We start from the raw sequence: 54,216 nt of genomic DNA, 5'->3' as shown, positions 1-54,216 counted from the left end.
CATCGTCAGCAGCGACGCGGTCACCACCCAGGTGTAGGCGCTCTGGCCGCCGCCGAGGTCGCCGATGATCCTGGGCAGGGCGTTGGAGACGATCGTCGACGACAGGATCGCGACGAACATGCCGAGCAGCAGCCCGGTCAGTGCCTCCATGATCTGCCGGTGCGTCATCGGAGCGCCGGGAGTGCTGTCGGGGGAGCCGCCTCCTGAGTGCTTGGCATGAGAGCCCCGCACAGCGGTCGGTGCGGTCGTGGCCATGGTCTTCCTTTTCTTACGTTCCGTCATGTCACGTCTGGTGCGGGGGTGGACGCCGCCGGCCGGCAGTCGTCGAAACTGGCACGCAGCCGTCCGAGCAGGGAGTTGAGCTGCTCGACCTCGTCGTCGGACCAGTCCCCCAGGTAGTGGGCGAGCGCCCGTGTGTACCGCTCGGCGATCTCGGCGAGCATGTCCCGCCCCGCGGGCGTGAGCCGCAGGATGCGCGACCGTTTGTCGGCGGGATCGGGGGACCGGTCGATCCACCCGCGCTCCGCGACATGAGCGACGTGCCGACTGGTCACCGACATATCGATGGCCAGCAGCTCCGCCAGCCGGCTCATCCGCATCTCCCCGTGCCGCTCAAGGAGCGCGAGCACGGCAGCGGCCCCCGCAGGACACTCCTGCGGCAACACCCGCCCGAGCCCCCGCTTCACGGCCCCGATGGCACTGAGCTGCCGGGCCAGCTCCTCGTACTGATCTTGAGCGGCCATCACACTCTCCTTCGTTGCTCTAGGCAACCATAGAAGTGTTTGGTTGCTACAGGCAAATGAAAGGGGGTGGGGTGGCCTTAAAACCTTGGCAAAGGGGGAGCGGGGCGCCACGGCGGGGAGCGGCCGGCCACTGCGGGGAGCGGCCGGTCGCTTTGGAGCACGGTCCAGGCACAATCGGCCCGTCCGGCGCTTGAGGACGAGGCCGTTCAGGCCGACAGAGGGGGCCGAGGGCGAAGCCCCCGTGACGGCGACACCAAGTCAGGGTGGCCAGCAACAGCAGACGGCACCCCCAGCACTTGGGCAAGCCGGAGGCATTCGCTAGGGTCCAGGGCCATGGCAAACACCCAGGGCCCCCAGGGCAACAACGACCCCGCGGGCAGCACCCAGATGTTCCGCGCCTTCGTCGACGAGGGCCCGCAGGGCCGCCGCCAGCAGGCAGCCCCGGCAGGCCCCCGTATCGGCGTGATCGTCGCTGTGATCGCGGCCGTCGCGATCGTGACCGCCGTGGCCTGGCTCGCGTTCATGTAACTCGGGTACGGCACTGACTCCCGTACGCCAGTAAGTCCCGTAACTCCCGTACGCCGGAGCCCTACTCCCACCGCACGGACACGTCACGCGTCTCGATGTGCATGCCCAGCGGCACGCGCCACGCGTCGACGCACACCGTCCAGGTCTTCTCCTTCCGCGCACCGGCGCCGACCGGTGCGGGAAGCTTCTCGGCCGACTTGATCGTCGCCCAGTCGATGCCGAGCGCGTCGATGATGTGCGTCTCGAAGGTCACCGTGCCCGAACGCACCGCGCTGCCCCCGGTGTTGTGGAAGTCGAGGGTGACCTTTTCGCACCAGCGCTTGTCGGTGGGTGCGCGTTCGGGGTCGCTCACGTTCAGCGCCGCGGGCGCATCGGGCGCCGTACCGCTGCCGCTGTCGCCCTCGCCCGCAGACGACGAAGGCGCCGGACTCTCTTCCGTACGCCCCTCCGCGGGTCCTCCCGTACGACCGGAGCCGCCCTCGTCCCCGGGCGCGCCCCGACCCGCGGAGGCGGAAGGACCAGGCGCCGGTTCCGTGCCCGGCTCCTGGGCTCCGCCGGGACCAGCGCCATCGGGCGCACTCTCCGAACTCCCGCCTCCCTCAGCGCCCTCGGAGCCCGGCGCCCCGTCCAGCGGCACCAGCGACACCTCCCCCGTGGGATCCACCGCCGCACCGGAGGCCGGAGGCGAACCACCGGCCGCCCCGACCGCGACGTACCCGTCGTCTCCGCTCCCGCCGCCCCCGCACGCGGCGAGCACCCCGCCCAGACACACCACAACCGCCGCCGAGGCACCGGCCACGGCGCCCCGGCGGCCACGTATCCAAGTCACCTGACGCATCGCGCCAGTGTGGCTGACGGGACGTCAGATAGAAAGAGACGGATGAGCATTGAGTGATCCCGCGAGTGAACCTCCGCCCCGTGTATCCCGTCTGACAGAACGCCATGCCACTTCCGTCGGGTGACTCCCTTGCGGTTCAGGCAAGTTGGGGCGCGAGGGTGCGTCCGGCCGGGGTGGTTCGTTCAGCGTTTTTGGAGACACCCCCACATGCGTCTTTCCCCCCATTCCCCCACTCGCAGAACAGCGGCCCGGCGGATCACGACCGCCGCGCTCGCGGCCGGTGCGGCACTCGGGCTCGCCGCCTCGTCCGTCGGAACGGCCCACGCCGCGGATTCGGCGGACCGGGGCCGCCCGGGCACCCGCATCATCGGCGGCACCGAACAGCCCGACGGCAAGCACCCGTTCATGGCGGCGCTGCTGGCGAAGGGCACCGGCAACCCCCACGACCGGCAGTTCTGCGGCGGCAGCCTGCTGGAGCCCGGCATCGTGATGACGGCCGCGCACTGCGTCGAGGGCACAAAGCCCAAGGAGATCGAGACCGTCGTCGGCCGGACCGTGCTGTCGAACAAGAACCAGGGCGAGCTGCGGAATGTCGCCGAGATAGTCGTCCACCCCCGCTACGCCAAGGGCGAGGGGGCGTACGACCTGGCGCTTCTGATGCTGGAGGAGCCCGTCGAGGGCGTCGCCCCGGTCAACCTGCCGACCGCGGGCACGGACGCGCTGATACGTCCGGGCGCCAAGGCCACGGTCATCGGCTGGGGCAACACCAACACCGAGGTGACGAACTATCCGGACCGGTTGCGCGCGGTGGACGTGCCGATCGTGTCGCACATCGAGTGCAAGGCGTCGTACCCGCAGTACGACTCGAAGGTCAACATGTGCGCCGGCGTCGAGGGCAAGGACTCCTGCCAGGGCGACAGCGGCGGGCCCATCTTCCGCAAGCTGCAGGGTCGCAAGGGCGTGTTCCAGGTCGGCATCACGTCGTACGGCGACGGGTGCGCGGCGCAGGGGGCTCCCGGCGTGTACACGTACACCGGGTCCGCGAAGCTCTGGGACACGTTGGAGGAGTCCGCGGCGGGTAAGCGGGCCATGCGCCTACTCGGTCGCTGAGAGGACGGGGAATGCGGGTCGTTCGTAGGCTGCGGGCCGTCTGTGGCTGGTCGCGCAGTTCCCCGCGCCCCTAAGGGCAGTTGTCCGGCGCCCCTTAATAAGGGGCGCCGGACAACTGCCGGGACTTCCAAGCCCGCCTAGTCCGAGATGAGCCCCTCGCGCAGCTGTGCCAGCGTCCGCGTCAGCAGCCGGGAGACGTGCATCTGCGAGATGCCGACCTCCTCGCCGATCTGCGACTGCGTCATGTTCGCGAAGAAGCGGAGCATGATGATCTGGCGCTCGCGGGGCGGGAGTTTGGCGAGCAGGGGCTTGAGGGACTCGCGGTACTCGACGCCCTCCAGGGCCGTGTCCTCGTAGCCGAGGCGGTCCGCGAGGGAGCCCTCGCCGCCGTCGTCCTCGGGGGCCGGGGAGTCGAGCGAGGATGCCGTGTACGCGTTGCCGACCGCCAGGCCGTCGACCACGTCCTCCTCGGACACGCCCAGTACGGCGGCGAGTTCGGGCACCGTCGGGGAGCGGTCCAGCTTCTGGGAGAGCTCGTCGCTCGCCTTCGTCAGCGCGAGCCGCAGCTCCTGGAGCCGGCGCGGAACGCGGACCGACCACGAGGTGTCGCGGAAGAAGCGCTTGATCTCGCCCACGACCGTCGGCATCGCGAACGTCGGGAATTCCACGCCCCGTTCGCAGTCGAAGCGGTCGATCGCCTTGATCAGGCCGATGGTGCCGACCTGGACGATGTCCTCCATGGGCTCGTTACGGCTGCGGAAGCGGGCTGCCGCGTAGCGCACGAGGGGGAGGTTGAGCTCGATGAGGGTGTCTCGGACGTAGGCGCGCTCCGGGCTGTTCGCGTCCAGTGCGGCCAGCCGCAGGAACAGGGAGCGGGACAGGGTGCGGGTGTCGATGGCTTCCGAGGTCCTGGGGGCCGGGGCCGGGAGGGCCGGGAGAACCGGCACATCGACAACCGGTACATCGACACTGTGAAGCACGTCGGGCGCGGACTCGCTCTGCGCGAGTGTGAGCACCTTCGAGCTGCCCTGATCTGCGGACATGCCACCCCCTTTGGGTCGCGGACGGTCGCGGCGGACGCTCCCGTCGAAGGAACGCAGCCTCCACCTGAATACCGGAGGCGGAGCTGCGGCAAACGCGCTTCCGGAAGAATGTCACATGTCGGCAACACGCTGTAGTGACTTGTCGACACTGAGAGGGGCAATCGGCCCTGGATAAAGGGGGTCTGGCCATTTTTCGTCGTAGAACTGTCGGGAAATGGCCTTAAGGGTGATTCGCTCCGGCGGGTTATGGCTCGATCCTGTTTGCGGATCGCAGGCGGGCGAAGCTTCGGGCGAGCAGCCTTGACACATGCATCTGGGAGACGCCCAGTTCGTCACTGATCTGCGACTGGGTGAGGTTGCTGTAGTAGCGCAACAGCAGGATCCGCTGCTCCCGTTCCGGGAGTTGGACCAGGAGGTGGCGTACGAGATCGCGGTGCTCGACTCCGTCAAGGGCCGGGTCCTCGTAGCCGAGCCGGTCGAGCAGGCCCGGCAGCCCATCACCCTCCTGGGCCGCCTCCAGGGAGGTCGCGTGGTACGAGCGTCCGGCCTCGAGGCAGGCCAGCACCTCCTCCTCCGCGATCCGCAGCCGCTCGGCGATCTCGGCGGTGGTGGGCGAGCGCCCGAACGCCGTCGTGAGGTCCTCGGTCGCGTTGTTCACCTGCACCCACAGCTCGTGCAGCCGGCGCGGTACGTGCACGGTGCGGACGTTGTCACGGAAGTACCGCTTGATCTCGCCGACGACAGTCGGCATCGCGAAGGTCGGGAACTGCACGCCCCGGTCCGGGTCGAAGCGGTCGATCGCGTTGATCAGCCCGATCGTGCCGACCTGGACGACGTCCTCCATGGGCTCGTTACGGCTGCGGAAGCGGGCGGCGGCGTAGCGCACGAGGGGCAGATTGGCCTCGATGAGCGCGCTGCGTACGCGGTGGTGCTCGGGCGTGCCCGGCCGCAGCTGCTTCAGCTCGCCGAAGAGCACCTGTGTGAGCGCCCGGGTGTCGGCACTGCGACGGTTCTCGGGGGCAGGCGCCGGGGCCTCTTCCTGGGGCGGCGCAGTACTGGCCGACACGGTCAACGCCACCTCTTTGTCCATCAACTCACGCAGGTCATGCAACTCTTCCGTCAAAAGCGGTCATAGCATCACAAAACATGTCCAGTATGTGCAAGCACTGCAAAGAGTGGTGTTGATTGCATGTTGGGCCATAAGGAGCATTTCAGCCCCACGCCATTCCGATGCGGGGCTGCATGAGGCGTCGTATGGCTGATCTTGGGGCTCAGTTCTTGGCCCCTGGCTCAGTCCTTGGCCCCATTGGCGAGCCACGTCATGAAGTCGCCGACGGCCTGAGCGGCGTTCGAAATACCCTCGAACCCCATTGTCATGTAGTCGCCGGCCTTGTCCGGGTCGGTGATGATCACGTACAGCACGAAGACCACGAGCACATAGATGGCGATCTTCTTCGAATTCACCGCCACCGCGGCCTCCCCTGTTGACCTGCTGCCCCGCCGGGCCCCGTGTTTGCCGGCGGTGAGTGTAACTCGGTCACTTGTCCTACCATCGTTCTTGCCTTCGACACGTCTCCCCACACACCCCGCACGCACTCCGCACACACGAAGGGCCCCGTCTCTCGACGGGGCCCTTCCGAAGCGGTAGCGGAGGGATTTGAACCCTCGGTGACTTGCGCCACACTCGCTTTCGAGGCGAGCTCCTTCGGCCGCTCGGACACGCTACCGGGAGAGATCCTAGCCCACATGGGGCCGTGCGCTGAAATCCGTATTCGGCCGCCGGTACGCGGGCGGGCCGGTTCAGCGGTCGCGGAAGAAGTCGGTGAGCAGGCGGGCGCACTCCTCGTCGAGTACGCCGCCGATCACTTCGGGGCGGTGATTGAGGCGCCGGTCGCGTACGACGTCCCAGAGGGAACCGGTCGCGCCGGCCTTCTCGTCGCGGGCGCCGTAGACCAAGCGGTCCACGCGGGACTGCACGATCGCGCCCGCGCACATCGTGCAGGGTTCGAGGGTCACGACGAGCGTGCAGTCCGTCAGCCGCCACTGGCCGAGCTCGGCGGCGGCGCGGCGGACGGCGAGGACCTCGGCGTGCGCCGTGGGATCGCCGGTGGCCTCGCGTTCGTTGTGCCCGGTGGCGAGCACCGTCGTGCCGTCCGCGGACAGCACGACGGCGCCGACGGGGACGTCCCCGCCCCGGACGGCCAGTTCGGCCTCGTCCAGGGCGAGCCGCATAGCGGCCCGCCAGCGGTCGCGTACGGGGTCGTGCGTTTCCTGAGCGTTCAGCGGACGGTCTCCAGGACCTCCGCCGCGCCCAGGACTTCGGCGATCTCGTTCAGTGCGTCGTTGCTTTCCAGGGCGAGCAGTTCCTTCTCGTCCACGCCGAGGTCGGCGAGGACTTCGCGGTCTCCGATGGGTCCGGCAGGGACGGCCTCGCCCGAAGCGGTGCCGCTGACGTCGTCAACGTCGTCGGAATCGGTCTCGGGATCACCGTCCTCCGTGCCGTCGAGGTCGAGGGAGTCCAGGTCGGCGACGTCGTCGTCGCCCGGCTCCCTTCCGAGCAGTTCGTCCGTGAGCAGGATCTCGCCGTACGAGCTGCGGGCTGCGGCGGCGGCGTCCGAGACGTAGATACGAGGGTCGTCCTCGCCGTCCACGCGGACGACGCCGAACCATGCGTCCTCCTGCTCGATGAGTACGAGCACCGTGTCGTCCTCGGTCGAGGCTTCGCGGGCCAGGTCGGCCAGATCCGACAGGGTCTCCACATCGTCGAGCTCTGTGTCGCTCGCTTCCCACCCGTCTTCGGTGCGCGCGAGCAGTGCGGCGAAGTACACCGTGACTCTCCCACTGGTCATAGGCGTGCCGGTTGGGGATCCCCCCGGCGGAGGTTGCGGACGGGGAGTACTGCGCCGAGCCCCGCCCACTCGGAATCGTGGCAGAAACAGAGCGTTCAGGAGAGGTCTTCGGCTCGCTGTGTCACGGTCGCGTCTTCACGGCCGTACGCGTGGCCCCTCACCTGGGCGCTCGGCGCCCGCCGTCAGCGGGATCGTACGCCGAGAAGAGGTCCGTCGCGCAACGGCTGCCCGGTGCCGACCCGTACGCCCCACCAGTGGCGCTCCGGTGGGATGTGTACGGGCCTGTACGCGTCTGGCGTGGCCCACCGCCTACCAGCGGAACGTGCGCATCCGCATGGCGTGCCGCAACCGCGCCGTCTTGGCCCGCCGCGGCTGCACCCGGTCCCGCAGCTCCCGCGCCTCGGCAAGGTCCCGCAAAAACTGCGCCCGCCGCCGACGCCGCTCGGCATCACTTTCGGCCACGCCGCCCACGCCTTCGGCGGCCGTTTCTGGCGGACCTGGCGGGCCTGTCGGGGAACTTCCGGCGGTGGTCGCGTACGGGTCGCTCCGCGAGGCGGCCCTGCGCGAGGTCTCCCGCGGAGGGCTTCCGGGGCGGGGCCGTGGCGCGGACGCTTCGGAAGTTTTCTGCGGCGTCGGCCAACTGGGGGGTTCGTGTGGTGCGGAGCTGCCCGCCGGCTCTCCCGCGGTTCCCTGACCGGAGGTCTCCCGCGGGGCGGAGCTGCCCGCCGCCCCCGTGGTGCCCCGACCGGAGGTCCCCCGCAGCGCGGCGCTGTTCGTGGGCCCCCGGCGTCGGTCGGAGGCCACCTGGTTCTGTTCCCCGTTTCGCATAGGTCACCACCCCAGTCCGTCCCTGCCACCTTCCCCCGGATGGGTGGTTTGATGCCGGTACGGGTTTGCGGGGGCGTGGGTGTGAGGCCCGGATACCCTGGTCGCATGCGTCTTCACGTCGTCGACCACCCTCTGGTCGCCCATAAGCTCACCACGCTGCGCGACAGGCGCACCGACTCCCCGACCTTCCGGCGGCTGGCCGACGAGCTGGTCACCCTGCTCGCCTACGAGGCCACCCGTGACGTGCGTACCGAGCAGGTCGACATCGTGACGCCGGTGGCCGGGACCACCGGCGTCAAGCTGTCCCACCCGCGCCCTCTCGTCGTACCGATCCTGCGGGCCGGCCTCGGCATGCTGGACGGCATGGTGCGCCTGCTGCCGACCGCCGAGGTGGGCTTCCTGGGCATGATCCGCAACGAGGAGACGCTCCAGGCGTCCACGTACGCGAACCGCATGCCAGAGGACCTCTCCGGCCGCCAGGTGTACGTACTCGACCCCATGCTTGCCACCGGCGGCACCCTCGTTGCGGCCATCCAGGAACTGATCAAGCGCGGCGCCGACGACGTGACCGCCGTGGTGCTCCTGGCCGCGCCGGAGGGCGTCGAGGTCATGGAACGCGAGCTGGCCGGCACGCCGGTGACCGTCGTGACGGGGTCCATCGACGAGCGGCTCAACGAGCACGGCTACATCGTGCCGGGCCTCGGAGACGCGGGGGACCGGATGTACGGGTCCGCCGAGTAGCAGCCGAACCGGGCCGAAGGCCCGGCTGACCGGCTAACAACCCTGCTTCGTCGGTGACGGCGTCGGCGTCGGCTTGGCCAGCGTCGTCATGGCCTTGTCGGCGTCCGCCTTCTTCGCCAGCGCCTTGAAGCCGGTGCCGATGATGAGGTCGACCTCGGCGGGCTTCGTACGGGTGTCGGTCTTCAGTTGGGCGTCGGCCAGCTGGGTGCGGAGCACGGGGAGCGCTGCGTCCGTGGCCGCAGCGGCACCGAGCAGTATCCCGGGACCCTTGACCTTCTTGTCGTACTCCTTCGTCGCGTTGCCCACCTCGCCGATCTTGAAGCCGCGTTTCTTGAGCTCGTCCGCGGTGTTCTTGGCGAGGCCGCTGCGGGGCGTGGCGTTGAGGACGTTCACGGTGATCTGGCCGGGCTTGGGGAGGGCCTTGACCGGCTGCTGTGAGGCGGACGGTGACGGCGAGGGCGTGCAGTCCGGTGCCGCGCCCACAGCCCCGGATTTGTCGCCACCGCCTGTGAACACGTCGATGAGCTGCACTGTCCCCCAGCCGAGCAGACCGAGGGCGGTGGCGGAGCCGACGACCGCGAACGCGAGCCTGCGGCGCCCCCGGTTGCGGCGCATCCGCGGGTATTTGTCTCCCGTGATTTTGTACTGGCCGCCCATGCCAGGGGGAGTCAGCATGCTCATGAGCGCAGCGTAGTGCGCCTGGGTGGCTATGCCTACTAGACGATCATTGCCCGGCGCTCAGTCCAACCCGAAAGGCCCAACGGGGAGTCGGCGCCTCTAGGCGGACTTGCGAAGTCCGGGTGCGGTACGCGCCCCTTCAGGGGCGCGGGGCTGTGTCAATCTGCGGCTCCGCCGCGCGGGCGCGACCAGCCACGACGGACCCGCAGCTTCTAACCGCATTTCCAGCGGAGCGTCTAGTCCAGTTCGAGGACGCGGGCGTGCAGCACCTGGCGCTGCTGGAGCGCGGCGCGGACGGCTCTGTGCAGGCCGTCCTCCAGGTACAGATCGCCCTGCCACTTCACGACATGCGCGAAGAGGTCGCCGTAGAACGTCGAGTCCTCGGCGAGCAGCGTTTCCAGGTCGAGCTGGCCCTTGGTCGTCACCAGCTGATCGAGGCGGACCGGGCGCGGCGCGACATCCGCCCACTGCCGGGTGCTTTCCCGGCCGTGGTCGGGGTACGGCCGGCCGTTTCCGATGCGCTTGAAGATCACACGGAAAGCCTACCGGTCATGACCTTCCGGGCGCAGCCAAGGCGCGGTAGTGGAGCGTGGAAATCACGCCGCAAAGCAGCACGAAAAGGTAATTCCGCGAGGTCGGCTTGGTGTGTTCCTACCGAGCAGGTCCCGGACAAACCGAAAAAACGCCGCGTACCGCACGAGGGAGACAGCGGCTGCCGGTGTTACGCCACCACCGCGAGGAGTGTGGTCGCGGCCATGGTCAGGGGCTCGTCCCCCGCCAGTACGGAACGGCGGCGGGCCTCGTCGGGAAGGATTCCCCGGGTGGCCAGTCGCCACAGGGTGTCCTGGTCCGTTGTCACCCGCGCCGCGGCCTCCTCACCGGAAACGCCGGGCGCGTCGGACGCGCCGGGAAGCCAGCGGTCGGCGCCCCGGGACGCCCACCAGGTGCCGCCCGCGGGGCCGGTGACATCGAACCGCACGGTCGTTCCCCGCGGCCGGTCCACGGTGCGGAGCGTGTGCGGCAGGGCGCGCATGAACGTGTCGATCACTGGGCCGAGCAGCTCCGGCTCGTCGGCGCCGGGGCGGTCGACGGCGTCGCGGATCTGCTGCTGGTGCACCCAGAACTCCGTGTACTCACGGGCTATGTCCAGCCAGGTGGGACTGGGCTCGTCCGTGGAGGCCCACGACACATCGACGACGGCGGGGGCGTCGAGCCGGGCGCCGGCCCAGACCTCGTCGAGCTGCGGGCCGAGGTGCGCGAGCAACTCGGCCATCAGGCGCGGGCTGCACTGGCGGGTCGCCTCGACAAAGACGCCGTTCACGCGCGCCAGGTACGCGGGCAGCGTCTCGTCGTCGGCGAACACCGCACCGCCCCACCCGTCCCGGACGCTCGAGATGCGGCGCATGTAGTCGTTGAGGACATGGCCGACCACGTCGTGCACGTCCCACCCCGGGCAGACCGTCGGCCGCCCCCAGTCCCCGGGCTCCAACGAGCCGAGCAGATCGAGCAGGGCTCGCCGCTCACGCACGAACAGGGGACGGGTGTCGATGGCAGGTCCGAACGAGCTCGTCATACGGAGACGCTAAGCGCTCCGCCACCGGAGTTCCCCTGCTTATCCGAGGCCTTACCGAAGCCCGAGCCCTTCGCCGCCTTACGCTCACCCTTCCCGCCAGTACCCCAAGGCGTGCACCCGCTGCTTGGGCACCGACAGCTCCTTGCGGACGTAAGCGGCGAGTGAGCGTGTCGTTGCCGTGTCCGAGGCGATCCAGACGTACGTCTCGGCCGGGTCCCGGTCCTTGAGGAGGTCGGGCAGGGACGCGCGTACCTGGGAGACGAGTTCGGCGCCGGAGCCCAGCCGCGGCACCGTGCGCAGGTCGTGGCGGGAGGGGTCCAGGCGCATCGGAAGGCCGTCCAGGGAGTCGTACGGCATCTCGAACCACACCGTGGCGGGGGCCGAACCCACCGCGTCCATAAGGGAGTTGAGCGCGGGCAGCGACGCCGGGTCGCCGATCGCGAAGACGTGCGAGGGCGCGGGCTCGGGCCATTGGAAGCCCGTGCCCTGGAGCGTCGCCTCGATGGTGTCCCCGGGCTTCGCCGCCCGCGCCCAGTCACTGGCGCACCCCTCGTGGAGTGCGAACTCAAGGCTGAAGGTGCCCGCCGCCGGATCCGGGTCGACGAGCGTGTAGGCGCGCTGGTGCGGCTTGCCCGCGTTGTCGAACCACAGCCGCACCCACATCGTCGGGTGGACGCCGGTCGCGGCGAGCATCCCGCCGTCGGTGAGGTGGAGCCGGCGGTAGTGCTCGGTGACCTGCTCGGCTCCCGTGACCGTGAACACGAAGTCCTTGCCCCGGAACAGCTTGAGGACCGCGCCCTCCCAGCCGTGACCCTGCGCCATGTCGTCCACCCCTCCGTACGACTCCGACTGGTCGTAGTTAGGGTAGCCTAACCTAAAAACTGTGGAGGACCTGTGGACGCCGGAGAGCGCCTGAGCCCGGGAACGTATCGCGACCCCTGGGGGATCCCCCACCTGCGCGCGGACAGCGCACGCGAACTCGCCTTCGCGCAGGGCCGCAACGCCGCCGTCGACCGCGCTTGGCAGCTCGAGGTCGAGCGGCACCGGGCGCAGGGCACCTCGGCCGCGTTCCTCGGCGCCGACGCCCTCCCCTGGGACCGGTTCGCGAGACAGGCCCGGCTCGACGACACCGCGAGACGCTGTTTCGCGGCCCTGGAGAGACGTGACCCCGCGACGGCTGCCTGGGTCCGGGCGTACGTCGACGGGGTCAACGAGGGCCTGGCCGAAGGGGCGTCCCGCACCCCGGAGTTCACGGCGCCCGGCCTCGCGCCCGGCCGCTGGGAACCGTGGAGCCCGCTGGGTGTCTGGCTCGCCGTCCACATCCTGTTCGCCGGATTCCCCGCCAAGCTGTGGCGGGAGGAGGTCGGGCGCCGGCTGGGGGCGGAGGCGGTAGGGCTGTTCGCGGCGGACGGGCCCGGTACGTCCGGCAGCAACGGGTGGCTGGTGACGGGCGAGCACACCGTCGACGGCCGGCCGGTCCTCGCGGGCGATCCCCACCGGTTCATCGAAGCGCCCGGCATCTATCAGCAAGTCCATCTGTCCTGCCCGGAGTTCGATGTGGTCGGGCTCGCGGTGCCGGGCGTTCCGGGTATCGCGCATTTCGGGCATACGGGCACGGTGGCGTGGGCGATCACCAATGCGATGGCCGACTATCAGGACCTGTACCGGGAGCGGCTGCGCAGGTCCGGGGAACGGGTGGAGGCGCTCGGTCCGGACGGGGAGTGGCGGACCGCGTACCGGCACGTGGAGACGGTCGAGGTGGCGGGCGGTGACACCGTCGAGGCCGAGGTCGTGGAGACCGAGCGCGGGCCCGTCATCATCGGCGGCTCCGAAAGCGACACCGACAGCGAGGGGCCCGTCAGCCTCCGTTACCCGCCGCGCGTCACCGAGGACCTCGGCTTCAGTACGCTCCTCCCCCTGCTCCGGGCTCGCCAAGTCGCCGACGTGGACCGGGCGTTCGACGACTGGGCCGAGCCCGTGAATGTCGTGCTGGCCGCCGACACCGAGGGCGGACTGCTGTACCGGGTGGCCGGCCGCGTGCCACTCAGGGACGAGCAGAACGGGATCCGGATCGTCCCCGCCTGGGAGCCCGGCCATGAGTGGCGCGGCTGGTACGCCCCCATGCCGCGCGGCACGTTCGACGACGGCATCGCCGTGATGGCGAACCAGCGCGGCCCCGCGACGCCGCTCGGTGTCGAGTTCGCCGCCCCGCACCGGGCGGCGCGTCTGCGCCACCTCCTCGAGGAGAGGAAGGACTGGTCGGTCGCGGACATGGGCGCCCTCCACATGGACACCCATCTCGCCTCCGCCAAGGCCCTGTTGGACCACCTCACCGCCCTCGACGACCTCACCCCCGATGGAGCCGCCCTCCGCGACCGGCTCCTGCGCTGGGACCTCCACATGGAGTCCGACAGCACGGAGGCGGCGACATACGCGGCCGTGCGCAGCGCCGTCGTACGACGCCTCGCCGCGCACCCGGCCCTGGCCTCCCTGGCCGGACCCCCGTCCTGCCCGGAGGTCTTCCGCCCTTGGCTCGCCCTCGTCCCGCGCATCGGCTACGCCCTCGAAAACCTCCTCACCGCACGGGAGTTGTACGGCATCGACCGCACCGAAGTCGTACGGGCGGCCGTGGAAGAAGTCGCCGCGGACGCCCCGCAGGGCACCTGGGGTGACACTCACCGCCTGGACGCGTGGCGCGCACTTCCGCCGAGCGAGTCGGCAGCGTACGACGGCGGACCCGCGCTCTCCGGCGATCACGACTGCGTGCTGTGCACCTCCTCAGTCCCCGGCATCACCGACCGTGCGGCCCGTGGTCCCGCCGCCCGCTACGTATGGGACGTCGACTGCCGTGAGAACAGCCGCTGGGCCGTCCCGTTCGGCGCCTCGGGTGTTCCGGGTTCACCGCACGAGCGTGACCAACTCCCCTTGTGGCTCACGGGAGATCTGGCCCCGGTGATCACCGACTTCGCTCAGCTGACCAAGGAGAACGATGACGACTGAGGCGTACGGGCATGGCCGCCGGCCCGTTCATGAGCAGACCGTGGACGGACTGGGCTCGGTGCGCGTGCTGCGGGTGGAGCCGAAGGCCGACCTCGACGTGATCCATGGCTGGGTGACCGCGGAACGGGCGCGGTTCTGGGGGATGGGCGGGTTCAGCAAGGAGCAGGTGCTTCAGACGTACGAGCTGCTGGACTCGCTCGATACGCATCATGCGTTTCTGGCGGTTCTGGACGGTGTGCCGGCGGCGCTCTTCCAGACGTACGAGCCGACGGCCGACCGGGTCAGTGAGTGCTACGAGGTCGAGCCGGGGGACATCGGCGTTCACCTGCTGATAGCTCCCGCTCGTGATGGTGGTGGTGATCGGGCGGGGTACTCCTCCGGCCTCATCAGCGCTTTCGTCGCGTATGTGCTGCGCGGGCTTGGGCGGAGGCGGGTGGTGGTCGAGCCCGATGCTCGCAATGTGAAGGCGATCGAGCGGCTTATTCGGCAGGGATTCGAGGTCGGGCCCGAGGTTGTGCTGCCTGAGGTTGATCTGCCGGAGGTGTACTTGCCGGAGAAGCGGGCTCAGCTTGCTTTTCTCCTATTGGGGGAGGGCTTCTGAGCGTTGGAGGCTGCGGGGCCTGCGCCCCTTAGGGCATGGTCGGGGGATGGCCAGTGACATCACTCCCGAAGATCTTGTCGCTCACTTTCAGCTGGAGCCGATCCCCAAGGAGGGCGGGCGGTTCCGGCAGACCTGGGCCGGGCCCGAGCGGGGGGACGGGCGGCCCGAGGGGACCGCGATCGTTGTGCTGTTGACCTCGGAGCCGGGGGATTTCTCGGCGCTGCACCGGCTTCCCACCGACGAGGTGTGGCACTTCTATCTCGGTGATCCGCTGGAGATGCTGCTGCTCGACCCCGACGGTACGTCCCGCACCGTCGTGCTCGGTCCCGATGTGCTCGGCGGGCAGTACGTCCAGTTCACCGTGCCCGCGGGGACCTGGATGGGCGCGCGGGTGGTGGCGGGCGGCGCCTGGTCGTTCTTCGGGTGCACGATGGCGCCCGGGTTCACCTACGGCGGGTACGAGCACGGGGACGCGGCCGAGCTGGCCGCGCGGTACCCGGCGGAGGCGGTGCGGATCGCCGCGCTGAGCCGGCCGTGAGCGGGCTGCTCGACGGTCAGGTGGCGCTGGTGACCGGGGCCTCGGGCGGCATCGGGCGGGGCATCGCGCTGCGGTTCGCCGAGGCGGGGGCGGCGGTGGCCGTTCACTACCGCAGGGACGCGGAAGGGGCCCGCGAGGTGGTCGGGCTCATCGAGGACTCGGGCGGCAGCGCGGTCGCCCTGCACGCCGAGCTGACCGTCGAGACCGAGTGCCGGCGTCTGGTGCGCGAGGCGGCGGACTGGGGCGGCGGCACCCTGACGGCACTGGTCGACAACGCGGGCGTACAGCCGGTCCAGGAACTGCCCGGCATGTCCGTGGCCGACTGGCGGGCGGTGGTCGACGCGAACCTGTCGAGCGTGTTCGCGTGCACGCAGGCCGCGGTGGAGGTGATGCGGGAGGGTGACAAGGGGGAGCGGAGCGGCGGGAGCATCACCCACATCGCCTCCATCGAGGCCACGCACCCCGCCCCGCTGCACGCCCACTACTCCGCGTCCAAGGCGGCCGTCGTGATGCACGCACGGTCGGCGGCCCTGGAGTACGGTCCGTACGGGATCCGCGTCAACACCGTCTCACCAGGCTTGATCGACCGCGAAGGCCTCGCGGAGGCCTGGCCGGACGGCGTACGGCGCTGGCAACAGGCCGTCCCCACCGGCCGGTTGGGCCGCCCGGAGGACGTCGGCGACGCCTGTGTGTTCCTCGCCTCCCCGATGGCCTCGTGGATCACGGGACACGACCTGGTCGTGGACGGCGGGGTGTCGGCGCGACCGACGTGGTGAGGGCGGGCGGGGGCGCGCGGGCACGGTGTTGAGCGAGCTGCTGCGTACATCCGTATCCCCAGCCGGGGCCGGATACGCAGGCCAGGGGAAAGGGAGAGGAAGAGGCAACGTGGGCGGAATACCGCGGATGGCGGCGCCGCGCCGGGCGGTGGCCCTCGTCCTGATGCTGGGCACGCTGTTCCTGCTGGGCGGTGCCACCACCGCGTCCGCGCACTCCTCCGTGCGCGACACCGACCCCCGCGAGGGCACCGTCCTCAAGACCGCCCCGAAGCAGGTCACCATGACCTTCACCGAGTCGGTCGGTATCTCCGACGACTCGATCCGGGTCCTCAGCCCCGACAACCGGCGCATGAACGCGGGTCCCGCCGAGCACGTCGGCCGCTCCGACACCGTGCGCGTACGACTCCAGGACGATCTGCCGGACGGTACGTTCACCGTGGCCTGGCGGGTGGTCTCGGCGGACAGCCACCCCATCTCGGGCGCGTTCACGTTCTCCATCGGCGCACCCTCCGAGACCACCGCGAACGCCTCCGCCGAGCCCGCCGTGAACCCCGCCTCCGGTCTGCTCTACGACATGGCCCGGTACGCCGCGTACACCGCCGTGGCGCTGCTCATCGGCGCGGCCACCTTCGTCCTCGCCTGCCGCCCGCCCGCCGTCGCCCCCCTCCGGAAACTCTTCCGCATCGCCTGGTGGACCCTGCTCCTGTCCACGGTCGCGCTGCTGTTCCTGCGCGGCCCGTACGCCCGCGGCACCGGCCCCGCCACCCTCTTCGACCTCTCCCTCCTCCAGGACACGCTGAGCGGCAGGCCGGGGTGGGCGCTGCTGGCGAGGCTGGTGCTGGTGGGGGTGGCGGGGGTCTTCCTCGTACGACTACTGGGTGCACGTGAGCCACGGGTGGACGAGCGGCCGAAGCCCGCACTCCTCGTCTCGGGCGGGCTGCTCGCCGTGGCGCTGACGGTCACCTGGGCCGCCGCCGAGCACGCGTCCGCGGGGATCCAGGTTCCCGTGGCGATCGTCTCCTCCGTACTGCATCTGCTGGCGATGGCGGTCTGGATGGGCGGCCTCGCGGCGCTGCTCACCACGCTTCGCCGTGCCGAGACCCCGCCGTCGGCGGCGTCGGTGGCCCGTTTCTCGCGGCTCGCGTTCGCTTCGGTGGTGGTCCTGGTAGTCACGGGTGTCTACCAGTCCTGGCGGGGGCTCGGCTCCTGGGAGGCGCTCACCGGTACGTCGTACGGGCGGCTCCTGGTCGCCAAGGTGTGCGCGGTGGTGCTGCTGTTGGGGGCGGCGGCGTATTCGCGTCGCTGGACGGCGGGGCTGCTCGCGGCGGAAGAGCCGGTGCGGGTGCGGGAGTTGGAGGCTGTGGGGGCGCGTACGGGGGGTGGGGGCGCGGGTGCCTCGGCAGGGGCGGCGTCCGATCCTGATGCCCCGAATGGCGATGGGCCGGGGGATTCCGATGGATCTGACGGGCCTGCCGACCCCAGCGAGACCCCGCCCCCTCACCAGGCCCTGCGCCGTTCCGTGCTGGCCGAAGTCGTCGTGGGTGTCGTGGTGTTGTTGCTCACGACGGTTCTCACCGGCACTCAGCCGGGCCGGGCCGCCACCGAGACCCCGGCCGCGCCGACGGCGCCGGCCGGTCAGCCCCCGACCTCGATGACCCTGATCCCCTTCGACGTCGGCACCCCGAACGGCAAGGGCAAGGTCCAGATCGTCCTGGAGCCCGGCCGCGTCAACGAGAACACGGTCCAGGCGCTCGTCATAGGCCCTGACGGAGGCGTCGCCACGGTCCCCGAACTCCGCCTCACCTTCACCCTGGCCGCCGAGAAGATCGGCCCCATCGACGCCGAACTCACCGACCAGGGCGGCTACTGGGGCACCAACTCCCTCAACCTCCCTCTCCCCGGCACCTGGACCATGAACGTCACGGTCCGCACCTCGGACATCGACCAGGTGACGGTGTCGAGGAAGGTACAGATCTCGCCCTGAGCGGTTCGCGCCGCCGACGCTCTGGGTTCGCGCCCCCGCGCCCCTTTAGGGGCGCGGGGCTGTATCAATATGCGGCTCCGCCGCGATGGGGGTCCCCCCGCTCGAGCGAAGCCGAGAGTGGGGGAGCGACCAGCCACGACGCACCCGCAGCCTCCCGCTGAGCGCCCGGCTAACCTTGACAAGGGAAAGCTCAAGTTTTATCACAGCTATTGAGGCATGTAAGGCCCATTTACAGGGTAAAGAGGAGGGAGAGATGGCCCGCTCGGTCGGTATCGACCTCGGCACGACGAACTCGGTGGTCTCGGTCCTCGAGGGCGGCGAGCCCACCGTCATCACGAACACGGAGGGCGCCAGGACGACACCGTCGGTCGTGGCGTTCGCCAAGAACAACGAGGTGCTGGTCGGCGAGATCGCCAAGCGCCAGGCGGTGACGAACGTCGAGCGCACCGCGCGGTCCGTCAAGCGGCACATGGGGGACCATGCGTGGCGTTTCCCCGACAAGGGGAGCATCGGCGGGAAGCGCTACACCGCGCAGGAGGTCTCCGCGCGTGTCCTGCAGAAGCTCAAGCGCGACGCCGAGGCGTACCTGGGCGAGGACGTGACGGACGCGGTGATCACCGTGCCCGCGTACTTCGACGACTCCCAACGTCAGGCGACCAAGGAAGCCGGTGAGATCGCCGGTCTCAACGTCCTGCGGATCATCAACGAGCCGACGGCCGCGGCCCTCGCGTACGGACTGGACAAGGAGAACGACCAGACGGTTCTGGTCTTCGACCTCGGTGGCGGCACGTTCGACGTGTCGCTGCTCGAGATGGGCGAGGGCGTCATCGAGGTGAAGGCCACCAATGGTGACACGCATCTCGGTGGTGACGACTGGGACCAGCGGATCGTCGACCACCTGGTCAAGCAGTTCAAGAACGCGTACGGCGTGGACCTGTCCAAGGACAAGATGGCCGTGCAGCGGCTGCGCGAGGCGGCGGAGAAGGCGAAGATCGAGCTGTCCAGCTCGTCGGAGACCAACATCAACCTGCCGTACATCACGGCCTCGGCGGAGGGTCCGCTGCACCTGGACGAGAAGCTGACGCGCGCCCAGTTCGAGCAGCTGACAAGTGATCTGCTCGACCGCTGCAAGGGGCCCTTCCACCAGGCGGTCAAGGACGCCGGGATCAAGCTGTCCGACGTCAACCACGTGATTCTGGTGGGCGGTTCGACCCGGATGCCCGCGGTGACCGAGCTGGTCAAGCGGCTGACCGGCAAGGAACCGCACAAGGGCGTCAACCCGGACGAGGTGGTGGCCGTCGGCGCCTCCCTCCAGGCGGGTGTGCTCAAGGGCGAGGTCAAGGACGTACTGCTGCTGGATGTCACACCGCTGTCCCTCGGTATCGAGACCAAGGGCGGCATCATGACCAAGCTCATCGAGCGCAACACGACGATCCCGACGCGTCGTTCGGAGATCTTCACGACCGCGGAGGACAACCAGCCGTCCGTGACCGTGCAGGTCTTCCAGGGCGAGCGGGAGATCGCGGCGTACAACAAGAAGCTCGGCATGTTCGAGCTGACGGGCATCGCGCCCGCCCCGCGCGGTGTCCCGCAGATCGAGGTCGCCTTCGACATCGACGCCAACGGAATCATGCACGTCTCCGCGAAGGACCTCGGTACGGGCAAGGAGCAGAAGATGACCGTCACCGGCGGCTCCGCGCTGCCGAAGGACGACATCGACCGCATGGTCCGCGAGGCCGAGCAGCACGCGGAGGAGGACCGCAGGCGCCGCGAGGCCGCCGAGACCCGTAACCAGGCGGAGCAGCTCGTCTACCAGACGGAGCGGCTCATCAAGGACAACGAGGAGAAGATCCCGGCCGATGCGCGGAGCGAGACCGAGGCCGCGCTCGCGGACCTGAAGGAGAAGCTCAAGGGCGAGGACACCGCGGGCATCCGGCAGTCGATGGAGAAGGCGGCGACGGCCGCCCAGAAGATCGGTACCGCGATGTACGAGCAGTCGCGCGCTGCCGGTGAGCAGGCCGGAGCGAGCGGAGACGACGAGGTGGTGGACGCCGAGATCGTCGACGACGACAGCTCCCGGACGGGCGACAGCTCACGGGCAGGCTGACGATGACCCGGACCCGGCCGCAGCACGAGGAGCTGGAGCGCCTGCTGGAGGAGCGGACCGCCGACCTCCAGGGGGTGAAGGCCGAGTACGACAACTATCGCAAGCGGGTACGCAGGGACCGGTTGGCCGTACGGCAGATCGCGGCGGCCAACGTCCTGCGTGCCCTCCTGCCCGTACTGGACGCCGTCGACCGCACGCGCAGGTACGAGCCCCTGACGCCCGGCCTGAAGGACATCGCCGAGACGCTGGAGACCCAACTCGGTTCGCTGGGCCTCGAGTCCTTCGGGGAGGAGGGCGAACCCTTCGATCCCACGCGGCACGAAGCGGCCCGGCACCACATCTCCCCGGACGCGACCGGCCTGACCTGCACGGAGATCCTCCGGCCCGGCTACCGCGTCGGCGACCGGCTGCTGCGGCCCGCCTTTGTGGAGGTGACGGGGCCTGTCGCGAGGGCGGGGAATCCTGAACGGTGACCTGGGGTGTGGGGCTTCGCCGGTGCCTGGCCCGGTGAAGCCGCTGTCGGGGCCGCTCCTGGCTGATTCGTAGGGTGCTCGTCCCGGCGCTGTCGGATCGCCTTGGCGACAGGTTCGGGGTCGGGTACGGAGACGGCGAGGCGGGCGTAGGGCGCGGAGGGCCGGAGGTCTACGAGGACGACGGGACTGTTCGCGCGTACCGCGACGTAGTCCCGGCCCTGCGCGTGCTGCCACTCGCCCAGGCAGTAGCGGCCGGGGCTCCACCGGCCGTGGCGCCGCCTGCCATGCAGCGCCCGCCACCAGTCCTGTTCGATCCGTACGTCCTTGACGGCTGTCAGCGGTACCCGGACCTCTTGGCGCAGGGCGAGGAGCCTCTCCCGTCCGGTCGGGCGGACCACGACGTCCTCTCCGGCGACAACCAGCCGAGCCATCGAAGTCACCTCCTCCGACAGCTTGCGTCTGCCTCCGAGTCCATTGTCGAACTCTTTCGTGCTGCCCCAGCCCTACATGGTTCGGTATGCCCGGAGAAAGGTCCGCACTCCCTCGACGACGAGTGGCCGGACGCGGGTGTCCTCCGCGGCATTCGCGGAACCGAGCCTGTCCAGCGCGACGCCGAAGGTCAGCGCGAGGAACTGGTCGGCCGCGAGTCGGGGGTCGGGGACGTCGAGCAGCCCGGCCGCGGCGAAGGCGGCGAACCGCTCGGCAATTGCCTCGTCGGGGGTGTCGGCCAGGGGGTTTTCACCCCGGTGCGGCAGGTGGCCGGATTCCGCCCGGACCAGTCGTTGCAGCGTTGCGTACTCCGCCGAGCCGAGCATGTCGGTCGCGATGCGCATCGAGAACGTGACCAGGGCGTCCTCGAGGTCGGCGGCCTCGGTGAGGTCGGTGAGGGTGTCGTCGAGGGTGCGCCGGATCGTGGTGATCAGTGACTGGCCGACGGCGTCGACGACTGCTTGCAGCAGCGTCTGCTTGTCGCCGAAGTAGTCGTAGACCGTCCGCTTGGACACCTCGGCCCGGGCGGCGATCGCGTCGACGCTGGTCCGGTCGAAGCCGTCGGCGAGGAACAGTTCCCGGGCCGCCGAGAGGATGGCGGCCCGCTTACGCGTGGACCCCTCGCGCAGTGTCTTCGTGGTCGGCATGGGCATATCTTAGCCGTCCTACACTGCACGGTGTAGTGTAGTGTCTGGCTCATGGCGCGTGCCGCACTCGTACACAGGCTCCGCCCGGCGGAGCCGTGCATGCGCCACCTCGGGTACCGCTTCCCCGGGTTCACCCCGGGGGACGACCTCGGACCTGTCCACAAAGCACCACGCACACTGCGCCCCGCGTGAATGGCCGCCGTGTCCGCGCCGGGCCCGGCAAGGCGGCAGCGCTATGCGTACGGCAGACCCCTTACTCGCCCGGCAACGACGGAAAGGACGTCCATGACCGCAACTCTGGCTCCCCCGGTCCGCATCGGGAAGGCCGCTGTCTGGGCCCTCGGCCTGCTGGCAGTCTCCACCGGTGCCTTGGAGTCGGTGGTGGCGCCGACGCTCCCGCTCCTGCAACGCGAGCTGGATATGAGTCGAGCCGAAGGGGGGTTACTCAGCATCGTGCTCGCCATCACCGGCGCGCTCGTCACACCGCTCGCAGGCAAGCTCGGCGACCGCTACGGCGGAAAACGAGTCCTGATCAGGCTGATGGCGGTGGTCTCTGCCGGTGGCCTGGTGTCAGCGCTGGCGCCGAACCTGCCCGTGCTGCTGCTCGGCCAGGTGCTGCAGGGGGCGATGATAGGCGCACTGCCCCTGTCGTTCATCGTGGTGCGCAAACACCTCCCCGCGGGAGAGTCGAAGGTGGCCATCGGGCTGGTCAGCGGGATGTTCGTGGGGGGCTCGATGGTGGGACTGCTGTCGGCCGGGCCCGTGGCGGAAGCGCTCTCCCGACACTGGATGTTCGCGGTGCCGACGTTCGCGGTCATTGGGTTCACCCTGCTGGTGAACAGGCTGATGCCGTCTGATCCGCCGGGCCGGTCGGACGATGCCGGGATCGACTGGCCGGGCATGCTTCTCTTGAGCGGGATACTGGTCACGCTCATGCTCGTGTTCGCGATGGCGCCCGAGGCCGGCTCGCAGCCTCTCGTGCTCGGCGCCCTCATCGTGGTTCTGGCCGCCTTCGTGACCGGATGGGTAGCCGTTGAACGTCGTGCGGCCGCGCCGATGATCGATCTGCGCATGCTGGCACGGCCTGTGATATGGAAGTCGTGTGTGCTGACGTTCGTGATATGCCTCGGCACCGCGATGGGGGTCTTTCTCGTTCCGCAGCTGCTCGACGTGTCCGGCGACGGGTACGGTTTCGGGGCCAGCGCCACCGAGATCGGCTTCATCCTTCTGCCCGGCGCCGTGGTCGCGACGCTGGCCGGGCCGGCCGGTGGGCTCGGGGAGCAGCGTTTCGGCTCGCGTGCCGTGGTTGCTGCCGCGGTCGTCATCATGGCCACCGCTCTGCTCGCCCTGTCAGCCGCACACACCGAGGTCTGGCACATCGTCGTCGGCAAGGCGCTGATCGCGCTTGCCAACGGCCTGTGCGTTACGGCCATGGTGACCAGCATCGCTTCTTCCGTCGCTGAAAGTGACACCGGCATCGCCACCAGCCTGATCCTGGTGACTCGCGTGTTGGGCTCCGCCGTGGGCGGGATGCTCGGTGGCGTGCTCCTCACCTCGGGGACCCCTTCTGGGTCGGATGTCCCGGCCGATTCGGCCTTCGTCACGGGCTTCCTCATCGCCGGCGTCGTCGCGGTGCTGGCCCTGCCTGTCGTCCGTACCATGAGCAAAGGAGTCAAGGAATGACCCGCACTGATCAGTTGACGGATATCCGTAGCACGCCGGGGCGCAAGGTACTGATATCCGGGGCCAGCATCGCGGGTCCCGCCCTCGCGTTCTGGCTGAACCGCTACGGCTACGCGGTCACGGTGGTGGAGAAGGCGGGCACGCTTCGTAGCGGTGGTTACCCCATCGACGTGCGCGGCACCGCACTCGAGGTCGTCCGGAGGATGGGAATCCTGCCGCGACTGCAGGACGCGCACATCGACCTGCGCCGGCTGACCTTCCTCGACGGGGACGGCAGCGAGGTGGCCTCGGTCAACCCGCACACCGTCACCGGCGGTGTCGCGGGACGGGACCTGGAGGTGCGGCGCGGGGATCTGACCGGCGCTCTCTACGCGGCGGTCCGTGACGACGTGGAGTTCTTGTTCAACGACTCCATCGACACCCTCGACCAGTCCGGCCACGGGGTCGACGTCACCTTCCGCGGGGGCAGCAGGCGTACGTTCGACATGGTGGTCGGTGCGGACGGTCTGCACTCACGTACCCGCGAGTTCCTGTTCGGCCCCGAAGAGCAGTTCCACCGGTACCTCGGCTACTGCTTCGCCGTGTTCACCATGCGCAACACCTTCGGGCTCTCCCACGAGACCATGATGTGGAACACCCCGGGCAGAGCCGCGGCACTCTACGCCGTGGGGGACGACGACGAAGTGCACGCCTTCCTGAACTTCGCCCACCCGGAACCGCCGTTCGACGCGTTCCGGAACCCGGAAGCCCAACGGGACCTGGTCGCCGCGGTCTTCGCCGACGCGGGATGGGAGGTCCCGGGCATGCTTGCCGCCATGCGCGACGCGGACGACCTGTTCTTCGACGGGGTCAGCCAGATCCGTATGCCCCGCTGGTCCAGCGGCAGGGTCGCGCTGGTGGGCGACGCCGCGTACGCGCCCTCGTTCCTGACCGGACAGGGCTCCAGCCTCGCGCTCGTCGGTGCGTACATGCTCGCCGGTTCCCTGGCCGACCGGGACCACGCCGCGGGCTTCGCCGCCTACGAGCACAACACCCGTGAGTTTGTGACCGTGAACCAGGAACAGGTCGGCGAGGGCGACGCCACACTCTTCCCCACCACCGCCCGGGCCCTGGAGCAGCGCAACGACATGCTGCTCAAACTCAGCACCATGCCCCCCTCCACGGAGGGGCGACCGGCCCACTCGGCTCTCACCCTGCCTGAATTCATGCCCATGACGTAACTCCAGGCACGCGCACCGATGACGGGCGCCACCAGCGGCCCGCGCTTCAACTCCCGCTCCAGCCGCGCCCGTTCCTGCTTCTCCTGCTCTCCGGGCGTCAGCTCGCCCCCTTGCGCGTATCGCATGATCCCCTCGTACCGCAGGGATCAAGGAACGTCACTGGGTCGCGGACATCACGAGTTCAACCTGAGTAGGTGAGCGCCTTGCAGCCCACTGGCCCATGACAGGCAGGTCCACCCCTCGTGGGCTTACTGCTCGTTCGAGAACTCCTCCACCACCGTTGCCCCCAGCTCCCGCACGATCAGCTCGTGCCCCGACAACGCCGACTCGTCGAGGTCGGGATCGTCGTCCTCCGGTACGTCGTCCTCCGGAGAGACGGGCGGTGGCTCCGGAGCCGAGGGGCGCGATGCCGGCGGAGGTGTCGGTGTGGGGGCCGGGGCAGGGCCGGCCGGAGCCTGGTGGGCGCTGGGCCCGGGCGCCGGGGTGGCGGGTTGCTGTGGCGCGGAGGGCCTGGACGCGGGCGGAGGGGCGGTGCTTCCGGAGCCGTAGCCACCGCCGCCGATGCCGGGCCCAGCCGATGGTGGGGGCGCAGCCGAACCGCCTGACGTATCGACGATCGCCTCGATCTTCCACTGCACGCGGAACTCGTCGGCCAGCGCCTGGCGCAGTACATCCTCACTGCCGCTGCTCAAGAAGTTGTCGCGCGCCCCCGCGTTGACGAAGCCGAGCTGGAGCGTCGTACCGTCGAAACCCGTGATCTGCGCGTTCTGACTGAGCAGGATCCACGTGAATCGGCGCCGGTTCTTCACCGCGTCAAGGATGTTCGGCCACAGCATGCGGGGGTCGGGCCCACCGCTCGCGGGAACGGCCGGAGTGGAAGGAGGGGGCGGGCCGGCAGCCGCCGGAGCAGTGGGAGGCGAGGACGCGGCCGGAGTCCGCCCCCCGCCCGCGGGCGCCGCCGTAGGCCACCCACCGGGGCGGCGACCGCTGCCCGCAGCCGTCGCGGTGGGCCAGGCGCCGGGCGCTTCCCCGGCGGCAGGAGCGGGCGAAGATGCGGGCGGCGATGTGGCCGGGGGAGCGCCCGTCGGCGCCTGGGAGGGCGGCGGCTGCTGCTCAGAGGACGGTGTGACGGGCGCAGCCGGAGGCTGGACGGCGGCTGCCTGAGCCTGCCCGGCGAAGCCTGTCTCCTGCGCCCCCCCAGCCGCCCCACCAGCACCGGAGCCCGAAGCTCCGGCCCCCCGCACCGCCGCCCGAGCCGCCTCTGCCCCGCTCCCCTGCGGAGCAGAAGGCACCGCCGCCGAGCCGCCCTGCGCACCCCCGTGAACCGCACCCCCATGCACCTCGGGCCCAGGCACGTACCCCATGGCAGGCCCGGCCCCCGCCCCCGCGAAGTTGACCCCCCGCTCCAACCGGTCGAGCCGAGCCATGACGGACCGCTCATCGCCGTACGCAGCGGGCAGCAGCACCCGAGCGCAGATCAACTCGAGCTGAAGCCGGGGCGCGGTGGCCCCCCTCATCTCCGTAAGCCCGTCATTGACGATGTCGGCGGCCCGGCTCAGCTCGGCCGCGCCGAAGACCCCGGCCTGGGCCTGCATCCGCTCCACGACATCGGCGGGCGCATCGATGAGCCCCTTCTCGGCGGCATCCGGCACCGCAGCCAGAATCACCAGGTCCCTGAGCCGCTCCAGCAGATCGGCGACGAACCGCCGCGGATCGTTACCCCCCTCGATCACCCGGTCCACGACCTCGAAGGCAGCGGCCCCGTCCCCCGCCGCGAAGGCCTCGACGACGGAGTCGAGCAACGACCCGTCCGTATAGCCCAGCAGCGAGGTCGCCATGGCATACGTCACACCGTCCGCACCGACCGCGGCCAGCAGCTGATCCATGACGGACATGGAGTCACGTACGGACCCGGCACCGGCCCGTACGACAAGCGGGAGCACCCCGTCCTCGACGGGAATGCCCTCACGCCCGCAGACCTCGCCCAGATACTCCCTCAGGGTCCCCGGCGGCACGAGCCGGAACGGGTAGTGGTGCGTCCGCGACCGGATGGTCCCGATGACCTTCTCGGGCTCGGTCGTGGCGAAGATGAACTTGAGGTGCTCCGGCGGCTCCTCGACCACCTTCAGCAGGGCGTTGAAGCCCGCCGAGGTGACCATGTGCGCCTCGTCGATGATGTAGATCTTGTACCGACTGCTGGCCGGCCCGAAGAAGGCCTTCTCCCGCAGGTCACGGGCATCGTCCACACCGCCGTGCGAGGCGGCGTCGATCTCGATGACGTCAATGGACCCCGGCCCGTTCCTCGCCAGGTCCCGGCAGGACTGGCACTCCCCGCAGGGCGTGGGCGTCGGCCCCTGCTCGCAGTTCAGACAGCGGGCCAGGATGCGCGCACTGGTCGTCTTTCCGCACCCGCGCGGCCCGCTGAACAGGTACGCGTGATTGACCCGGTTGTTCCGCAGCGCCTGCTGCAGCGGGTCAGTGACATGCTCCTGCCCGATGACCTCGGCGAACGACTCCGGGCGATAACGGCGGTACAGCGCGAGAGACGACACGCATACGAGGTTATAGGCGCCCACTGACAACCCGGACCGCCCGCGGGACAACCCCTGTGGCCAGGCCCGTACGGACCCCATGGATCCCCCTCGGAACGCAAGCGCCCCCCACGCACCCGCCAGAGCCAACCTACCCTTGCTGCCTTCCGGCCCTGGGGGAGTTCAGTCAGATAGCGCCGCGTGAGGGGCTCCGCACAGGATACAGGATCTGACCGGCACGAACGAGTTCGCGACCACTCCCCGACGTCCTGTAATGTTTCCGGCGGAGGATTCGCCTAGAGGCCTAGGGCGCACGCTTGGAAAGCGTGTTGGGGGCAACCCCTCACGAGTTCGAATCTCGTATCCTCCGCCAGTGCCTCACCGGGCACGATGTCGAAGGGCCCCACCGTTCGCGGTGGGGCCCTTCGTCGTGCGTGGTCTCAGTTTTGGTCTCAGTTGCTGTGATTGGACCGGGGTGGACTTCGGCGAACAGTGATCTGGTTCACCGTGACGTTCACTCGTTCTCGGCGGGTTCGGCGGATTCCGCGGTCCAGGCGATGCGCGGTGGCACGACACTTGCGCACAGGGGCCCGCCACGCATGTCAGTCAGTCCGAGGCGGCCTACCAGCAGACCGGTGAGTGCAGCGGCGTCGAGTACGTCGGCGGGCACGGCGTCGAGCATCAGCTTGGCGCGGCGGAACATCGTAAAAGTGCCGGAGTCATCGACGGTTCCCCACGACAGGTAGACGAACCGAGCTCCTGGGCGTCCCTGAACGTAAGGTCCTTTCACGTCGGTGCCGCCAGGTGAGGCCGCCGTGGTGCACGCCAGGGTCCAGGTCGCCGAGGCAGCGTCGCCAGGCTTGGGGTCAAGGAGTTCAGCCGGACGGTCGCGGCGTTGCACGGCGACGTGGATGTTGCGGTACGCCGGAACGTCGTCGCGTGCGAATGCTCCGGGTGGGCAGGTGAGCCCGGGAAGGTCGACAGCGTCGATGCGGATGCGCATGTCGGCCATCATCCGCGCGGGGCGCTGCTTGGCCCAGCTCTCCGTGTGGTGCGGCGGTGGGGACATCTCCGACGGCAAGCCTGTACCTGGGTAAGTGCCTGGCACTCAACTGCACGATGACTCTCCTCGGTGCGGGAGGCGTCCCGACTTTGTCGTGCCTCCTGGGGGGCCGGTGTCCGTGTGAACGGTCAGTCGGCGAGGAAGGCGCTCACCTGGCCGGCGAAGTCCTCGGCGTGTTGGAAGAGGAAGGCGTGCCCGGCGTCGCTGTAGGCGACGAGGGTGGCGTCGGGGACGTACTGGACGGCGGTGTAGGACGCCAGGGCGGGGATCATCGCGTCCTTGATGCCGGTGGCGTACAGAACGGGCTGCCGGATGGTTGCCAGGTCCGCTCGCACCTGCTCGAAGGGGATCGACGCGTCCTTGCCGATCGCGGCGATCTGGCCCATGGCCGCGGCCTCGGACACGTCGGGGCGTCCGGTGGCCAGCCGGGTGGCCACCCTGGCGAGGTGTTCGTACCCGGCGGCGCGGCCAGTGTCCGTCTCGGGGAAGAACAGGAACACCAGGTCGTCCCCGGTGTTCTCGGGCTTGGTCATGGTGGCCCGCACCTTCGGGTCCGGGTCGGGCGCGCCGGGCACCTGCCCGCCCGGGTTGGCGGCCGCCACGACCAGCTTGCGCACCAGGTCGGGCCGAAGGCGGGCGATGTGCTGGGCGACGGTGCCGCCCAGCGTCCAGCCGAGCAGGTCCACCTGGGGCAGACGGAGAGCCTCGATGAACTCGACGGTGCCGTCGGCTAGCCCCTCGACGGAGTCGCGCGGGGTGCCGGTGGTGTAGCCGGTGCCGACGTTGTCGAACACGATCACGTCATGGCTGGCGGCGAGGTGGTCCAGGAACTCCGGGTCCCACCAGTCGAGGGTGCCCCGGACCCGGTTCAGCAGGACCAGCGGGACACCGCCCCGCGGGCCGATGCGCCGGTAGGTGAACGTCGCGGAGGGTCCTTCCACGGTGAGGTCCTCGGCCGCGTCTGCAATGTATGTGCTCATGGCGGGGTTCGCTTTCCTGTCGATGTGTCGTGGAGGTCTTCTGGGAGTCGTCAGGCGGGCAGGTGGTTGAGCTTGCGCAGCTGCTGGTCGAACATGCGGGAGGGGACCATGCGGCGCATGGTGCGGACGCGTCCGGTCATGGCGCCGGCGGTGTAGCGCAGCTTGGGCTTGGCGTCGGTGGCCGCCGCGACGATCTCCTTGGCGACGACGGCGGGGTCGTCGCCGCCCTTGACCGCGCCGGCCATGTACTCCTCGAAGGCGAGCCGCCGCTTGGCGTAGACGTCCAGGGGCTGGTCGGGCCGCACGCTGGCCGCCTCGATCGCGGTGTTGGTCCAGGCGGGTTCGACGAGCAAGGACCGTACGCCGTACTCGCGTACCTCGTGGTCGACGGACTCCGAGTAGCCCTCGACGGCGTGCTTGGAGGCGGCGTAGACCGCCATGTAGGGCTGCGGGATGAACCCGACGATGGACGAGATGTTGATGATCCGTCCGCTGCGCTGGGCGCGCATGTGCGGCAGGACGGCGTTCGTCATGCGGATGACGCCGAAGACGTTGATGTCGAAGAGGCCCTGCGCCTGCGCGGCGGAGCTTTCCTCGGCGGCGCCCGCCGAGCCGATACCCGCGTTGTTGACCAGGACGTCGATCCGCCCGAACCGGTCGATCACCTCGCCGACCGCAGCGGTCACCGAATCGTCGCTGGTCACGTCCAGGTCGAGGAAGCTCACGCCCTTCACAGGGGTGACGTGCACGGTGTTGCGGCTGGTGCCGACCACGTCGTAGCCCGCCGCGGCCAGCGCGAGCGCGGCTGCCTTTCCGATGCCGGAGGACGCACCCGTGATGAGGGCTACCGGTCGTGTCGTCGTTGCCATTTCGGACTCCTGACTCAGGGGATCGCGTGTGTCTTGCCGTGGAAGGGATCGCTTCCGGCGTCCCTCAATCGGTTTCACCAATGTATCAGGTTTTCATGTAGTAGCAACAACAGAGCATCAATTAATTGGTTATCCGTAGCGTCAACGTATCCTCTACGGAGGGTCACCGGATGGGCTGACGCTGCCGGGCAGGGGTCGTTCCAAGGTGCCGCCGGCTCCATGAAGCAGACCCGCGGACGGCGGGCTGAGCTGCAACGACGTGTTGGGCCGGGCGGCCACGCAGGCCGTCGCCGTGACGGCCAGGACGACGCACCGACCCTTTCGCGGCCAGCACGCGCCGCCGGCCGCGGGGGCGCCTCAGTCGCCCATTGGGCCCATGGCTTCGATGGCGGCGCAGATGTGAGCGAATGCTCTGGGGTGCGCAGTCGTGACGCGGAGGGCTGCGAGGGCGCCGGGGGGACTCTCTGCGTGGCTCTGCCCCGCCGGACGGGACTCCGGCGGGGCAGGTGTGTTGATCGGCCGTCACCGTGTGCGGTGTCGGTGACCGTCTCGCGGTGATGGATTGATGGCTTGTCAGTGGTCGAGGAAGGTGTTCACCTCGGCGCCGAACTTGGCGGCGTACTGGAAGAGGAACCCGTGGCCGGCGTTCGGGTAGATGCTGAGCTGGGCGTTGGGGAGGTACTTGGCCAACAGGTGGGAGTTCTTGGGGGGCATCAGGATGTCGCTGTCCCCGTCTGCGACCAGCGTGGGCTGGAAGAGGGCGTTGAGCCGCACCAGCTTGGACTTGTCCGGGATGCCCCACTCCGACATCGCGGTGAGCTGCGCGTCGCGGGTCTGGAGGCTCGCGGGCGCGTCGTGGTCAGTGGTGCGCTGGCCGAGGCGCTGCAGGAACTCAGTTCCGGCGGCCTGGCTGGATGCGGTGTTCTTGAAGAACAGGAAGAGGAGGTCGGCAGGGCCGGGGTTGTCCGCCAACACGCTCCCCAGCACCTTGGGGTCGGACGCCCTCTGGTCGACCCCGCCCTGCGGGCCGGTGCCGGCCAGGACGACGCGACGGACCTGCCAGGGGCGCCGCAGGGCGACCTCCTGAGCCACCTGGCCGCCGAGGGAGAAGCCGAACACGTCGTAGCGGGGCAGCTTGAGGGCGTCGATGAAGTCGATGGCGTCCAGGCTCATCTGCTGGATGGTGCTGGGTGTGGTGCCGGTTGAGCCGCCGACGCCGACGTTGTCCACGAGGATGACCTCGCGCTTGGCGGCGATGGTGTCGATGAGCTTGGGGTCCCAGTTGTCGAGGGTGCCGCGGTAGTGCTGGAGGAAGATCAGGGGCACGCTGCCGGCGCTGGGGTTGCCGAAGCGCCGGTACTGGTAGGTGACGCCGTTGGCGGCCTTGACGCGCAGGTTGGGGGCGGTGGCGGCGCTCTGGGGGCTCTGCGTCTGTACGACCGCGTGACGGGTGACGCTGGAGCTGTCGCTCACTGCGCTCGCCACACTCGGCGCGGCGCCGGCGACGGCGGCGACGACCGACATGGTGGCCAGCGCCACTGCGGTGCGTCGGGAGACACGGGTGCGTAGCTTCGTTGTGGGCATGCCAATTCCTTGAGTCGGGCTCGGATGTCTCCTCCGGCAGGGGAGACGGGATACCGGTCGTGAGCGACGGTCGTGCAGATGCCCGCTCCGTCGGTGCGGCGCGATCCCTTAACAGTGTCACTAAGGTATCAACTATCGCCAGAGTTGCAACCTCGGAGAATCAATTAATGAGATACCCGTAGCGTTCCCGTATCCTCTACAAGGGACCGAGTAGCGAACCAGACAGGAGACAGACATGGGCCGAGCACTGCGGGCAGATGCCGAGCGCAGTGTGCGCGCGATTCTGGAGGCGGCCGAGCAGGTCTTCGCCCAGGACGCCGGCGCCTCCATGGAACAGGTCGCCGAGGCGGCGGGACTGACCAGGATCACCGTTCACCGCCGCTTCGCGAACCGGCAGGCCCTCCTGGAGGCGCTCGCCGTCTCCGCCAAGCAGCAGCTCATCGACGCCATTGAGGAAGCCCGGCCGGGCGCCGCTCCCGCACTCGTGGCGCTGCACCGAGTGACGGCGAACGTCCTACGGGTCAAGAACACCTGGCGCTTCACCCTCAGCCACGCCAACGCTCACACCCCCGCCGCAGCCGCCCTCTGGGGCGAGATCAACACCCACACCGTCGATCTCATGAACCGGGCGCAGCGCGAGGGGCTACTCGCCCCGGACGCAGACCTGGAGTGGACGCGGCAGGTGTACTACGCCCTCCTCAGCGAAGCCATCAACAGGCCCGGCGCGGAGCAGGACCCTGCCGCGCAGGACCCTGCCGCGCAGGACCCGGACGCACTGGCCACGCTCGTCATCGACACCCTCCTGCACGGCGCGGGGCCACGCGGCTAAGTCGCAACGTCGCGACGGGACGCGAAATCCCCCATCGCTGCCCACGCCGCCCGCAGCGCGTCAGCAGCGCTCATGCCGGCCCCCGTCCGCGCGGACGGCATCGGCAGTGACGTAGGCGGCGAGCGCGAAGAACGACAGCGCGATGATCCTCAGCGTTGTCTTCTCGCGCGCCTCGCGCACGGCGTGCTCACGGGCGGAGAACTGCCAGGCCACCGCAGCGGCGGCGGAGACCTCGATGACCGAGTCCAGGCCGAAGCCGATCAGGGCGGTGGAGGAGGCAAGGGTGCCGGCGGTGATGGCGACGGCCGCCTCGATGACGTTGTAGGTGATGGTCGCCGCGACCAGCAGACGTATCCGGCGGGCGAGCACGTCTCGGCGGACCGGGGAGGGGCTGAGGGAGATCGTGGTCATCAGCAGCATCCCTTCTCGTCGGCGTCGGCACAGGTGCGGTCGGTCTCGACAGCCACCACAGCGACACGCAGGTCGTCCAGCGCGTGGCCGAGGCGCTCGTCGGCCAGTTCGTAGCGGGTGCGGCGGCCCTCGGGCACGGTGACGACCAGGCCGCAGTCGCGCAGGCATGCGAGGTGGTTGGAGAGTCGGGTGCGCGAGATGCCGAGCGTGTCGGCGAGATCAGCTGGGTAGGCCGGGGCCTCGCGCAACGCGAGCAGGATGCGGCAGCGGATCGGGTCGGCGAGCGCGCGGCCGAACCGGGCCAGCACGTCGATGTCGGAGGCAACAGTCAGCACAGCACGACAGTACATAGATTCCTGAATTCAGGAAATCATGGATCGTCAATCTTGGTGAACCTGCCCCGTAACAGACGGGTGGGCTGCACCGGCCCCGGTGCAGCCCACCCGCTTCGGCGTCGACTACCGCTCGTCGCCGTCGCCGTACTTACCCGGATCCTTCGCGCGATCCACAGCCTGTGCACAAGCCGCCGCGAAGGCCGCCGTCACGGCTCCTTCGTCCGTGCCGCTCGCCCGAACGTCGATCGTTCCTCCCACTCGGCGAAGGGTGCTCCAGCGCACCACCTGGTCGGTGTAGAGGTCCGTTTCGAACTCCCAGGCGTCGACCGACCAGGGATCAGGACGAGTAGCCGACTCACGCGCCCCGCCGGGCAGGAAGGCGGCGTGGGCATGGTGGACAACGCGCCGGTCGGGAAGGCGGTCACGGACGGCGCTCCGGCCACCCGGCGGCCCTTCCCGGTCCCAATTCCGCCGGTCCCACTCCTCAACCTCCGCCAGCTGCCCGGGCCGTTCGGAGCGCCAGCGTTCCACGACGAAGTCGGCGGGCTCACGATCGCGGAAGGGGACGAGATACTCGCCGATGCGAGCGACGTACACCAGCACGCCGTCGGAAGCCTCGGCCGCACTGGCGGCCTCCCCGCCTCCGTCAGCGGCCATAGGCCACAGCAGTCCGCTGACCTTGGCGGCTGTGTCCCTCAGAACGCGACCGGTCAGGTGCTGGTAACGGCGGCGCATCCGGGCAGAGTTGCCGGGCTCCCAGCCCATGATCCGGTCCACCACGGCGTCGGGGACGCCGAGGATGAGCAGCACGGTCGCGGCCGTGTGGCGAGCATCGTGGAGGCGGCCGTCGCGGACGCCGGCAGCCTTCAGCAGGTCCTTCCACCGGTGGTAATCGGTGTTGGGATTGAGCGGCTCACCCGTCGGCGAGGTGAACACGTACCCCTTCTCCACCCACAAATCGCGGGCGAGGACGCGCTCGCGGGCCTGCTCCTCCTTGTGCTGCAGGAGCAGCTTCAGCAGCTCCTCGGGAACACCGATCGGGCGCTTACCCGCCTTGGACTTCGTTCCCTTGGTCTCCTTACGGGTGTTGACCTTCTGCGGGCAGTAACCGGGCTTACGGCCACAGCGGTTGCCGCAACCGTGCTTGTAGCGGGGCCTCAGGCGGCTCTTCCGTACATGGATCACACCGGCATCGAAGTGGACGTCCTCCCACGCCAGGCCGAGCACCTCGCCCTGGCGCAGGCCGAGCGCGAGGGCGATGACCCACCGGGCTGTGTTGCGGTGCTTGTCCGCTTCCAGCAGGAGGCGCTGGACCTCCTCGATCGTGTACGGCTCGACCTCCTCTTCCTCCAGCTTCGGCGCCTTGGCGATCGAGGTGGGGTTGAGGGTGATGTGCCGCCGCCGTACGGCCTCGTTGAGGGAGGTGTTCAGGGTGCGGTGGGCCTGGTGCGCGGTGCCGGCGGCGCTGCCGGCCTCCTGCATCGTCTTGTAGAGCCGCTCGATGTGCTCGGGTTCGAGCTTCTCCAGGCGATGGGCTCCCAGGCCGGGGATGAGGTGGCGGTAGACGGCGACTCGGTAGCCGTCGATCGTGTACTCGCCGACGCTCGGCGCGGCGATGTTCTCCACCCAGTGCGTGAGCCAGGTCTGCACCGTCCAGTGCTGGCCGGCCTTGCGGACGCTTCCGGTGTCGCGCAGGCGTTCCAGCTCGCGTACGACCTTGGTGATCTCGGCGCGCGTCTTGCGGCTGGCGTGGCGGCGGTCCGGGCTGCCGTCGTCCTTGACGCCGACGGTGACGCGGCCGTGCCAACGGCCGTCCTTGCCGAGGTAGATGGTGGAGGCGCCGTTGGGCTGGCGGGACGTGCGGGGCTTCTTCGGCTGTGCCATGTGCGCCCCGCTCAGGCCGCGGCGCCGAAGTCCGAGGGCCTGTAGCGGCGGGCCAGGAATTCGCCGAGCGCCTCGGCGGGTATGCGGCGCAGGCTGCCGATCTTTACGGAACGCATCTCCCCGGACGAGACGTACTCGTACATCTTCGTCCGGCCGATGCCGAGGCGGCGGGCGGCCTCCTCGACGGTGAGCCCGACGAGGGTGGGGTCGCCGGGTACGTCGTCCCGCTCGGGCATCAGGGCGCGCAGGGCACCCTCGGGGATGCCGAGCAGCTGGGCGATCTGGGTCACGGGCAGGGGGATCTCGGGCAAGAGGGCTCCTCACCCGGTCACGTACGGAGCGCCAACTCCGGTCGGACCGGTCGTGGTGGTGTGGGTGGTGGTTGGGCGGTTGCGCAGACGCGCGAAGTGCCGCAGTCAGGGCCTGGGTGTTCGCAGCACCGAGGGCCTGGCGGCAGACGTGGGTTACTCGTCGACGGCAGTGTCGACAGCAGCCGACGGCTGGTAGGCGTCCCCGAGCCAGCGGGTCAGCCGGGAGCGGGCTCCCTTGTGGCGGTGGAAGTCGCCGTTGGAGGCCGCGTCAAGTTCGACGGCCAGCATGTTGCGGACCATGGTGTCCTGGTCCGGGTTGGCCTTGGTGTACTCCCGGAGCTGGTCCTGGATGGCGTCCATGGACTTGCCCAGGGCACGCCATTCCTTCCACCGCTCGACGTACTCGCCGACCAGCCGGCGGATGATCGGGTTGGCCATCTGCCCTGGTGGACTGGACAGTTCGTCGAGGGTCATGTCGAAGACCTTGCAGAAGCCGAGCGCCTCGTCGGTGTTGATGCGGCGACGCGGCTTGCCGCTCTCGATACGCCAGATCGCGGACTGGCCGATCGCGTGGCCGGCCTCGGCCATCTTCTCGGCCAGGGTGACCGAGCTCCAGCCTCGCGCTTCACGCTCCAGCTTCACGCGCTCGGCGATGTTGTCCTCGACCGGAGGCCGCGCATTCGCGGCACGCGAGTCGTCATCTCCCTTGCCGCCGGCCATGTTCACCTCCTTGTCGTGCGGGCTGGCCGTACAGCTACGGCCCATGGTGAACCAGTTAACATCATTTGGAAGACGAATGCAACTAGATGTTTCCCGAATGCCTAGGGTAGACTTATGGCGTCCGGCGGTGAACGCGGCTGGACAAGCAGAAACCCCCGGTGCTGCAAACACCGGGGGCGAAGCGGAAACCCTCACAACCGCCCAACCATGACGATCTGGACCGGTGGCCGGAGTTGGCGCTCCGTATGGCCTGCCGGGAGAGGAGTCCTATGGCCCAGAATACGGGCCTGCCACACCATTTTCCATCCCGCCAGCCCTCGGACGGGGACGCCGAAGCGGGCCTCCGCGGTCCGGGCGAACCCCTGTATGCCCTGGCTGCCGAGCAGGCCGTGCTCGGCGCGTGCATGCACCGCAGCGAGGCCGTGGACGTGGTCCGGAGCGTCCTGGACGCCACCGACTTCTACCGGCCCGCGCACGAGACCGTGTGGCGCACACTCCTCGCGCTACGGGGCGACGACCTGCCCACCGACCCCATCGTCCTGGCCGAACGCCTTGATGCGACCGGGGACCTGACCCGGGTCGGCGGTGCGGTCTACCTGCACCAACTCGCCGGCGCTTCGCCCTCGGCCGGGGCCGCGGAGCACCACGCGCACATCGTCCGCCGCCAAGCCGACCGGCGCCGCCTGCACGCCATGAGCCTCCGGCTGCAGCAGCAGACCGAGGAGCCAGGGGCCGATCCGGACGCGATCCGCAGCACCTTCGAGACGGACCTGCGCGCCGAGCGCGAGCGGGCCCTGGCATCGGGCAGCGGACGACTGTCCCGCTACCTCGTCGACGGCTGGGACTTCGTCACCAAGACCGGCGCGGACGCCGAGCCCCTGTGGGGCACGCGCGACCAGACCGCATGGGCGTCCGGCGAGTGCCTGATGATCGTCGGCGCACCCGGCGTGGGCAAGACGACCCTCGCCCACCAGGTCGTCCTCGCCCGCCTCGGCCTGCAGGCGAAGGTCCTCGACCTGCCAGTGGCCGAGAGCGAGCGCGTGCTGTACCTGGCGATGGACCGGCCGAAGCAGATCGCCCGCGCCATGGCCCGCCGTGTCGGCGTCAGCGACGAGCGGCGGCTGCGCGAACGGCTCGTCGTCTGGCAGGGCCCGCTGCCCGCCACCCTCGACAAGGAGCCCGACCTGCTCGCCGACCTGGCCGCAGCACACGGCGCCGACACGATCGTGATCGACAGCCTCAAGGACGCCGTCAGCACGCTCGTCGACGACGCGCTCGCGGTCGCCTACCACAACGCCCGTATGCGCGCCCTGCGCAACGGCGTCGAGATCATGGAGCTGCACCACCAGCGCAAGGCAACAGCCGACGCCCCGCGCGGCCAGCGCCCCGCGCTCGACCGCGTCTACGGCTCCACCTGGCTCACCTCCGGTGCCGGCAGCGTCCTGTTCATCGAGGGCAAGCCGGCGGACCCCGCCGTCACGATCCACCACCTCAAGACCGTGACCGGCGAGATCGGCCCGCTCAACGTGGTCCACGACCACCAGCACGGCACCACCACGGTCGAGCCGACGCTGGATCCCGTGGTCCTCCTGCGCAACGCCCCGAACGGGCTGACGACCCGCGACCTGGCGATGCGTCTGTCCGGCGATGCCAACCCTGAGCGAGCCGACGTCGAGAAGGCGCGTCGCCACCTGGACCGCCTCGTCACCACCGGCCTCGCCATCAAGGCCGACGGAGCGGCAGGCGGAGCCGGAGGCGGGCAGCAGACCCGCTACTACGCCTCCGCCCGGCACATCGGCGTCGTCGGCTGAGGCAGCGCCAGCAACGCCCGGAAGCGATCACGCGACCGTACACGCACCCCTTGCGCGCACACGCCCCGGAAAACCGCTCACAGCGTCCACGCTCACCACAAAACCCCAGGTCAAGCGATCACGCGAGCGTCCACGCCGTACACGCGCTGGAGCGATCACGCGCGGGCCCCCCTTTAGAAGGGGGCCCGCGTGTACGCCCCCTCCGTGAACGCCCCTCACTCCCTCCCCACAAGCCCCGCCGCACCACCCCTGGAGTGCCTGTCTTGCCCTCCCCTGCCCCGATAGCCCCGGCTGCCATACGTAGCAGCCTCAGCATCCGCGTCGGCATCGTCCTGCTCGCGGCCGTCGCCTTCGCCCTCTCGTACGACGCCCTGCGTCAGATGGCCGTCGCCAGCCACGTGCGTGGGCTGCTCACCTACCTCTTCCCGCTCGTGATCGACGGCTTCATCGCCATCGGCATCGTCGCCCTGCTCCTCCTGCGCACCGCCCCGGTGCGCTCCCGCCTGTACGTGTGGGCACTCGTCGGCGTGGCCACCGGCACGAGCATCTCGGCCAACGTCGTACACGCCGTCGGCCTCAACGAGGGGACCCGCCTCCACCTCAACAACGCCACCGCCGGCGCCCTGTCCGCCATCGCCCCGCTCGCACTCGCCGGCGCCGTCCACCTCTACCTCGTCATCAACCGCCACCTCGCGGCCGACAGCACGGTGAGCGCGATGGCGGAAGCCCCGTCTTTCCCGCCTGCCGCCGCAGCGGCCATGCCGAAGTCGAGCCGATCGGTCCGCCAAGAACCGGCGAACGCCACCACCGCTCCCTCCGCCAAGGCGAGCAACGGACCGGAGCCCAAGGCGAGCGCCGCCACCGCCGTGCCTCCAACGGCCAAGCCGGCGCCCAAGACAGGCGGACGCAAGACCACCGTCCCCGATGACGTGCTGCGGGCAACGGCCCGCGCCTTGCGCGCCGAAACCGGCAAGGTATCCCGCACCGACCTGGAGAAAGCGGTCAGGGCCAAGCACTACACGATCCGCAAAGATCTCGCCCAGGAGACCGCCGACGCCGTCATGGCGGAACCCACCTCCGCCACGACCGCCGACCCCGCCACATAAACGCGGCGACTTCAACGCCAAGCGTTGGCGCATCGCGTGTGGTGTTCCGCCATCGCCTGGCGGCGCCAACTGCGCGGTGCCGCCAACCCGCCCTGGCGCGGCGGGCCAGCAACTGCAATGCGCCAACCGCCAAGTCACCTGCGCCGAAACGCCCTCTCGGCCTTCGCGGAGCGGCTCCCAGCCCAGGCCATCCCTGGCGCAACCGCCGCAAGCAGGAACACACACCACAGAGCCCTCATGGAGACCCACCTCGTGCACGACCAGCACCACGAACCCCGCATCCACGACGAGTTGTTGACCACCACTCCTGTAACGCCGGGAGCAAGTTGTACCGGGAGCAATGCTCCCGGAGTTCCCGCCCCGGAGGTGGCGGGAACAGCCCGGCGCCAGGGGGCACCGGACCGTCAGGCAGCGACCGAGGGCGGATCGCAGCCGGGAGGAAACCGGCGGGCCGAGTCCCTTGCGAAGAGACGTCAGCGCGCGCGTCAACCGAAGTCACGCAAGCGCGTGCACCAGCCCAGCTGCCGTATGAACGACCACGAGTTCAAGCGTTTCACCGACGCCGCCGCCCACTGCGAGATGTCCAACGCCGCCTTCCTCGCCTACGCCGTCGACAAGGCCGCCCGCGACCTGAACCGCACCGCCGCCGAGATCTCCACCGAACGGCACGTCATCGACGAGCTGTTCGCCGCCCGCCGCCACCTGGGCCGCATCCACGGCCTGTTCAACCAGGTCGCCAAGGCCCTCAACTCCGGTGTGGACGCACCCCACCTGGACGCTGGGGTCAAGGCCGTCCAGAGCGCTGCCCGCCGTATGGAGGACGCCGCCGATGCCCTGCTCGCCCACCGCGACGGCGGTGCCCTTGCATGATCCCCAGCATCCATAAGCGCGGCAGCGAGACCATCGGACTCATCAAATACCTCTACGGCCCCGGCACCGACGAGGTGCACACCGACCCGCACCTGGTCGCCGCCTTCGACCCACTCACCCCCGACCCCGGCCGCGACCCGAAAGCCACCTACGAGCAGCTTGAACGCCTGCTCGACCAGCCCGTCAACGCCCTGCCCGCCAGCAAGCGCCCCGAGAAGCACGTGTGGCACCTGTCCGTACGAGCTGCCCCCGAAGACCCGATCCTGTCCGACGAGGACTGGGCGGCCATCGCCCGCCGCATGGTCGCCGCCACCGGCATCGCCCCCGCCGGCGACGAACAAGCCTGCCGCTGGGCAGCCGTCCGCCACGCCGACGACCACATCCACATCATCGCCACCCTCGTCCGGGACGACGGCCGCCGACCCCGTCGGCACAACGAGGCCCGCCGCGCCCAGGCCGAATGCCGCCGCATCGAAGTCGACTACGGGCTGCGTCGCGTCCCGCCCGGGGACGGCACCGCCGCCAAACGCCCCACCAGCGCCGAACTCCACAAGGCGGAACGCGAGGGCAGGGAGCGGGCCGCCCGAGAGGAGTTGCGCGAGACCGTACGGCGGGCAGTGGCGGGAGCGACGAGCGAGGAGGAGTTCTTCGGCCGGCTGGCCGCCGCCGGTCTGCTGATCCGCAAGCGCGTCGCGCCCTCCGGCGACCTGCTCGGCTACAAGGTCGCTCTTCCGGACAACCGCAACGGCGAGAAGGAGCCTGTGTTCTACGCGGGCTACACGCTCTCCCCCGACCTGTCCCTGCCCCGCATCCGCAAACGCTTCGCCGACGACAGCGACGCCTCCAGCCGAAGCGACAGGGCGCCGTCCGACCGGGCCTCCGATCCCGCGCCGACCGGTCCGGCCACTGCTCGGCGTCGGGCAGCCACGGTGGTATGGCAGGCGGTGTTGGTCGTCGACGAAGGTGAGGACGGCCAGGTGGCCGCGCACATCGCGGCGGCTGGCGAGGTCCTGGACGCGCTCGCCAAGACCTCCGCCGCCCACACCCGCCATCAACTGCGCGAGGCAGCCTTCGTGTTCGAGCGAGCCACCCGCTCCCACATCAAAGCCGAGCGCGGGCACGACCGCACCCTGCGCCAAGCAGCCCGCGATCTCGTCTACAGCGGGCCGGCGCTCGGCCGCGGGGAGGACGGGGCGACCACGGCGATGGTGATCGACATGGCGTTCTTCCTCGTGACCGCCGCCGCTCACTGGCATGCGAAGAAGGGGCACGCTCAGCAGGCAGCCGCTGCCCGGGAGGCCGCCGAGCACCTGCGCACCGCCTACCAAGCCGCCGCCGACGTCCCGCTGGGCGTGCTGTACCAGCGAGGCCGGCGCCTGTCCCAGCCCCTGCGCCAGAAGCAGGCCGCCTATCTTCGGGCGGCTGTGCCTGAGCTGGCCGAGCAGATCCTGGCCGAGCCGGGCTGGCACGCCTTGGCGGCCACCCTCGCCGATACCGAGAGCGCCGGCCACGACCCGGCCGCACTGCTGGAGGAGGCTGCCGGACGACGGGAGTTGGGCACCGCCGATTCCATCAGTGACGTTCTGGTGTGGCGGCTGCGCCGTCTGGCCGACCTGCCCGCCGACGCCACCACGATGCCCGACCGCATCCCCGCTGCGGCCAAGGGCAGCGGGCACTCTGTCTCGCCCGCCCCGAGCCGAGGTGGCCGGCCCCACAAGGCGCGGTGATGCAGCGCATACGCCGGTGCCCCTCTGCCAAGGACGGCAGAGGGGCACCGGTGAGTAGGGAGGTCAGTGGGCGCTCTGGGCCTTGGCGAGCGCCTTCTCCAGGTTGGCGTCCACGAGTCCCGGTGAGCCGGAGACGATCACCAGGACGTTGCCCGTGCGGACCGCCGTCTGCTTGACGACGCTGCGCTGCCCGCCGACCGAATAGGTGAGCGACTGGCTCCACTGCTCGTCGCCCAGGTCGGGCGCGGTCATCCTCTGGGTGGCCATGTCGATGACGGTGCGGCCCGACACCACCTGGTAGGTGGGGCAGGAGACCATCGCGTCGAAGATCTGCCCGATGCCCTTCGACAGCTTTGCCACGGTGTCGCTGTACAACTCCTCGCTCATCTCGGAGCCGCTGCCGCCGACGTAGGTGAAGGACACCTTCGCCTGACGGGAGAAGTCGAGGCCGGAACCGGTCGCCGCGTCGGCGCCGAGTTTCTCCAGCGCAGGGCAGCCGATCACGGTCACGTCGTCGTGCGCTGCAGGGCGCTGCGGCGTGCGGGTGTAGCCCTCGTCCAAGTCGCCCTCGTTCAGGCGCCGCTGAGCCAGTGCGGCCGAGGACAGCGGCGCTGACGACGGGGAGTTCCCGGACGGTGCGGTCGCGGAGGACGCCGGGTCGCTGGTGGTGGAACAGCCTGCCAGGGTCAAGGCGGCGAGGATGCTCAGGTTGAGGACAGTCGTGGTACGAAGGCGCATGTGAACCCCTAAGTGGCCTACGGAAAGGACGGGTTGACCAGGCCGGCCCTCCGGGCACCGGCAGCGAGAAGGGCTTAGGGGTTTCGGGGATTCAGTGGCCGAGGTGGCGCAGACCCTCTTCGAGGGTGGCGTGGAAGCGGTCGACCGGCCCGGAGTTGCGGTTGTACCAGGCCGCATCCAGGCCCAGTTCCTTCATCTCGTGGCCGTCCCGGCAACGCAGCCATACCGAGTCGTCGCGCATGCAGAAGACAATCCAGTCCCGGTACACGCCGCACTCGGGGCACGTACGGACCTCGCCGCCGATGACGAGCGGCTGCTCCCAGCGCATCATCAGCCCGGCCACTTCCTGGCGGGACGGCACCCGCAACTCCGGCGGCGGGAGGTCACTCACCGCCGATTCCTCCGCAGCCGGTGTTGGAACCGGTGCGGCCGGCTCGGGGAAGTCGCGCCACGGCTGTGTGGCCTGCAGCTGCAGGAACAGCGCGTAGTCGGCACGCTGGGCTTCGCGGAACGCGCGGTCCTCGCGAGCGCGTCGAAAAAACAAGATCTCTTCCTCTATATCATCGGGCGGGCGCAGGGAATGTGCCTCATACGTCTGACCTGCTGCTGCTCCGGGAAATCAGCGACGAGCAGCACACCTGCGCTTCCGCCAGGGCGCGGATCGTCAGCTACGGCGGACGACTGTGAGCCGCCCCTCGGCGCTCTTGGGCACGATTCGGCGGGGCACCGGGACTCGTGAGGCAAGCGATGACGTGAACGCGGCCACCAGGCCGTTCGGAACGCTGGCGCTGAAGCTGGCACACCACAGGTACGGGGCGCCGAGGACAGGTTCCGCCCACGCCTGCCATCCCAAAAGGTCAGGGCGCGGGTCTGCGTCCTGGATGAGCGATGGCATCAGCTCCAGGGAGACGCAGCCGGAGAGCCCGGGGTCCGTGGCGGTGGTGTGGGGGCGATCAACGTCGCGGAGCCAGCCTTGGACACTGAGCGCGTTGAGCACCATCTCGGCCCCGCCGAAGTCGGTGGCGGGTGCCTCGCGGGCGTCGGTCGCCGCGAGGAGATCGGCGAGCGCCTCGTACGGGACGCCAGTGGTGAAGTACGCGTTCCACTCCGTCATCGCAGAGGTGGCGTGCGGACGGGCGCTCAACTGCCAAGCAACAGGCAATCCGCCCAGCTCGAACGGGTAGGCCGCGAGGATCCACTCGGCGCCACGCAGCTCGTCCGGGCTCACGTACAGCAGGGTGTGGCGCGAGGTGGGCCACATGCTCCAGCCGAGACTGACCAAGGTGTCGCCGATCTGCTCGGCGAGCACGCCGTCGTCACCCGCCAGGTGACGGGGGGTCACCCAGTACACCGGGTCCGGCAAGTCGGTACGGGAAGGATCACTGGGATGGTGCGGGTACAGGGGCGCCTCCGTGGCCTCGGCATGGGTTACTAACCGTCGTTGACCTGGGGTTTCGGAAGGTCGTCCACGTTGACATGCCAATCCGCAGAGCACCAGTAGTTTCGGGATCTTCCCTGTCTGCCTCCGGCGAACTTGTGAATCGCCAAAGTTGTGGGATCTCAAGTTCGGCTGCACAATCTCACCGCCCGCTTCGTATCGACTGCACTCTCCGTGCTTCTCGACGAACTCGCCCACCGCGCACGGCACATCGAACTCGCCGGTGAGCCCCGCCGCAGCACCTCCCACCTTGTCTGGGGTTACGCCTCCCTGCCCGTCTCACTCTCGGCGCGCGCGGATCACGGGTGAGCTAACCTGCGCGCATGCGCGGACAGTTCACCGGCTGGCCGGAGCAGGCCATGGACGTGTTGTGGCAGCTCCAGGGCGAACCGACCCACGCGACCCGCGAGCGCTACCGCGCGGACCGCGAACGCCTGGTCCGGCAGCCGATGATCGCCCTGCTCAACGAGGTCGCGGACACCGACCCCCGGTACGAGGATTTCTCCGTCTGGCACTACCGCACCGACTCCTGGTGGTGGCAGCACCAGGGCGCGGTGATCCGGCTCGGCCGCAAGATCGAGATCGGTCTCCGGTTCTCCCTGGACGGCCTGCGGATCCAGGGCGCCTGGTGGTACCCCGATCCCGGCCAGGTGGACATGTTCCGCAAAGCCGTGGCCTCCGAGGGGAGCGGCCGCGAACTGTCCGCCATCGTCGAGGACATGCGGAAGAAGGACTACGACATCTCCGGGGACGTGATGAAACGCCCCCCGCGCGGCTATCCGACGGACCACTCCCGTGCGAACCTGCTGCGCCACCGTTCGCTGATCGCCGCCCGTCCCCTCGGCTACGAACAGTGGCTGCATACCCCCGAGGCGGTCGACCGGGTCCTCTCGGCCGCCGCCGACCTGGACGCCCTGCTGATGTGGCTGGTCCGCCACGTGAAGCGCGCCGCCTGACATCACGAGGGCGCCGCGCGGCACGGGAGGAACCACACCCGTGCCTCCGGCCCCCGCGCTCTGTCGGTGATGCGCACTTTCAGCGCCGACCGGTCGTCCATCGCCCGATAAGCGTCCGGCACCTCAGCCAAGGGGACGGCACCGTCGAAGAGGGGCCCCGGATCGAGGGCCCCGGAGAGCGCATCCGGCAGGAGTTTGGGAATGCGAGGGCGGACTGGGGCGATGCCCCCGCGCAGCGTGATGTTGCGGTCGAACATCCGGCGGCAGAACGACCTCCGCATTTCCCGCCGTACGGCACCCCCACACAGCCGACCGCACAGCCGTCCCGGATGATAGCGGGCCGTGAGACACCGCAGGTCAGCGATCTTCCTGTCCGGAGCGGCCTCAGCAAACCTGGCGGGGATGCGCCGCGAGCCGAGACAACCGCAGATGAAACAGCGTGAGACACCGCGAGAAGTCGCAGGTCACAGCCTCGGCGTATGCAGCGAAGCGCGAGACCCTACAGCAGTGACCGCACGCATGCGTCCGTGTGTGTCGACCAGAGAGTCCTCACTCGACGGGCGATTTCAGCCGTTCCCCAGCCTGGGACGGCACCTCTCCTCCCGGACTCAAGGAAAGGCGGACAGCAATCGAATCCGGCCATCCCTGGGGGTGCTGCGGCCGGTCCGCTCTTCATCGCTCTGACCCCGGCCGCGTAAGGTCAACTTCCGTACGCCCGGCAAGTTTCGGCAAGTTCCTCGCTCCATGGCCCAGCTGCGGACAAGCTCTGGCACAGAGATCGTTACCGGCATCCGAGGAGGACATCATGGCCCTGCGTAAGCTCGGTAAGGACCCGGAGAGTCCCAGTGGCGGCTCCCCCACCATCTACCTCGACGAGGAGAAGGACAGCTACCTCGTGCAGGGGCTGAAGGTGGAGGACATCGAGCGCCTCGGGCAGATGGACATCCCCGGCCACGAATCGGTGGTGGAGATCCCCCGGCGCATGGTGCAGTTCTTCCTGGAGGTGAAGAAGGGTGACGAGGACCCCGACGTTTGAGGAACTGTTCCGCGACTGCCAGCGGACGGCCCTCCATCTGGAGATGCGCGACGCCTACATGAAGTCGGACCCGGCCTTCATCGACTGGAAAGCCGGCATGACACTCGACCCGGCCGAGCGCTGGGGCGACTGGCACAGCATCGTCACCGAAGCGACCTCACGAAGCGTCGAAGTCCGCCGGGCCCGCGTCGTCTCGACTCCCGTCAGCGAGTACATCCGCTTCGAGTACGACGTGACGGACGGACTCAACATCGCCGCTGGCGAAGACGTGCGCTGGCTCTCCCGGCGAAACGCAACGGGCCTCGCACTTCCGGGAAACGACTTCTGGCTCTTCGACTCCAGCCTCGTTCTCGTCAACCACTTCGACGGCGAAGGCGAGAACATGGAGGTGGAACTCACTGAGGACCCTGAGGTGGCAAAGCTCTGCGAGTCGGCCTTCGAGGCCGTATGGGCGCGGGCAACACCGCACGCAGAGTTCCAGCCGGTCTGACAGCCCGAACAGCAACATCGCAGCGACATGACATCGCCATCTTCGAGCGTTCAGGAAGCCCGCAGGGCTCTTGGTAAACGCCTGAGCGAAATCCGGCTCGAAGCCGGGCTCACCAAGCGGGCGTTGGCCACCAGTCTCGGCTGGCACGAGTCGAAGTGTTCGCGCTTCGAGAGCGGCACCCGCCCGCCCTCGGAGCGCGACCTCCGTGCGTGGGCTGCCGCTTGCGGCGCGCAGAGCGTGGCCGAGGATCTCGTCTCGACAGCCCGTGGCATCGAGGGCATGTACGTCGAGTGGCGCCGGATGGAGCGCACCGGCCTGAAGCAGGCCCAGGAGTCCGTCCTCCCTCTGTGGGAACGCACTCAGCGCTTCCGCATCTACTCGCCGTGGCTGATTCCCGGCCCCGTGCAGACGGGCTCGTACATCACCGCGCTGCTCACCTCCATTCGCGACCGTCGCGGCCTCATCGATGACGTGCCGGCAGCCGTCAGGGTGCGCGTGGAGAAGCAGCAGATCGTGTACGGCAACCACACGTTCGCGATCCTCCTGGAAGAGGGAGCGCTCCGAAAGCGCATAGGCGGCACTGAGGTGATGGCCGGCCAACTCGGCTATCTGCTCAGCGTTATGGCGCTGCCATCGGTGAGCATCGGGATCATCCCCGAGGACGCCGACCGTTCCAGCCTCTGGCCCGTAGAAGGCTTCTTCCTGTACGACGACCACACGGTCCACGTCGAACTCGTCTCGGCCCACCTCGCCGTCACGCAGAAACACGAACTTGCCATGTATGCCCAGACGTTCACGGAACTGGCCGAACTCGCCGTCTACGGACCGGCTGCACGCGAAATCATCACGGCAGCCATCGAATCCCTGGGGTGAACCTCGGGCAAGTTCCGGCACACTCGTAGAGCCCCTCCTGTCGCCCTTCTTAGCGTTACTGGCACGGCCGGAAACGCGTACTGAAGGGGCGAGACGGTGATCACTGTGGCAAGTAGTGGCAAGGCATCGAGAGCAACCGACAGCGCGGGCACCGAAGTTCTCCCAGTCGACGTCGAGACGATTTCGGAAAGCACCGAGACAGCCCTCTCCATGCAGATGGCCACCTCCACCCGCAAGGACATGGACACCTCCCTGCCGGAGATCGTCGGACACCTCAACCTCCTGCTCGGTGAGGATCTGGGGGCGGACGAGGACGAGGAGGTACGGGAGCTGTTCCGCACGGGGTACCGGCTCCTCGACCTGCAGAACCGTCCGACGGCGGAGACCCCGTCGTTCGGCGCCTTCATCTACCTCCGGGATGCCGCCGACGTCACGCGAAGGCTCCTGTGGATCTACACACAGCGTCATGGGCTCGGTGCCCCGTGAGTATCCGGGAGGACCAGATCGTCCGGGAGCTGTCCCACTACATCCACGAGCACCCCGCCGAGACGATGTCGCTCATGCCTGTGTACGACGCTGCACGTGATCACGCGCAGCGCAGAGCCTGCCTCCACAACATGCGCTGTCCCCTGGTGATGACCGGAGCGGTCGTTGTGGACGAGCACCATCGTGTGCTGTCTCTGCGGCACGGAGGTGGCTTCGCTCTCGCCGAGGCCCAGCCTGAGCCCCAGGACGATTCGCTCAGCGGCGCGGCCCTGCGACTCCTGGCCGAAGAGGTCGGCATCCGCGACGTGTGGACGGAGCCCGGTAGCGAGGGCCCCTTCCTCCTCGACGTGTCCAAGGCCAGGCCCGAGTACGGCCCCCGCATCAGGGTCGGCTTCAGGTATCTCTTCCGGGCCCACTCGGGGGCTGTCCTCTCCACGATGATCGAGACCGGCACAGCTGCCTGGGTGCCCGTGGCCGATATCGGCATTACGTCGGTCCGCGACCGCCTGCGCGGTCATCTGGTCGGCGCCGCATGAGCCCCCGCAACCAGCAACTCGCCTACGTGGCAAGTCTCTTAGCGCTCGGCGGTTCGATCCTCCTGGCCATCTGGAGAGGCTGAATGTACGAGCGCCGCACCATCGAACCAGCCTCCGTGCCTCCTCCCCTCGGCACCATCCCCGGTTACAGGCAACCAAGCGATGTTCACATAGGCGATTTCGTGTTCATCGACGGGTTGTACCTGCGGGTCCGCGACATGAGGTCCACCGGCACTGCGGGGCGCCGAGTTCTGATCTTCGACGGGCACTCCCCGTGGGTCATGAAGGAGTCGGCGACCACGTATCGGCCCATCGAACTCCTCTGATCCCGGCCCCCATTCAGCCGTTACGAGAACTGTCACCTCACGCCAGCGAGGAGCTTTGCCATGCGCTTCCGCAAGATTCACGGAGCGGGGAACGACTTCGTCCTGTTATCCGACCCCGCGCCGAATAGCGAGAAGGACTGGCCAAAGGAGGCCGAGCGTCTCTGTGCCAGACGAACCGGCGTAGGCGCGGACGGCCTTGTCATCAGCAGCCTGATCAGCATCAGCCCGGTCGTCCTCGAAGTCGGATGCTTCAACGCCGACGGCTCGATCGCAACAATGTGCGGCAACGCCCTGCGGTGTACCGCCTGGGCCGCCCACCACGACCACGGCTTCCGCGAGATGAGCCTCCGCATGGCAGGGGTGATGCACGAGGCGATCGTGAGCGACGACTCCGTGTGGGTCACGGCCGAAATCGGCGCGGTCCATCCCCGACGCGTGCAGACCGTCATCAACGGCAAGCCGACCTGGTTCGACAGCGCCCACACCGGCACCGAACACGTCGTCGCCGTCGTAGACGACGTGGACGCCATCGACGCGGTACTCGTCGGACGCCTCATCCGCCACCACGCCGACCTTGCCCCGCTGGGGACAAACGTCAACTTCGTACAGGCCGCCGGCAGCCAGACGTTGAAGATCCGCACCTACGAGCGCGGCGTCGAGGCGGAAACCCTGTCGTGCGGGAGCGGAGCCGTCGCGGCCGTCGTCATCGCCACCCTGCGCGGACTCGTATCGCCGCGTGCCGTCACCGTCCACAACCGCGCCGGGGAGCCGCTCACGGTCCGGCCACATCCCGACCGGCCGAAGCGGACCCACTGGGTCGGCGGACCGGTAACGAACACCTTCGAAGGGGTCCTCGCATGACTGTGTTCCTCGACTCCAGCTCTGACCGTGCGGTGCGAGAGGCCGCCCAGAACCTTCGCGACTGGCAGCGCGACCGAGAGGGGTTCGGCGTCGCCCTCGTCTACGGGCCGGTATCAGCAGAGGACCGGCTCTACCACTCGAAGTGCCCCGTGGACCAGCGCTCCGTGACCGCCCTGTCCGAGGCCCTCGACGACATCGGAGCCCGCTGGAAAGTGCTGAACCCATGCGAGCCGGACTTCATCATGGAGTTGGCCGGGCACGACGCGGCCCTCTCGAACCTTCACGGGCCGTACGGAGAGGACGGGAGGCTACAGGGCCTGCTCGACTACCTGCGCGTGCCCTACTGCGGCAGCGGAGTCGCCGCGTCCGCGGTGGCCGCCGACAAGATCCTCTGCAAGCGGGTGATGCTGAGTCTCGGCGTGCCCACGCCAGGATGGTGGGTGTGGTCCGGGGGCACGATGCACTGGAACGGGCGGGCGGTGATGGTCAAACCGCCCTTCGGCGGCTCCAGCGTGGGCATGAGCCTGGTACGCGAACATGCGGACCTTCCCAGTGCGCTGGCAAACGCCGCCGGCGAGGAAGGCGAAGCCGTACTGGTCGAGGACTACCTAACCGGCGTGTCACTGACCGTGGGACTCCTGGAACTACCCGGAGGCGCGGTCGTCGTGCTTCCCCCGCTGGCCACCGAAGCCACCGAAGCGGAGTTCTACGACGCCGACACGAAGCTCGACGTGGATTCCAGGGGTTCCGTAGCCGTACGGGCCGCCGAGCTGCCGCCCGAGGTGCTGGCCAAGGTCACCGAGTACGCCACGACGCTGTGGGACGGGCTCGGGCTGCGTGGATCGGCGCGCGTGGACTTCATCCTCGCCGAGGACGATCAGCCGTACGTGCTGGAGGTCAACAGCACGCCAGGCATGTCCCGTGACAGCAACTTCGTGGTGGGCGCCGCGATGGTCGGGCTCACGCACACGGACGTCGTAGTGGCGATGCTGCATGAGGCGTTGACCCGCCCGCCATACGATGTTCCCCTGCCCACTCCCGCGTTCTCCAGGACCACACCGACTCGGGAGGCTGCCGTCTCACCGTAGGAGCCCGCCCGCTGTGTCGCGCGTCCACGATGTCCCCATGTGCCGTCAGCTCATCGCTCCCGCGGAATGGGATCTGCACGGAGGCTGGGCGCTTGGGGACAGGGTGGAATGGTCCAACCGGGCGTGCGGCCTGGCGTCGCTGAGAATGATCCTGCTTGCCTACGGGCGCGAGGCGCCCACGGTCACGGAACTGCTGAAAATCGCGGTCAAGAACGAGGTTCTGACCCCGCGTGGAGCACTCCACGCGGGGATCGCGAGCCTGGCTACCGACCTCGGGGTCTCCTCGACCGCCGAACCGGTCCCGGTCGAAGACCTGACGAGGCGGCTCGACGACGCCCCGCTCGTCGTCTCCGTGACCGAGCAGTTCCCCGACGACGGCAGGACAGGCGGCCACCTCGTCATCCTTCGTGGCTACGAGGACGGCCCCGACCCGACGATCCAGTTCCGAGACCCGTCGGCCTGGGGCCAGACACACGATCGAGTCCCCCTCAGCCGCGTATCCGCTTCCTATACCGGCCGCGCGATCACCTTCGCGCCCCTCATTCACAACGGAGAGTCTTGATGACCGAGGCAGACGGCGACACGACCGAGGCCGCAGGCGGCCGAAGGATCGCCGTACTCGGAGAGATGCTGGAGTTGGGCGACGAGGCCGTCGAAGCCCACCGCGAGGTAGGGCGCATGGCGGCCGAGAACGGCGTCGATCTCGTCGTCGCGGTCGGCGACGCTCTCGCCAAGCAACTTGCCCTCGCGGCGGGAGCGGCGGGCGTGCCGGACATCGCGATGGTCGGTGACAACGCCACCGCCGCCGCCTACCTGAAGTCCATCATCCGCCCCGGCGACGTCGTTCTGGTGAAGGCGTCCCGCGGCGGTCAGCTGTGGCAAGTCGCGCAGGCACTCACAGGACAGCCTGTTACGGGGTTGTGAGTCTTCCTCAGCCCCAACGAGTGGCTCCACACCCTGCCGTCGACCTGAACGCCCCATCCACCCTTCAAAGCAGCTACGCCGCAGGCAATTCCGCAGAAGGTTCCGGTTCAGCTGACAGGCTGCCAATCGTGAGACCCAGCATAAGAGCCCCTTCGAGCGCCGCGAGGATACTCAAGAGCTGACTCTTCTCCTCAGGCGTCCCGTAATCAGCGTGCTTCATCTTCTGCAACTGATTCCGAATGGAAACCAATGAAACAGCGATCACATCGTGGATAAAGTCGGGACCTTGACCATCATCGTTTTCGCTAGCCTCGCGTGGCGTGATGGGGTCACCGCCATAAACAAAACATAGGGCTTCCGCACGCTTGGTCGGGCGCCTTTGTGATTGCACTTCGTGCGTCAGATCAATCCCGTCCGGAAGATTGACATCCACCCAGGCCAGAACTTCCGCAGGCTTGAAGCTTTCTCGCATGATGCGATCAAGTAACTCGATGAGAGAGTTGGCGGCCTGGGAAACGCCGTCCTCCGAGAACCGAAGAGCGTCTCGTGCGCCTCGAATTTTCCTTACAAGCGGAGAATTCCTGCGCTCCACACGCTTGACCGAAGCTTCCGCCACCATGGAGCGGAAGCTGGCCACGAGGTCGTCTACACCTTCTGGCGCCAGCGTCGCTAGATCAGATTCCTTCGCACTTGTGACTTCCATGGGAAGAGCGGCGATGACTTTCTCCCCGAGGAAGTCATCGAGCGACACCAGCATTTCGACGGCATTCACCGCGAGAATATTGGCCGGCTGGACATCCTTAAGCTGATTTTGTGAAGAAATCTTGACGGCGTCATTCCATGCCACGACGAAAGGAGTGAGTGCGCGCACCCCGCGCCGAACGGCCAGCGCGACCACAGCGCCATCTTGCTTCAGGGAATCAATGAGGCGCTTATACGTTGCCGCCCCCAGAAGGCGCTCAGCGAAGCTGCTGTAGTTCTGGTTCTTAAAACGCTCCGCCCAGCGTTGCAGCTGCTCACCTTCGCATTCATCAACGAAGGCTTGGACCATTTCCTTCAGCCGCTCTTCCGTAACCTCTGAAAAACAGTCTTCAACCCGTTCCTGCCACGGCCGCAGGTCACTGTCGTTGGTCAGCGCCTTGCACAGCGAGACGAAAGCCTCCATCAGGAGCACGGCAGATTCACTGATACGCAGTGTCTCGAGCAGCCCAGGATCCAACGTCCGCGTGCAGGCGGCAAATCTGGACTGGTAGACGGTGACAGGTATGGGTTCTTGCACTGTGCCTCGCCTCACTCTGACAAGTACGCGCGCTCACCAAAGAAAGTACCGATGTACGCAACGATGCGGTACGGAATTTCGTGGACGGAGCTGCCGACGAGAACCGGCAGGGTCTCCTGTGGGTGGACTGTACGACACGCCACTGACATCGCTGAGCGACCGTCAGATATTCGTGCTGTGACTCGACATCGACCGGCTCAACATCTGTTGGCGGAGCGCTCGATGCGTCGGGCAACTGGGACCGACCCCCGGTGAGCCCCGCCAACCCGTGACTATGCCTTGCGCCCCTTCGTAGCGGCACAAGCTGACCTTGCGTTGGTAGCCGCGTTGAGCCGGGCTAGATGCGCGCGTTGAGCTACCTCGCCTCCGAACGACGACCAGCCGAACAGAGATGCCAGCAGTTCGGCTGCAAGAGCTGCCGCTGCCGTCGATGCAGCCATCGCCCTGGACATGGATGCAGGGGGCCTGGCAACGAATCGACCTCGGCTCTGTGCAGCCGTGATCGCACATTGCTCCGACCAGAGCTCGAAGACCTGAGCGAGACGGGCGAAGAAGGCAGCCGCCGCGGCCAAGCAAACATAGAAGGCGACGAGACCTACGCCGATGCGTGCAGCGATACCCGGAGCCGGTTCATGGTCGGTCCAAGGCCAGCCCATGACCGCATAGACGACGGCCAGACCCGCCGAAGCGGCAATCCATGCAGATCCGAACAGAGACTCCAGGCGGTCCTCGTAGTCATCCTCCTCGTCGTCGTCCTGCTCAGGTCGGCGCTTCGTCGGCGCCGGATTGCCGGACGTCTTCTTCCCGTAGGGCGGGAGAAAGACCTGCCAGAGGCCACCGTGTACGTCGCCGCCCACAAACGTGCCGGAGCCGTGGTTGTGCTGTTCCCGGTGCTCAGCGTCCGCCATCTGACGCCCCGCCGTAGTTGGTTGAAGGTCATGCCTCCGTGGACGTCACCACCGATGAACGTTCCAGTACCGGTGTTGTGCTGGTTCCAGACCTTCGAGGCCGACGGAGTGGGCACCGCAAGTTCGTCCACCTCGCTCATGGCGTCGCGGTGCTCGGCGAGGTACTGAGCAATGAGCTGCGCCCAGGCGGTCGCCGCGAGCTCCCGATCCTCTGGAGAGGGCGAGGTGAGCTGCGCAGCAGTGTCATCCACTGCCTGAGTAGCTACTCTCTGTTGGTCCGGGGTGGCCCGACGAAAGAAGTGCGCGACCTTCAGGCGCATCACCTCGGCGCCCGCCGTGGCTATGGCCGCGACGAGCGTGCCGGCCGCACCAGTGGCCACGGCCATCAATTCGGCGTCGTACATGATCGAGATATCTCCCCGTTCGTGGTGACGTGCCCCAGCAGAACCTACCGGGCACCACTGACACTCCGAGGGAACAATCCGCATACGCGGACTCCGGCACCGCCACGCGGTCAGCCGGGCGACACCGGCCCCTGAACAGCACGTCGCACGGGCCAAGACACAGCGTCCGACCAGGCACAACACTGGGCACCCTGGTCTCAGTTCTGGTCTCATTCGCCCCCGTCCAGCGCCGTCCGAAACCCCCACCACCACCCCCTCCACCCCAGGTCAGAACACCCTCGTCCCCCACCGAACCCCCGGGCGAAGACTTGGAAAGCGTGTTGGGGGCAACCCCTCACGAGTTCGAATCTCGTATCCTCCGCCAGTGCCTCACCGGGCACGATGTCGAAGGGC

The 54,216-nt window shown here is 68.8% G+C and carries 59 protein-coding genes, 2 tRNA genes, 1 other RNA gene and 1 pseudogene (1 of these 63 only partly in view); 30 read left to right on the top strand and 33 right to left on the bottom strand.

The genetic code is table 11. From position 1 onward, the window contains the following. Positions 1–168, bottom strand: the start of a protein-coding gene (locus ACYVO6_RS31760; RefSeq protein WP_461067418.1) for an MFS transporter. 2,217 nt of this gene lie to the left of the window's left edge; the window shows 168 of its 2,385 coding nt (coding positions 1–168); its start codon is at positions 166–168; the stop codon falls past the left edge of the window. Between the two features lie 110 nt (positions 169–278). Then, positions 279–743, bottom strand: coding sequence for a MarR family winged helix-turn-helix transcriptional regulator (locus ACYVO6_RS31755; protein ID WP_461067185.1), 465 nt, complete (start codon positions 741–743; stop codon positions 279–281). 333 nt (positions 744–1,076) lie between these two features. On the opposite strand from ACYVO6_RS31755, the gene ACYVO6_RS31750 reads away from it, so the two are divergent. After that, on the top strand, positions 1,077–1,271 hold the full coding sequence (locus ACYVO6_RS31750; RefSeq protein WP_461067183.1) for a hypothetical protein: 195 nt from the start codon (positions 1,077–1,079) through the stop codon (positions 1,269–1,271). A gap of 61 nt (positions 1,272–1,332) precedes the next feature. Here the strand turns inward: ACYVO6_RS31750 and ACYVO6_RS31745 are convergent, their stop codons facing one another. Then, a complete protein-coding gene (locus ACYVO6_RS31745) occupies positions 1,333–2,109 on the bottom strand; it encodes a hypothetical protein (protein WP_461067181.1) in 777 nt (258 codons plus the stop codon). Positions 2,110–2,316: 207 nt separating this feature from the next. Between ACYVO6_RS31745 and ACYVO6_RS31740 the strand changes: the two genes are divergently transcribed. Further along, on the top strand, positions 2,317–3,219 hold the full coding sequence (locus ACYVO6_RS31740) for a S1 family peptidase (RefSeq protein WP_461067179.1): 903 nt from the start codon (positions 2,317–2,319) through the stop codon (positions 3,217–3,219). A 137-nt stretch (positions 3,220–3,356) separates the two neighbouring features. Here the strand turns inward: ACYVO6_RS31740 and ACYVO6_RS31735 are convergent, their stop codons facing one another. The 7 genes from ACYVO6_RS31735 to ACYVO6_RS31705 form a co-directional block, all read right to left on the bottom strand. Next, complete coding sequence (locus tag ACYVO6_RS31735) at positions 3,357–4,262, bottom strand: RNA polymerase sigma factor SigF (RefSeq protein WP_461067177.1); 906 nt, start codon at positions 4,260–4,262, stop codon at positions 3,357–3,359. Between the two features lie 244 nt (positions 4,263–4,506). Next, a complete protein-coding gene (locus ACYVO6_RS31730) occupies positions 4,507–5,352 on the bottom strand; it encodes an RNA polymerase sigma factor SigF (protein WP_461067175.1) in 846 nt (281 codons plus the stop codon). Positions 5,353–5,552: 200 nt separating this feature from the next. Continuing rightward, entirely contained in the window at positions 5,553–5,732 is a 180-nt protein-coding gene (locus ACYVO6_RS31725; RefSeq protein ID WP_461067173.1) for a hypothetical protein, read from the bottom strand. Positions 5,733–5,904: 172 nt separating this feature from the next. Then, positions 5,905–5,989 (bottom strand) — tRNA-Ser (locus ACYVO6_RS31720). A gap of 73 nt (positions 5,990–6,062) precedes the next feature. Beyond that, entirely contained in the window at positions 6,063–6,494 is a 432-nt protein-coding gene (gene tadA, locus ACYVO6_RS31715) for a tRNA adenosine(34) deaminase TadA (protein ID WP_461067171.1), read from the bottom strand. 47 nt (positions 6,495–6,541) lie between these two features. Further along, a complete protein-coding gene (locus tag ACYVO6_RS31710; RefSeq protein ID WP_461067416.1) occupies positions 6,542–7,090 on the bottom strand; it encodes a tRNA adenosine deaminase-associated protein in 549 nt (182 codons plus the stop codon). A 330-nt stretch (positions 7,091–7,420) separates the two neighbouring features. Next, positions 7,421–7,573, bottom strand: a complete 153-nt coding sequence (locus tag ACYVO6_RS31705) for a hypothetical protein (protein WP_461067430.1) — start codon at positions 7,571–7,573, stop codon at positions 7,421–7,423. Between the two features lie 471 nt (positions 7,574–8,044). Between ACYVO6_RS31705 and upp the strand changes: the two genes are divergently transcribed. Beyond that, complete coding sequence (gene upp / locus ACYVO6_RS31700) at positions 8,045–8,680, top strand: uracil phosphoribosyltransferase (protein ID WP_033321467.1); 636 nt, start codon at positions 8,045–8,047, stop codon at positions 8,678–8,680. 33 nt (positions 8,681–8,713) lie between these two features. Here the strand turns inward: upp and ACYVO6_RS31695 are convergent, their stop codons facing one another. The 4 genes from ACYVO6_RS31695 to ACYVO6_RS31680 all read right to left on the bottom strand — a co-directional run bounded on the left by ACYVO6_RS31695 (position 8,714) and on the right by ACYVO6_RS31680 (position 11,753). Further along, positions 8,714–9,361, bottom strand: a complete 648-nt coding sequence (locus ACYVO6_RS31695) for a LytR C-terminal domain-containing protein (RefSeq protein WP_461067169.1) — start codon at positions 9,359–9,361, stop codon at positions 8,714–8,716. 233 nt (positions 9,362–9,594) lie between these two features. Continuing rightward, positions 9,595–9,891: a type II toxin-antitoxin system VapB family antitoxin gene (locus ACYVO6_RS31690; RefSeq protein WP_003999914.1), complete on the bottom strand. Its 297-nt coding sequence runs from the start codon at positions 9,889–9,891 to the stop codon at positions 9,595–9,597. A 188-nt stretch (positions 9,892–10,079) separates the two neighbouring features. Then, positions 10,080–10,931: a maleylpyruvate isomerase family mycothiol-dependent enzyme gene (locus ACYVO6_RS31685; RefSeq protein WP_461067167.1), complete on the bottom strand. Its 852-nt coding sequence runs from the start codon at positions 10,929–10,931 to the stop codon at positions 10,080–10,082. Positions 10,932–11,015: 84 nt separating this feature from the next. After that, positions 11,016–11,753 (bottom strand): siderophore-interacting protein, encoded by a 738-nt coding sequence (locus tag ACYVO6_RS31680; protein WP_461067165.1) that lies wholly within the window; start codon positions 11,751–11,753, stop codon positions 11,016–11,018. A gap of 72 nt (positions 11,754–11,825) precedes the next feature. Between ACYVO6_RS31680 and ACYVO6_RS31675 the strand changes: the two genes are divergently transcribed. From ACYVO6_RS31675 to grpE, 7 genes are all read left to right on the top strand, one after another. Beyond that, a complete protein-coding gene (locus ACYVO6_RS31675) occupies positions 11,826–13,931 on the top strand; it encodes a penicillin acylase family protein (protein ID WP_461067163.1) in 2,106 nt (701 codons plus the stop codon). Continuing rightward, the gene (locus tag ACYVO6_RS31670) at positions 13,921–14,532 is read left to right on the top strand and encodes a GNAT family N-acetyltransferase (protein ID WP_461067161.1); all 612 of its coding nucleotides are present in this window, start codon (positions 13,921–13,923) and stop codon (positions 14,530–14,532) included. The genes ACYVO6_RS31675 and ACYVO6_RS31670 overlap by 11 nt, the downstream gene beginning before the upstream one ends. Before the next feature lie 46 nt (positions 14,533–14,578). Further along, on the top strand, positions 14,579–15,070 hold the full coding sequence (locus ACYVO6_RS31665; RefSeq protein WP_461067159.1) for a cupin domain-containing protein: 492 nt from the start codon (positions 14,579–14,581) through the stop codon (positions 15,068–15,070). Next, complete coding sequence (locus tag ACYVO6_RS31660) at positions 15,067–15,846, top strand: SDR family NAD(P)-dependent oxidoreductase (RefSeq protein ID WP_461067157.1); 780 nt, start codon at positions 15,067–15,069, stop codon at positions 15,844–15,846. The genes ACYVO6_RS31665 and ACYVO6_RS31660 overlap by 4 nt, the downstream gene beginning before the upstream one ends. Positions 15,847–15,973: 127 nt before the next feature. Further along, positions 15,974–17,830: a copper resistance CopC/CopD family protein gene (locus ACYVO6_RS31655; protein WP_461067414.1), complete on the top strand. Its 1,857-nt coding sequence runs from the start codon at positions 15,974–15,976 to the stop codon at positions 17,828–17,830. A 253-nt stretch (positions 17,831–18,083) separates the two neighbouring features. Next, positions 18,084–19,937 (top strand): molecular chaperone DnaK, encoded by a 1,854-nt coding sequence (gene dnaK / locus ACYVO6_RS31650; RefSeq protein ID WP_461067155.1) that lies wholly within the window; start codon positions 18,084–18,086, stop codon positions 19,935–19,937. 2 nt (positions 19,938–19,939) lie between these two features. Further along, entirely contained in the window at positions 19,940–20,410 is a 471-nt protein-coding gene (gene grpE / locus ACYVO6_RS31645; RefSeq protein ID WP_461067153.1) for a nucleotide exchange factor GrpE, read from the top strand. Here the strand turns inward: grpE and ACYVO6_RS31640 are convergent. Then, a complete protein-coding gene (locus ACYVO6_RS31640; RefSeq protein ID WP_461067151.1) occupies positions 20,326–20,841 on the bottom strand; it encodes a hypothetical protein in 516 nt (171 codons plus the stop codon). The two genes, grpE and ACYVO6_RS31640, sit on opposite strands and share 85 nt — an antisense overlap. A gap of 72 nt (positions 20,842–20,913) precedes the next feature. Further along, positions 20,914–21,546, bottom strand: coding sequence for a TetR/AcrR family transcriptional regulator (locus tag ACYVO6_RS31635; protein WP_461067149.1), 633 nt, complete (start codon positions 21,544–21,546; stop codon positions 20,914–20,916). Between the two features lie 285 nt (positions 21,547–21,831). Between ACYVO6_RS31635 and ACYVO6_RS31630 the strand changes: the two genes are divergently transcribed. Both ACYVO6_RS31630 and ACYVO6_RS31625 read left to right on the top strand, forming a co-directional pair. Beyond that, on the top strand, positions 21,832–23,229 hold the full coding sequence (locus ACYVO6_RS31630) for an MFS transporter (RefSeq protein WP_461067147.1): 1,398 nt from the start codon (positions 21,832–21,834) through the stop codon (positions 23,227–23,229). After that, complete coding sequence (locus ACYVO6_RS31625; RefSeq protein WP_461067145.1) at positions 23,226–24,449, top strand: FAD-dependent monooxygenase; 1,224 nt, start codon at positions 23,226–23,228, stop codon at positions 24,447–24,449. The genes ACYVO6_RS31630 and ACYVO6_RS31625 overlap by 4 nt, the downstream gene beginning before the upstream one ends. Positions 24,450–24,697: 248 nt before the next feature. Here the strand turns inward: ACYVO6_RS31625 and ACYVO6_RS31620 are convergent, their stop codons facing one another. Together ACYVO6_RS31620 and ffs are read right to left on the bottom strand one after the other, a co-directional pair. Then, positions 24,698–27,001: a DNA polymerase III subunit gamma and tau gene (locus tag ACYVO6_RS31620; protein WP_461067143.1), complete on the bottom strand. Its 2,304-nt coding sequence runs from the start codon at positions 26,999–27,001 to the stop codon at positions 24,698–24,700. A 94-nt stretch (positions 27,002–27,095) separates the two neighbouring features. Beyond that, an RNA gene (gene ffs, locus ACYVO6_RS31615) (signal recognition particle sRNA small type) lies at positions 27,096–27,194 on the bottom strand. A gap of 71 nt (positions 27,195–27,265) precedes the next feature. Here ffs and ACYVO6_RS31610 point away from each other — a divergent pair. Beyond that, positions 27,266–27,353 (top strand) — tRNA-Ser (locus ACYVO6_RS31610). Between the two features lie 141 nt (positions 27,354–27,494). On the opposite strand, the gene ACYVO6_RS31605 is transcribed toward ACYVO6_RS31610, so the two are convergent. The 4 genes from ACYVO6_RS31605 to ACYVO6_RS31590 form a co-directional block, all read right to left on the bottom strand. After that, the gene (locus ACYVO6_RS31605) at positions 27,495–27,995 is read right to left on the bottom strand and encodes a DUF5990 family protein (protein WP_181661049.1); all 501 of its coding nucleotides are present in this window, start codon (positions 27,993–27,995) and stop codon (positions 27,495–27,497) included. Positions 27,996–28,171: 176 nt separating this feature from the next. Next, the gene (locus ACYVO6_RS31600) at positions 28,172–29,023 is read right to left on the bottom strand and encodes an alpha/beta fold hydrolase (protein ID WP_461067141.1); all 852 of its coding nucleotides are present in this window, start codon (positions 29,021–29,023) and stop codon (positions 28,172–28,174) included. A 50-nt stretch (positions 29,024–29,073) separates the two neighbouring features. After that, positions 29,074–29,892, bottom strand: coding sequence for an oxidoreductase (locus tag ACYVO6_RS31595; RefSeq protein ID WP_461067139.1), 819 nt, complete (start codon positions 29,890–29,892; stop codon positions 29,074–29,076). A 573-nt stretch (positions 29,893–30,465) separates the two neighbouring features. Beyond that, positions 30,466–31,476, bottom strand: a complete 1,011-nt coding sequence (locus ACYVO6_RS31590; RefSeq protein ID WP_327312975.1) for an alpha/beta fold hydrolase — start codon at positions 31,474–31,476, stop codon at positions 30,466–30,468. Between the two features lie 235 nt (positions 31,477–31,711). Here ACYVO6_RS31590 and ACYVO6_RS31585 point away from each other — a divergent pair, with 235 nt between their 5' ends. Further along, entirely contained in the window at positions 31,712–32,305 is a 594-nt protein-coding gene (locus ACYVO6_RS31585; protein WP_461067137.1) for a TetR/AcrR family transcriptional regulator, read from the top strand. A gap of 69 nt (positions 32,306–32,374) precedes the next feature. Here ACYVO6_RS31585 and ACYVO6_RS31580 read toward each other — a convergent pair. From ACYVO6_RS31580 to ACYVO6_RS31560, 5 genes and pseudogenes are all read right to left on the bottom strand, one after another. After that, positions 32,375–32,725, bottom strand: a pseudogene (locus tag ACYVO6_RS31580) (cation transporter); the annotation flags it as partial. After that, positions 32,716–33,051: an ArsR/SmtB family transcription factor gene (locus tag ACYVO6_RS31575; RefSeq protein ID WP_261724966.1), complete on the bottom strand. Its 336-nt coding sequence runs from the start codon at positions 33,049–33,051 to the stop codon at positions 32,716–32,718. The gene ACYVO6_RS31575 and the pseudogene ACYVO6_RS31580, both read right to left, overlap by 10 nt. A 123-nt stretch (positions 33,052–33,174) precedes the next feature. Then, the gene (locus ACYVO6_RS31570; protein ID WP_461067134.1) at positions 33,175–34,935 is read right to left on the bottom strand and encodes a tyrosine-type recombinase/integrase; all 1,761 of its coding nucleotides are present in this window, start codon (positions 34,933–34,935) and stop codon (positions 33,175–33,177) included. Positions 34,936–34,946: 11 nt separating this feature from the next. Further along, a complete protein-coding gene (locus ACYVO6_RS31565) occupies positions 34,947–35,246 on the bottom strand; it encodes a helix-turn-helix domain-containing protein (RefSeq protein WP_461067132.1) in 300 nt (99 codons plus the stop codon). Between the two features lie 153 nt (positions 35,247–35,399). Further along, positions 35,400–35,966, bottom strand: a complete 567-nt coding sequence (locus ACYVO6_RS31560) for a helix-turn-helix domain-containing protein (RefSeq protein ID WP_461067130.1) — start codon at positions 35,964–35,966, stop codon at positions 35,400–35,402. A 269-nt stretch (positions 35,967–36,235) separates the two neighbouring features. On the opposite strand from ACYVO6_RS31560, the gene ACYVO6_RS31555 reads away from it, so the two are divergent. The 4 genes from ACYVO6_RS31555 to ACYVO6_RS31540 all read left to right on the top strand — a co-directional run bounded on the left by ACYVO6_RS31555 (position 36,236) and on the right by ACYVO6_RS31540 (position 41,480). Next, complete coding sequence (locus ACYVO6_RS31555) at positions 36,236–37,777, top strand: DnaB-like helicase N-terminal domain-containing protein (RefSeq protein ID WP_461067128.1); 1,542 nt, start codon at positions 36,236–36,238, stop codon at positions 37,775–37,777. Positions 37,778–38,031: 254 nt separating this feature from the next. Then, on the top strand, positions 38,032–38,883 hold the full coding sequence (locus tag ACYVO6_RS31550; RefSeq protein ID WP_390898570.1) for a DUF2637 domain-containing protein: 852 nt from the start codon (positions 38,032–38,034) through the stop codon (positions 38,881–38,883). A 528-nt stretch (positions 38,884–39,411) separates the two neighbouring features. Next, positions 39,412–39,753 (top strand): plasmid mobilization relaxosome protein MobC, encoded by a 342-nt coding sequence (locus ACYVO6_RS31545; RefSeq protein WP_461067126.1) that lies wholly within the window; start codon positions 39,412–39,414, stop codon positions 39,751–39,753. Continuing rightward, entirely contained in the window at positions 39,750–41,480 is a 1,731-nt protein-coding gene (locus ACYVO6_RS31540; RefSeq protein ID WP_461067124.1) for a relaxase/mobilization nuclease domain-containing protein, read from the top strand. The genes ACYVO6_RS31545 and ACYVO6_RS31540 overlap by 4 nt, the downstream gene beginning before the upstream one ends. 63 nt (positions 41,481–41,543) lie before the next feature. Here the strand turns inward: ACYVO6_RS31540 and ACYVO6_RS31535 are convergent, their stop codons facing one another. The 3 genes from ACYVO6_RS31535 to ACYVO6_RS31525 all read right to left on the bottom strand — a co-directional run bounded on the left by ACYVO6_RS31535 (position 41,544) and on the right by ACYVO6_RS31525 (position 43,569). After that, complete coding sequence (locus ACYVO6_RS31535; RefSeq protein ID WP_461067122.1) at positions 41,544–42,218, bottom strand: hypothetical protein; 675 nt, start codon at positions 42,216–42,218, stop codon at positions 41,544–41,546. A gap of 91 nt (positions 42,219–42,309) precedes the next feature. Beyond that, complete coding sequence (locus tag ACYVO6_RS31530; RefSeq protein WP_461067120.1) at positions 42,310–42,762, bottom strand: hypothetical protein; 453 nt, start codon at positions 42,760–42,762, stop codon at positions 42,310–42,312. A 120-nt stretch (positions 42,763–42,882) separates the two neighbouring features. Further along, positions 42,883–43,569 (bottom strand): SPDY domain-containing protein, encoded by a 687-nt coding sequence (locus tag ACYVO6_RS31525; RefSeq protein ID WP_461067412.1) that lies wholly within the window; start codon positions 43,567–43,569, stop codon positions 42,883–42,885. A gap of 201 nt (positions 43,570–43,770) precedes the next feature. Here ACYVO6_RS31525 and ACYVO6_RS31520 point away from each other — a divergent pair, with 201 nt between their 5' ends. Both ACYVO6_RS31520 and ACYVO6_RS31515 read left to right on the top strand, forming a co-directional pair. Next, positions 43,771–43,965, top strand: coding sequence for a hypothetical protein (locus ACYVO6_RS31520; RefSeq protein ID WP_461067118.1), 195 nt, complete (start codon positions 43,771–43,773; stop codon positions 43,963–43,965). A 14-nt stretch (positions 43,966–43,979) separates the two neighbouring features. Further along, positions 43,980–44,612, top strand: coding sequence for a DUF2461 family protein (locus ACYVO6_RS31515; protein WP_461067116.1), 633 nt, complete (start codon positions 43,980–43,982; stop codon positions 44,610–44,612). A 2-nt stretch (positions 44,613–44,614) separates the two neighbouring features. Here the strand turns inward: ACYVO6_RS31515 and ACYVO6_RS31510 are convergent, their stop codons facing one another. Next, positions 44,615–44,869, bottom strand: a complete 255-nt coding sequence (locus ACYVO6_RS31510; RefSeq protein ID WP_461067114.1) for a hypothetical protein — start codon at positions 44,867–44,869, stop codon at positions 44,615–44,617. Between the two features lie 548 nt (positions 44,870–45,417). Between ACYVO6_RS31510 and ACYVO6_RS31505 the strand changes: the two genes are divergently transcribed. The 10 genes from ACYVO6_RS31505 to ACYVO6_RS31460 all read left to right on the top strand — a co-directional run bounded on the left by ACYVO6_RS31505 (position 45,418) and on the right by ACYVO6_RS31460 (position 51,232). After that, positions 45,418–45,648, top strand: coding sequence for a hypothetical protein (locus tag ACYVO6_RS31505; RefSeq protein WP_385747144.1), 231 nt, complete (start codon positions 45,418–45,420; stop codon positions 45,646–45,648). Continuing rightward, positions 45,626–46,138, top strand: a complete 513-nt coding sequence (locus ACYVO6_RS31500) for a DUF6879 family protein (RefSeq protein WP_385747142.1) — start codon at positions 45,626–45,628, stop codon at positions 46,136–46,138. The genes ACYVO6_RS31505 and ACYVO6_RS31500 overlap by 23 nt, the downstream gene beginning before the upstream one ends. Before the next feature lie 27 nt (positions 46,139–46,165). Next, the gene (locus ACYVO6_RS31495) at positions 46,166–47,011 is read left to right on the top strand and encodes a helix-turn-helix domain-containing protein (protein WP_461067111.1); all 846 of its coding nucleotides are present in this window, start codon (positions 46,166–46,168) and stop codon (positions 47,009–47,011) included. Positions 47,012–47,221: 210 nt separating this feature from the next. Beyond that, the gene (locus ACYVO6_RS31490) at positions 47,222–47,497 is read left to right on the top strand and encodes a hypothetical protein (protein WP_461067109.1); all 276 of its coding nucleotides are present in this window, start codon (positions 47,222–47,224) and stop codon (positions 47,495–47,497) included. Beyond that, the gene (locus ACYVO6_RS31485) at positions 47,494–48,033 is read left to right on the top strand and encodes an NUDIX domain-containing protein (RefSeq protein ID WP_461067107.1); all 540 of its coding nucleotides are present in this window, start codon (positions 47,494–47,496) and stop codon (positions 48,031–48,033) included. Before ACYVO6_RS31490 ends, ACYVO6_RS31485 begins: the two co-directional genes overlap by 4 nt. A gap of 83 nt (positions 48,034–48,116) precedes the next feature. Then, positions 48,117–48,359, top strand: coding sequence for a hypothetical protein (locus tag ACYVO6_RS31480; protein WP_461067105.1), 243 nt, complete (start codon positions 48,117–48,119; stop codon positions 48,357–48,359). Positions 48,360–48,419: 60 nt separating this feature from the next. Further along, entirely contained in the window at positions 48,420–49,220 is an 801-nt protein-coding gene (gene dapF, locus ACYVO6_RS31475; protein WP_461067103.1) for a diaminopimelate epimerase, read from the top strand. Continuing rightward, positions 49,217–50,308, top strand: coding sequence for a D-alanine--D-alanine ligase family protein (locus ACYVO6_RS31470; protein WP_461067101.1), 1,092 nt, complete (start codon positions 49,217–49,219; stop codon positions 50,306–50,308). Before dapF ends, ACYVO6_RS31470 begins: the two co-directional genes overlap by 4 nt. After that, positions 50,241–50,870, top strand: a complete 630-nt coding sequence (locus ACYVO6_RS31465) for a C39 family peptidase (RefSeq protein WP_461067099.1) — start codon at positions 50,241–50,243, stop codon at positions 50,868–50,870. Before ACYVO6_RS31470 ends, ACYVO6_RS31465 begins: the two co-directional genes overlap by 68 nt. Then, positions 50,870–51,232: a glutamate ligase domain-containing protein gene (locus ACYVO6_RS31460; RefSeq protein ID WP_390002898.1), complete on the top strand. Its 363-nt coding sequence runs from the start codon at positions 50,870–50,872 to the stop codon at positions 51,230–51,232. Before ACYVO6_RS31465 ends, ACYVO6_RS31460 begins: the two co-directional genes overlap by 1 nt. Before the next feature lie 73 nt (positions 51,233–51,305). Here the strand turns inward: ACYVO6_RS31460 and ACYVO6_RS31455 are convergent, their stop codons facing one another. Both ACYVO6_RS31455 and ACYVO6_RS31450 read right to left on the bottom strand, forming a co-directional pair. Then, positions 51,306–52,511 (bottom strand): hypothetical protein, encoded by a 1,206-nt coding sequence (locus ACYVO6_RS31455; RefSeq protein ID WP_461067097.1) that lies wholly within the window; start codon positions 52,509–52,511, stop codon positions 51,306–51,308. A 272-nt stretch (positions 52,512–52,783) separates the two neighbouring features. Next, on the bottom strand, positions 52,784–53,419 hold the full coding sequence (locus ACYVO6_RS31450; protein ID WP_461067095.1) for a hypothetical protein: 636 nt from the start codon (positions 53,417–53,419) through the stop codon (positions 52,784–52,786). Positions 53,420–54,216 lie beyond the last annotated feature (797 nt).

This window comes from Streptomyces pseudoechinosporeus (genome assembly GCF_054783935.1).
The sequence above is the reverse complement of the archived record's forward strand: the minus strand, read 5'-3'. Positions and strand labels throughout refer to the sequence as shown.

What these genes read in the sequence shown, in the direction of transcription:
- dapF (WP_461067103.1), top strand. Translation starts at nt 48,420, where the DNA reads ATGCGCTTCCGCAAGATTCACGGAGCGGGGAACGACTTCGTCCTGTTA.
- ACYVO6_RS31750 (WP_461067183.1), top strand. Translation starts at nt 1,077, where the DNA reads ATGGCAAACACCCAGGGCCCCCAGGGCAACAACGACCCCGCGGGCAGC.
- ACYVO6_RS31560 (WP_461067130.1), bottom strand. Translation starts at nt 35,966, where the DNA reads ATGGCCGGCGGCAAGGGAGATGACGACTCGCGTGCCGCGAATGCGCGG.
- ACYVO6_RS31670 (WP_461067161.1), top strand. Translation starts at nt 13,921, where the DNA reads ATGACGACTGAGGCGTACGGGCATGGCCGCCGGCCCGTTCATGAGCAG.
- ACYVO6_RS31595 (WP_461067139.1), bottom strand. Translation starts at nt 29,892, where the DNA reads ATGGCAACGACGACACGACCGGTAGCCCTCATCACGGGTGCGTCCTCC.
- ACYVO6_RS31665 (WP_461067159.1), top strand. Translation starts at nt 14,579, where the DNA reads ATGGCCAGTGACATCACTCCCGAAGATCTTGTCGCTCACTTTCAGCTG.
- tadA (WP_461067171.1), bottom strand. Translation starts at nt 6,494, where the DNA reads ATGCGGCTCGCCCTGGACGAGGCCGAACTGGCCGTCCGGGGCGGGGAC.
- ACYVO6_RS31730 (WP_461067175.1), bottom strand. Translation starts at nt 5,352, where the DNA reads ATGGACAAAGAGGTGGCGTTGACCGTGTCGGCCAGTACTGCGCCGCCC.
- ACYVO6_RS31480 (WP_461067105.1), top strand. Translation starts at nt 48,117, where the DNA reads ATGTACGAGCGCCGCACCATCGAACCAGCCTCCGTGCCTCCTCCCCTC.
- ACYVO6_RS31635 (WP_461067149.1), bottom strand. Translation starts at nt 21,546, where the DNA reads ATGCCGACCACGAAGACACTGCGCGAGGGGTCCACGCGTAAGCGGGCC.
- ACYVO6_RS31505 (WP_385747144.1), top strand. Translation starts at nt 45,418, where the DNA reads ATGGCCCTGCGTAAGCTCGGTAAGGACCCGGAGAGTCCCAGTGGCGGC.
- ACYVO6_RS31495 (WP_461067111.1), top strand. Translation starts at nt 46,166, where the DNA reads ATGACATCGCCATCTTCGAGCGTTCAGGAAGCCCGCAGGGCTCTTGGT.
- ACYVO6_RS31585 (WP_461067137.1), top strand. Translation starts at nt 31,712, where the DNA reads ATGGGCCGAGCACTGCGGGCAGATGCCGAGCGCAGTGTGCGCGCGATT.
- ACYVO6_RS31470 (WP_461067101.1), top strand. Translation starts at nt 49,217, where the DNA reads ATGACTGTGTTCCTCGACTCCAGCTCTGACCGTGCGGTGCGAGAGGCC.
- ACYVO6_RS31535 (WP_461067122.1), bottom strand. Translation starts at nt 42,218, where the DNA reads ATGCGCCTTCGTACCACGACTGTCCTCAACCTGAGCATCCTCGCCGCC.
- ACYVO6_RS31740 (WP_461067179.1), top strand. Translation starts at nt 2,317, where the DNA reads ATGCGTCTTTCCCCCCATTCCCCCACTCGCAGAACAGCGGCCCGGCGG.
- ACYVO6_RS31630 (WP_461067147.1), top strand. Translation starts at nt 21,832, where the DNA reads ATGACCGCAACTCTGGCTCCCCCGGTCCGCATCGGGAAGGCCGCTGTC.
- ACYVO6_RS31680 (WP_461067165.1), bottom strand. Translation starts at nt 11,753, where the DNA reads ATGGCGCAGGGTCACGGCTGGGAGGGCGCGGTCCTCAAGCTGTTCCGG.
- ACYVO6_RS31695 (WP_461067169.1), bottom strand. Translation starts at nt 9,361, where the DNA reads ATGAGCATGCTGACTCCCCCTGGCATGGGCGGCCAGTACAAAATCACG.
- ACYVO6_RS31555 (WP_461067128.1), top strand. Translation starts at nt 36,236, where the DNA reads ATGGCCCAGAATACGGGCCTGCCACACCATTTTCCATCCCGCCAGCCC.
- ACYVO6_RS31745 (WP_461067181.1), bottom strand. Translation starts at nt 2,109, where the DNA reads ATGCGTCAGGTGACTTGGATACGTGGCCGCCGGGGCGCCGTGGCCGGT.
- upp (WP_033321467.1), top strand. Translation starts at nt 8,045, where the DNA reads ATGCGTCTTCACGTCGTCGACCACCCTCTGGTCGCCCATAAGCTCACC.
- ACYVO6_RS31685 (WP_461067167.1), bottom strand. Translation starts at nt 10,931, where the DNA reads ATGACGAGCTCGTTCGGACCTGCCATCGACACCCGTCCCCTGTTCGTG.
- ACYVO6_RS31450 (WP_461067095.1), bottom strand. Translation starts at nt 53,419, where the DNA reads ATGGCGGACGCTGAGCACCGGGAACAGCACAACCACGGCTCCGGCACG.
- grpE (WP_461067153.1), top strand. Translation starts at nt 19,940, where the DNA reads ATGACCCGGACCCGGCCGCAGCACGAGGAGCTGGAGCGCCTGCTGGAG.
- dnaK (WP_461067155.1), top strand. Translation starts at nt 18,084, where the DNA reads ATGGCCCGCTCGGTCGGTATCGACCTCGGCACGACGAACTCGGTGGTC.
- ACYVO6_RS31510 (WP_461067114.1), bottom strand. Translation starts at nt 44,869, where the DNA reads ATGTTCGACCGCAACATCACGCTGCGCGGGGGCATCGCCCCAGTCCGC.
- ACYVO6_RS31545 (WP_461067126.1), top strand. Translation starts at nt 39,412, where the DNA reads ATGAACGACCACGAGTTCAAGCGTTTCACCGACGCCGCCGCCCACTGC.
- ACYVO6_RS31640 (WP_461067151.1), bottom strand. Translation starts at nt 20,841, where the DNA reads ATGGCTCGGCTGGTTGTCGCCGGAGAGGACGTCGTGGTCCGCCCGACC.
- ACYVO6_RS31600 (WP_461067141.1), bottom strand. Translation starts at nt 29,023, where the DNA reads ATGAGCACATACATTGCAGACGCGGCCGAGGACCTCACCGTGGAAGGA.
- ACYVO6_RS31570 (WP_461067134.1), bottom strand. Translation starts at nt 34,935, where the DNA reads ATGGCACAGCCGAAGAAGCCCCGCACGTCCCGCCAGCCCAACGGCGCC.
- ACYVO6_RS31735 (WP_461067177.1), bottom strand. Translation starts at nt 4,262, where the DNA reads ATGTCCGCAGATCAGGGCAGCTCGAAGGTGCTCACACTCGCGCAGAGC.
- ACYVO6_RS31460 (WP_390002898.1), top strand. Translation starts at nt 50,870, where the DNA reads ATGACCGAGGCAGACGGCGACACGACCGAGGCCGCAGGCGGCCGAAGG.
- ACYVO6_RS31490 (WP_461067109.1), top strand. Translation starts at nt 47,222, where the DNA reads ATGCAGATGGCCACCTCCACCCGCAAGGACATGGACACCTCCCTGCCG.
- ACYVO6_RS31655 (WP_461067414.1), top strand. Translation starts at nt 15,974, where the DNA reads ATGGCGGCGCCGCGCCGGGCGGTGGCCCTCGTCCTGATGCTGGGCACG.
- ACYVO6_RS31515 (WP_461067116.1), top strand. Translation starts at nt 43,980, where the DNA reads ATGCGCGGACAGTTCACCGGCTGGCCGGAGCAGGCCATGGACGTGTTG.
- ACYVO6_RS31755 (WP_461067185.1), bottom strand. Translation starts at nt 743, where the DNA reads ATGGCCGCTCAAGATCAGTACGAGGAGCTGGCCCGGCAGCTCAGTGCC.
- ACYVO6_RS31590 (WP_327312975.1), bottom strand. Translation starts at nt 31,476, where the DNA reads ATGCCCACAACGAAGCTACGCACCCGTGTCTCCCGACGCACCGCAGTG.
- ACYVO6_RS31605 (WP_181661049.1), bottom strand. Translation starts at nt 27,995, where the DNA reads ATGATGGCCGACATGCGCATCCGCATCGACGCTGTCGACCTTCCCGGG.
- ACYVO6_RS31540 (WP_461067124.1), top strand. Translation starts at nt 39,750, where the DNA reads ATGATCCCCAGCATCCATAAGCGCGGCAGCGAGACCATCGGACTCATC.
- ACYVO6_RS31625 (WP_461067145.1), top strand. Translation starts at nt 23,226, where the DNA reads ATGACCCGCACTGATCAGTTGACGGATATCCGTAGCACGCCGGGGCGC.
- ACYVO6_RS31465 (WP_461067099.1), top strand. Translation starts at nt 50,241, where the DNA reads ATGTTCCCCTGCCCACTCCCGCGTTCTCCAGGACCACACCGACTCGGG.